Raw genomic sequence first — 57,671 nt, 5'->3', positions numbered from 1 at the left:
TCTTTCCGCCGCCGCCCTGGGCGATCATCTGGCGGGCGGCTGCCTGGTAGGAGAGGAAGACGCCGCGCAGGTTCACGGCCATGATCTGCTCGAACTCGTCGAGGCCGGTGTCGAGGAGCGGGGTGACGCGGGCGATGCCGGCGTTGGCGACGTAGACGTCGACCCGGCCGAAGCGGCTCGCCACTTCCTCGACGAGCGCGTCGGTCTGCTCCTTGCTGGACACGTCGGCGTGCACGGCGAGGGACCTGCGGCCGGTCTTCTCGATGCCTGCCGCCACTTCGTTCAGTTCCTCGCTCATGCCGGGGAGGTCGGCGACGGCGACATCGAGTCCGTCCTGGGCAAGGCGCTCGGCGATGGCGCGGCCGATGCCGCGGGCCGCGCCGGTGACGATCGCGGTGCGGGGCGTGGTGTCGACGGAGGTCATAGCGGGCTCCTGTGCTCGACGGCCGGCTGCCGCACCCGTTGTGCGGCGCCGACCATCAGCGTGGGGGCCAGGGGCTCCGTCGAGTTTTTCAATGTGGAACACACCGCGTCCCGCACCGGTACCCGCGCGCGGAAAACGCACGGGAAGCCTTGGCGAACAGCCCGTTGACTGGTACGAACACCTTCGTAATATGGCGGAAACACGCCCATCGGAGGCGCCATGCTCAGCGACAGCACGGAGCGGGACCGGACCATCGCGCGAGCGCGCCTGCAGTTCCTCACCCACGCGGAACCGCCCGCGCAGATCGTGCCCGAGGGCATCCGCAACTCCTGGCAGCGTTCCAAGTACCTCGGGGTCGGCACGGACGAGGTGGTCGTCCCCTACCAGCCGGACTTCGACCGGGAGAGCCGCCTGGTCCGCGCCGCCGCACCCGTCCTCGACCGGCTGGAGCGGACGCTGGCGGGGTCGGACGCGAGCGTGATCGTGACGGACCGCAAGGGCTGGGTGCGCGACCGCCGCGTCGGGGAGAAGCGGCTCTCCATGCACCTGGACCGGGTCCACCTGGCCCCCGGCTTCAATTACGCCGAGCAGTTCGTCGGCACGAACGGCATCGGGGTCGCCCTGGAGGAGCGCCGGCCCAACGTGGTCCTCGGCACCGAGCACTTCAACGAGCGTCTGCAAGGCGTGTCCTGCGCGGCCGCCCCGATCCGCAACTCGGTCACCGGGCGCGTCGAGGGAGCCATGAACCTGACGTGCTGGAACGGCCCGGCGCGCACCCTCATGGCGGCCCTGGTGCAGGAGGCCGCCGGTGACATCGAACGCGTCATGTACGAGTTCAGCAGCTCGCACCAGCGTGCACTGCTCGAGGCGTTCCAGCAGGTGAGCCACTACGGTGACCGGCCGGTGCTCTGTCTCGGCCAGGATCTCGTCCTCGCCAACTCGGCGGCCTCCGCGCGGCTCACGGGCGACGACCACCGGCTGCTGCACGAGGCCGCCGCCGAACTGGGGCACGCGCCGCGCACCCGCCACGAGGTGCAACTGACGGGCGGGGACAGCGTCCTGATGCGCTGCCGCCAGGTCGACAGCTCCGTGGGCGCGGCCGGGTACCTGCTGGAGCTGGCCTTCGCGGACGTCCCCACCGCGGGCCACCGGCCCCGCTCGTCCGGCTCCCGGACGCGCACGGAGCAGGACGCGGTCCGGCCGTGGCCGCTGCCGGGACTCGCCGGGACGGACCCGGCGTGGAACACCGTCTCCCGTACGGCGTCCCGCTGCGCCCGCGAGCGGACGCCGCTCCTGCTCCACGGCGAGGCGGGCACGGGCAAGGCGGCGCTGGTGGGCGCAGCGCACGCGCTGACCGGTGCGGCCTCGGCGCCCGTCGTCGTGGATGCCGCCACCGGGGGCGAGGCCCGCAGCGGCCTGCCGACAGCACTGCGCGAGGCGTCGGCGGGGGCGGGCCGCGCCCTGCTCCTTCGCAACGTGGACGCCGTGGCCCCCGAGGAAGCCGCCGCCGTCGCCCAGGCCCTGGAGGCCGCGGCGGCACAGGGCACCTGGGTCGTGGGTACGCTGCGCCGACCGCGCGGCGTACCCGAACCGCTGAGGCGCTGTTTCGTCGAAGCGGTGGCCGTTCCCGCCCTGCGGCACCGCCTCGCGGACCTGCCCGCCCTGGTCGACTGTCTGCTGCGGCGCGTCGGCGCGGGCGTCGAGTGCGCGCCCGAGGTGCTGCCGCTGCTGCGTCGGCACGACTGGCCGGGCAACATCCGGCAGCTGGACGCCGCGTTGCGCGAGGCCGCGGCGGGCCGCCGCACCTACCGCATCGAGCTCGGCGATCTGCCGCCGTCCCTGCACAGCCCGGGCGGCCGATCGCTCAGCCCGTGGGAGGCGTCCGAGCGCGACACCCTGGTCCAGGCCCTGCTGGAGGTGGACGGCAACAAGCTGCTTGCGGCGCAGCGGCTCGGCATCTCCCGTACGACGATCTACCGGAAGATGCGGGCCTACGGCATCACCCTCCCCGCACGCGGCTGAGTCGGCGGACGGCGCCCGCCCCCAATTTCGCTACGGCCGTTGCGTAAAGCCTCCTGTCTCCGTACGCTCCAATTACGAAACGGCAGTAGCGTAATGACTGGGGCGGAGCACGGGACATGGCGCAGCGAGGGCGGCCGAGGAACGCGGAGGCCGACGAGCGGATCCTGCGGACGGCGCGGGACCAGCTCCTGGAGCACGGCTACGCGGGGTTCGTCGTGGACAAGGTCGCCGAACGGGCCGACGTGGCCAAGACGACCCTGTACCGGCGCTGGCCCACCAAGGATCATCTGGCCGTCGCGGTCGTCGCCCGGATGCAGGACGACGTGGCCGTCCCGGACACCGGGGACGTGCGCGCCGACCTCACCGACTACGCGGAGCAGATCGCTCGCGGCCTCAACAGCATGCGGCGTGCGGGACGCCAGGGCGAGGCCGACGATCTCTCCGCCGGTGTGGTGGCCGAGCTGGTCGCCGCGGCCGCCCGGCACCCCGACATCGGCACGCTGGTCCGCGACGTCTTCACCCGGCGCAACCAGGTCGTCCTGGGCCTGATCGACCGCGCCCGGCTCCGCGGCGAGCTGGACTCCGCCACCGACTCCGGCCTGCTGTTCGACCAACTCGCCGGGGCGCTGTACTACCGGCTCCTCATCACCGGCCGGCCGATCGACCGTGCGTATGCCGAACGACTCGTGAGCGCCGCCCTGCGCGGCGCGCTACCGCTCAGGGAGAGTTGATGAACGCGTTACTGGAAGCGCCGATACACCCGCGCCGGACCCGGACCCGGACCCGGACCCGGCGCCGTCGCCCGGCCGCCGTGCTGGCCTCGCTCCTCGTCCTGTTGGCGATCTACACCGGCTGGACCAACGCCCGCCCGTACAGGCTGAGTTCGTCGATCGAGCTGGAGGCGACGCCCGACGAGGTCTGGCGCGTGCTGTCCGATCTGCGGGCCTACGACCAGTGGAATCCGTTCATCGTCTCCGCGAGCGGCACGGTGCGCGAGGACGCCACCCTGCGTCTGGTCCTGCGCGACAAGACCGGGGACACCACGTTCACACCCACCGTGCTGGCCGCCGACGCGGGCCGGGAGCTGCGCTGGATCGGCCGGATCGGACCCGGCCTCGTCTTCGACGGCGAACACCGGTTCGTCATCGACCAGGTGGGGAGCCACCGGGTCAGGCTGACGCAGAGCGAGGCCTTCAGCGGCGTGGCGGTTCCCTTCTACCGAAGCACGCTGAAGTCCAACACCCTGCCGCAGTTCCGCGCGCTGAACCGGGCACTGGCCGACCGCCTGGCCGAGCTCAGGGACTCCTGAACCCGGCCGCTTGAACCCCGGCTGACTGAAGCGGCGCGGCTCAGCCGCCCCTGCGCACCCGCGCCGCCTTGCGCGCCTCGGCGAGCTTGCGGGCCTCGTTGGTCTTGCGGGAGCCGCGGCCGCCCGAGCCGGCCGCGGTTCCCGTCCCGGTTCCGGAGCCGCTCTTCGGGTTCTTGGTGCTGCCCAGGCCGCGGAACGGGGTGTTCTGGTTCTTGGGGCGCTGGGCGGGGCCGCCGTCCAGCGGCTTGCCGGAGGGGGCCCTGGCGCCGGTGATACGGCTCAGTTCCGCCTCGCCGGAGCGCACCTTGGTGACCTTGGCGGTGACGTCGGCGTCCGCCATCACCTGGCTCGTCTCGCGGCGCTGGCCCGACAGGACGAGGGAGACGACGGTGCCGGAGCGTCCCGCGCGGGCCGTGCGTCCCGCGCGGTGCAGGTAGTCCTTGGGGTCGGTCGCCGGGTCGACGTTGACCACGAGGTCCAGGTCGTCGACGTGCAGGCCGCGCGCGGCGACGTTGGTCGCCACCAGCGCGGTGATCTCGCCGTCCTTGAACTGGGCCAGGGTCCGGGTGCGCTGCGGCTGGGCCTTGCCGCTGTGCAGCGCGGCGGCGGCCACACCGCTGGCCCGCAGGTGCCGGGTGAGCTGGTCGACGCCGTGCTTGGTGTCGAGGAAGAGCAGGACGCGGCCGTCGCGGGCGGCGATCTCCGTGGCGACGGACCAGCGGTCCGGCCCGTGCACGACGAGGACGTGGTGCTCGATCGTGGAGACCGCGCTCGACGAGGGGTCCACGGAGTGCTCGGCCGGGTCGCGCAGGTAGCGCTGCACCAACTGATCGACGTCGCCGTCGAGGGTGGCGGAGAACAGCATCCGCTGGCCGTCGGGCCGCACCTGGTCGAGCGCCTCGGTGACCTGCGGCAGGAAGCCCATGTCGCACATCTGGTCGGCCTCGTCGAGGACCGTGATGCGCACCCGTCCCAGGCGGCAGCCCTTGCGGTCGATCAGGTCGTGCAGCCGTCCCGGGGTGGCGATGACGACCTCGGCGCCGTCGCGCAGCGCGGCGGACTGCCGGGCGATGGACACGCCGCCCACCACCGTCGCGAGCCGCAGCCGCAGCGCCTCGGCGTACGGGGTGAGCGCCTCGGTCACCTGCTGCGCCAGCTCCCGGGTGGGGACCAGCACGAGGGCGAGGGGCTCCTTGGGCTGCGCGCGCCGCCCGGCCGTCCGGGCGAGCAGCCCGAGGCCGAAGGCGAGCGTCTTGCCGGAACCGGTGCGGCCCCGGCCGAGGACGTCCCGCCCCGCCAGCGCGTTCGGCAGCGCCGCCGCCTGGATGGGGAAGGGCTTCGTCACGCCGTGCTCGGCGAGCGTGCGCAGCACCGCGGCCGGCAGATCGAGGTCCGCGAAGGACGCCACGGGGGCGGTGCCCGGCGCGTCGTCCTGCTGCCGGGCGTCGTCGGCACGTGCTGATTCGCTCACAGAGAGCCTTCCTGCGAAGGGTGGGACCGTACCGAGGAAGGCGCGGCGGGGACGCGGCGGCCGGCCGGCGGCACCCAACGGGACACCGGCACGACTGCGCTGCAAACGCTCAACGCTAGCACGGGACGTAGACAGACGCCTCTGACCTGGCGTTTTACATGTCGACCGACTCCACTACGGGGACTCCTCGCGGCCCTCACGACGTTCGGCATCCCGATCGACCAGAGAACTCGTTCTCGATTTCGGGCCGGCACGGGGTCCGCCACACGGGTGGCACGAGGCGTGCCCCGGACGGTCCGGGGCAACGGGCCAGAACGAGCGAGAGGAAGGAACGCGCATGCCACTGGAGACCCCGTCCCACCCGTCGGCCACGCTGGAGGCTCTGACGCTCCTGCGCGGCTCGCTCCAGGACGGATACACGCCCGCGTCCAACGCTCAACTCGACTCGGCCGTCCTTCGCTTGAGACAGCGTCTCGGCGACGAGACCGCGGCCCACTGCGCGTTGTTGTGGGCGATGACGCACACGGCGGAACTGAGCGTGGGCGTCGCGGCGCAGGCGTACGACCTGGACCCCGGTTCCGTACTGGACCAACTGACCGTCGGACTGCGGGGTGTGGACCACCAGCAGTGACGTCATCGTGAGAAGTCCTCGCGCTGACGCGGATCCGAATCGACGGCACCCGCCTCCCGTTCATCCGCTGCCGCCGGGGCGCCACCGGTGAGGTGGTCGAGCGTTCCGGCGGCCCGCACGGTCAGTACACCGCCCGACACCCCGATGGTCGCCACCCTCAGGGCTGCGTAGGAGGTCATGCGGGGTGTCCGGAGCGGGGAACGGCCACGGCCCCGCGAGCCCCGGCGAGGATGCCGGTGGCGCGCGGGAAGTCGCTGAGCTGATGCAGCAGGGAGTCGAGGGCCGGCAGCAGGCACTGCGGCGGGACTCCGCGGCTGCCGAGGATGTCGGCGGTCCACGTGACGAACCTGCTGAACAGTTCGGCGTCATCGACGTACAGAGCGGTGACGAGGTGGGTGAGGATGTGGTCGATGTCCTCGGCCGTGCGCTCCAGTTGGAACGTGCTGTAGGCGCGCATGGGAGGGAAGGTGCTCTCCACATCGACGAGGGTCTGCTTGATCAGCCGCCGCTTCGACTGCCTGACCATGGTGAATTCCTGATCGCCGAGGTGCGGCATGTCGAGGTCGGGCGAGCGGGCCGCCGACACGGAGGGCCGCGGGAGCCCCCGCGCCAGTACGGCGTGCGCGCCGCGGGCGTCGGGTGCCCAGGAAGCCCGCATCCGGCGCGCGTAGCGGCCTTGCGGGCCGAACGCGGCGCCGCCGACCATCACCGGGACACCGGCGGCCCGGCAGGCGCTGATCGCCGCATGGGCGGTGGGCAGGTGCGAGGGGATCGACGAGGAGAGGAGCACGGCGTCGGGGGTGTGCTGATGGAGGTGGGCGACGAGGTGCTCCGTGGGCACCTGCGCCCCGAGGTGGTCGACGTTCCAGCCGCGCAGTCGCAGGACCTCGGCGACCAGCCGGGCGGGCAGTGCATGCCACTCGCCGTCCACGCACGCGACCGTCACGCGGCCCAGGGCCGGGGCGGCCCGCACGTCGGCGGTCAGCTCGGCGACCGCGGCGACGCAGCGCTCGTTCATGGCGGTCGCCGCGTGCTCCTGCGCCACCGAGATCGTGTTCGCCGCCCACCGCAGGCCCACGCGCTCCTGTACCGGCGCGATCAGGTCGAGGAGTGCGCGCTCGGCAGCGACCGCCACCTGCGCGGGTTCCCCCTCGCCCACGGCCCCGGTCACCACCGCCACGGCGCTCGCGTCGTCACTGCCGATCACAGCGTTCCACAACTGCTCTTGCAGCTCACTGTAGTTCGGCGCCCCTGCGGCCCCGGTGGTCGTCATGCGGTGAACCTGCCCCGGGTGTGTCCGTCCACCGCGGTGAGGTGGCTGGACCGTGGTGCGGTGATGGCCAGGAGCGCCATGTCGTCATGAGGGCCGTCGCCCACCCACTGGGAAGCCACCATGTGCACATGCTCGGTGACGGCCTCCGCCGGCAGCCCGGCACACTCGGCGAGCACGGAACGCAGGCGCTCGTCCCCGAACATGCGGTCCCCCAACGGGCCGCCGCAGGCCTCGGTGATGCCGTCGGAGTACATCAGGCAGGTCTCCCCCGGCTCCAGGAACACCGTCGCCGTGTCCACCGTCATCTCGGGCAGCACGCCGACGAGTGTGCCGCGCGTCCTGGCCTCCTCGACGCGGCCGTCGGCCCGGAGGATGAGCGGCGGGGGGTGCCCGCCGCTGGTGAGGCGCAGCCGCACCCGGCCCTGCCTGCGCACCGCCGTCGCGCACACCATGGTGGCGAAGCGCGTGTGGTGCGAGCTAAGCAACGCGCTGTTGAGCAGGGTCAGTACGCGGGCGTGGTCGGACGCGAAGGGCAGCAGCGCGTGCACGGTGTTGCGGATCTTCCCTGTCAGGACCGCCGCTTCCAGGCCTTTGCCGCACACGTCGCCCAGCACGGCGAACACCTCGCCGCCTTCACCGTCGTCACTGTCGGCCGCGTACACGTCGTAGAAGTCGCCGCCCACTCGCTCGCTCGCCGCCGAGGGACGGTAGCGACCCGAGAAGTCGATGCCCTGGGTCCGCCCGAGCGTGGGCGGCAGCAGCTCCTGCATGAGGACACTGGTGATGTGCGTCTGCTCCGTATAGATCCTGGCGGCCGACAGGCCCGCTCCCGCGCGGGCGGCGAACAGCCGGGCGAAGGCCTCCTCGCTCTCGGTGAATGCCGTTTCCTTGCTGTGGCGCATCAACACGACGGCGCCCGCCGGCAGTCCGTGGCCGGGCAGCGGAACCACTGCCACCGAGCCGATCTCGCCCGCGTGCTCGGCGAATCCCTCGGGGACGGCCCACTCCGGCATCAGGGCCGGGTCGATCCAGCGGGAGGGCACCGGGGGAAACCCCAGCAACGCCTCGGCCAGGCCGGGCAGTTCGTCGGCGTTCACGGCGATGCGGCGCTGCGTGACCCGGCCGCCGCACGCCCAGGTCACCGGATGCGTGCGGCCGCTGCCGACGCCGACGATGACCGCCGCGTCCGCGAGGTGCTCGGCCGCCAGCAAGGCGGTGACCTCCATGCACCGGTCCACGTTCAAGGAGGCCAGGAGTTCGCTGGAGGCCTCCTGGAGGACACGTGAGCGGGTCCGCTCGCCGGCCAACTGGTCGCGGGCGAGCCGGAGATCACTGTCGTCGACCAGCCACCAGGACACCGTGCCGTTGGCGCCGCGGCTGGGGAAGGCTTCCACCGTGCGCTCGCCGATGCGGCCCCATGCCACGGCAGGCGGCCCGTCGCCGGCGCCGATCAGGACGTCGGTGTGCGCGTCGGCCAGCCAGGCAGGCACCGTGTCCACCAGCAGCGCGCCGGCCCGCACGCCGTCGAGGAGGGCTCTGGCCTGGTCGTTGCAGAACAGGATGCGGCCCACCGGATTCACCGTCAGCATCGGATGCTGCGGCCGAGGTTCGGGGACCGGTATCGCGTCGCGGGGACCCAACGGCTCCGTGGAGGAGACCATCACACGGGACCCGGGAGGAACGGGCCCCCACCACCCTTCACCGAGAGTCCGGGGACAGCAACCGACACCGAGATCAGAGGACTTGCCCTGTTTCAAGCGCAGCGCAGAGCATTACAGTTTCCATGAGGCAACAGTTGCATGCTCCGGGCGTTCTCGGCAAGCGTCAACCCGCGCGGCCGAACCAGTCCAGGCACACCACGAGGGCGTCGTCGTCCGCGTCGGTGTCCAGGTGCGCCGCCAACTCCTGGAGGATCGCCCGGGGTACCGCGGACGCCGGCAGCAGACGCGCGCTCTGTATCGCACGCGCGAGCATCTTCTCGCCGTACGCCTCCCCCGACCAGGACAGTCCTCCGTAGACACCGTCGCTGACGAACAGCAGGCGGTCACCGGGCAGCACGGAGAACTCCTGCGCCACGTAGTCGGTCTCCTCGAACATCCCCAGGGGCAGCTGGGCCTCGAAGGGGATCTGCTCGACCACCCTGCCCCGCTGACGCCAGAGTTGGGGCGATCCGGCGTCCACCACCCGCACGCGCCCCGTCGCCAGCTCGAAGGAGAGGAGCAGCGTCGAGACGTACTGCTCCCCGCGGTGCTGTGCGTAGAGCGCCTGATCGGCCAGGGCCGCCTGGTCGGCGATGCCGATGCCGGCCCGCCTGGCATTGCGCAGCGCGTTGACGGCGAGGTTCGTCAGGAGCGATGCCGCGATCCCCTCACCCATGCCGTTCGTGATGGTGAGGGTGAGTGTCTCGCTGGTCGCCGCCCAGTCGAAGTTGTCCCCGTGGATGGCGTACGCGGGCTCCAGTTGGGCGCCGATCGCGTACTCCGTGCGGCTGTAGGCCCGCCCCGGCAGCAGCTGCCACTGCATCTCGGCGGCCAGGGTGAGCCTGCTCGCCCGGCGGGCCTGCAAATAGACATCGGTGTCCCGGTCCGCGACGACGATCTCGTGGCCCAGGATCTCCGCGAGGGCGGTGAGCTCCTCCAGGTTCTCCGCAGTGCACTCCTCGTCCGGGACGCGCACGCACAGAATGCCCAGCCGGTCGCCGCGCACGGTCACGGGCAGGAAGAGGTCGACCGCTCCCCCGCCGCCGACGGTGCGGCTGTGCGGGTCCTGGCTCGCGAAGGCGCGGCCCGCGGGGCTGGCGTGCACGGGCAGCGGATCGGTGGTGTACGGGAGTTCCGTCACCGGCTGGAGCACGGTGAGGCTGTAGTCGGCCAGCAACAGGTCGACACTCAGGGCGCCGTAGTACTTGGTCAACGCCGCCCGCACGGTGTCCAGGAGCCCGAACGGCGCGGCGGTTCGGACAGCACGCTCCGCGGCAAGGAAATTCGTCACAGCAGCCTTCTTCGATGGGCAGGCCTGCTGCCGAGGGGAACGTCAACGCACCAGAAATGTTGCCGTACGGCAAACTATTGGCGCAGTCTATCCCGCGCCGGTATCCGCCCGGCACGGAGAATCCCGCGACGCCTCCGTCAGGCCGTGGCCTGCGAAGGCTCCTCCGCGTCCCCGGGGCCCTCGCTCGGCCCGATGTGTGCCGAGGCGGCTCGCTCGAACTGCTCGAGTCCTGCGGCCAGGGTGTGCAGATCGGCCGGCTCCATGGTCTGAAGCACCTCCGCGATCTCCCGCGCACGAGCCGCGCGGAAGTCCTCGAGCACGGCGGCTCCGCGACGGCTCAGCCGCAGGTCGACCTCGCGGCGACTGGTGGTGCTGGCGAGACGCTCGACAAGGCCCGCCGCCTCGAGCCGGTCGCACAGCCGGCTCACCGACGAGGGGCGGGACCCGAGGGCCTCGCCCAGCGCCCGCTGGTTCACCCTCCGCTGCTCCTCGATCACCGCCAGCGCGCGGAACTGCGAGGGCGGGAGCGGGCCCGCCGAAGCGGCCTCCTGGCCACGTCCGTACAGCACGTCGAGCAGTTCCGATACGCGGCAGGCCGTCTCGGCCACCCGCTCAGGGGCGTGGAGGGGCAGTCTCCGGGGCATCCCAGCACCCTCCCAATCAGAGAACGACGTCGGCAATGAGCCTACCCCCGCGCCACGTCGCGGCCGACCCGCCCGTCGCCCCACTCCGCGCTCCTCTTCAACTCCACGAACAGCTTGTCGAGTTGGAGCGGCGCCGCGCCCACGAGCCGGTTATCGTCACTGGAAGTCGGGTCGGACATGACGGGGGGGGCTCGCGTTGGATCACCTGGCAGGAGCGGGCCCAGAAGCGGAACCGGGCCGCGGTCGGCGCGAGCAGGTTGATTCCCGGATCCTGCCTTCCGTGCTGCCCACGGCGCTGCGCGCCTGGCTCGGGCTCGTCGCGGCGCTCTCCGCGCTCGTCGTCGCCGCGATCGGGGTCATGTACGCGGGGCACAGCGAGTCCGGCCGGGTGGACCGGTGGTTCGTCCTGCCGACGGACGACAGTGTGCGGCCGCCGTGGCGTGGTGTGGCGCTGACCGTCGACTTCCTGGGGGAACCCGTGGGCGCGGTGGTGCTGGTGGCGGCCGCCGTGGCGTGGTGTCTGCTGCTGCGCCGCCCTCGCGCGGCGGTGCTCGTGGTCGCCGCGGTCGTCCTGACCGTGGGGGCGGGCACGGTCGTCAAGTCGGTGGTGGGGCGCACCATCCACGGTCCGGGCAACCTGTCCTATCCGAGCGGGCACACCGCCTTCCTCACCGCGCTCGCCCTCGCGGTGGCGCTGGTCGCGGTCGGGCGGCTCGGGCTCGGCAGAGCGGCCGGTGTCCCGCTCGTGTTCGGCGCGGGCCTGGCGGCAGGCGTTGTCATGGGCTGGGCGGAGGTCGCCCTGAGCGCGCACTACCCGACGGACGCGCTCGGCGGCTGGTGCCTCGCCCTCGCGGTGGTGCCCGCCACCGCGTGGCTGGTCGACCGGGTCGCGGACGCCGGCCGACTAGCTCGCGGCTGACGTCAGGCCAGGCGGCGGAACACCGGCTTGACCGGACGTCCCGCCACCCACGGCGTGGGGTCGCCGGCGTCGAGCGCCTTGCGGTACACCGCGCAGGCGTCGGCCACCACATCGATGGTGCGGTCGATGTCGGCGTCGCCGAGCGCGCTGCTCACCACGAACGACGGGGCGAGGACGCCGCCCATGAGGAGCCGGCGCAGGAACAGCGTGCGGTACAGCTGCGAGGGCTGCCCGTTCTCGTCGAGGGTGGCGAAGACGAGGTTGCTCGCACGGCCCTTGACGAGGACGTTCTCGCCGACGCCCATGCTCGACGCGGCCTCGCGCACCCCTGCGGCGAGGCGCTCGCCGAGGGTGTGCAGGCGCGCGGTGATCCCCTCCTCCACGTACGTGCTCTGGACGGCCATCGCCGCCGCCAGGCAGTGCGTCTCCGCGCCGTGGGTCGTGGAGAGGAGAAAGACCCGCTCGCCGCGGTGGCGCAGCCCGCCGTACTCCATCAGCTCGCGGCGACCGGCGAGCGCCGAGACGGCGAAGCCGTTGCCCAGCGCCTTGCCGAAGGTGGAGAGGTCGGGCACGACGCCGTACAGGCCCTGGGCGCCCGCCTCCGACCAGCGCAGGCCGGTGATCATCTCGTCGAAGATCAGTACGCAGCCGTGCCGGTCGGCGAGGTCCCGCAGCCCTTCGAGATAGCCGGGCGGCGGTTCGCGGTGGGCCGCGGGTTCCAGGATCAGACAGGCCACGTCGTCCGCGTACCGGGTGAGGAGCGCCTCCGTTGCGGCGAGGTCCCCGTACGGGAAGGACACCGTGAGGTCGCTGGTCTCCGTCGGGATGCCCGCCGACATGGGGGTGGTGCCGATGAACCAGTCGTCCGTGGAGAAGAACGGGTGGTCGGCGCAGATGGCGACCCGCCCGCGTCCCGTGACGGCGCGCGCCAGGCGCACCGCCGCGGTGGTGACGTCGGAGCCGTTCTTCGCGAACTTCACCATGTCCGCGGTCGGCACGGTGGCCAGGAAGCGTTCCGCGGCCTGGACCTCCACGATGGACGGCCGCACGAAGTTGTTGCCGCGGTCGATCTCCCTGCGCACCGCCTCGTTCACGCGCGGGTGGGCGTGGCCGAGGCTGACCGAGCGAAGGCCGGAGCCGTACTCGATGTAGCGGTTGCCGTCGATGTCCCACACGTGCGCACCGCGTCCGTGGCTGATCACCGGGGCGAGATGTTCGGGGTACTGGTCGTCGCCCTTGGCGTAGGTGTGCGCGCCGCCGGGGATCATGGCGTGCAGCCGGTCGTTGGCCGACCGCGACCGGGGCAGCTGGAACTCCTCGGTGTCCGTCATGTCAACCGCGTCCGGCGTGTTGTCGATGGGCATGCCGGTCTCAACTCCCCTTCTGCTTCAGGACATCGGCGAGGTTCGGCGCCTTCCGGTCGCGCTCGGACATCGAGGTGACCGGCAGCGGCCACGGAATGGCGAGCTCCGGGTCGTCGAAGGCGATCGTCACGTCCTCGGACGGGTCGTGCGGTCGGTCGATGCGGTACGAGGTGTCGGCGGTCTCGGTCAGCGCCTGGAATCCGTGCGCGCACCCCGCCGGGATGTAGAGCGTCACCTGCGTGTCGCCGGACAGCTCGAACGTGGCGCGGTTGCGGTACGTCGAGGAGTCCGGCCGCAGGTCCACGACGACGTCGAAGATCCTCCCGTACGAGCAGCGCACCAGTTTGGCCTCGCCGTCGCCTGAGCGCAGGTGCATGCCGCGCAGTACGCCGCGGACCGAGCGGGAGACGCTGTCCTGGACGAAGGCATGCGGGTCGAGGCCCACCGAGCGGAGCACATCGGCGTCGAAGGTGCGGCAGAAGAAGCCGCGTTCGTCGGCGTACGGCGTGGGTTCGAGCAGGAACGCCCCGGCGATCTCCGGGACTTCGGTCAGTTTCATCGATTCCCCCGGGGTGTGCGGGTCCGGCCGGTGGCCGGGAACAGGGTGTCGGTCAACGCGTTGAACTGGTGGGTGAGGTGCTGTGCGGCTGCCTTGTTCCGCTCCACGAGGGTCTGGCGGAGTTCCGTCGAGCGCTTCTCCAGTTCCCGGAACTGTTCGAGGAGCCGGTCGGCGTCGACCTCGCGCGCCGGATGACAGTAGGACCCGAGGCCCATCCGCTCCATGAGCGCCTCGCTCTTGGCCGCGTAGGTGAGGGCGAGGGTGGGTGTGCCGGACTTCAGGGCGCAGATCAGGTTGTGGTAGCGGGTGGCGACCACGGTGTCGGCGGCCGCCGTCTCCTTCATCAGGTCGTCGAGGGAGGCCGGTTCGGCGGCGGAGACCAGCGGCGAGCCGACCGCGTCGATGATCGCTTCGACGACCGTCGTGTCGCAGTCGTCGCCGGTGAGCAGCCGGACCCGCCGGCCGTCCTCGACGAGGGTGCGGACGAACCGGGTCGTCCCTTCGAGGTAGCGGCGGTGGATCGTCTCGGCACGCGCCCGGTCGTCGTTGCCGCCGTGGAAGTCCATGACGCCGACGCAGACCGTGCCCTCGGCCGCCGTGGCCGCGGGCACCGGCAGGGCGAACGCCAGGTCCGGGTAGACCGCGTCGCGCGCGGTGTTCACGCCCATCGCCCGCATCGCGTCGCGGGACTGGGCGTCGCGGTACGAGCGGTAGGCGGCGAGCCGGGCCGACCAGCGGACGAGGATCCGGGTCGGCCGCACCCGGATCTCGGCGGCGCCCACGCTGACCAGCGCCACCTTCGTGCCGAACAGCCGGCCGCTCGCGCACAGCAGGAACAGCGAGTACGGGAAGCCCCAGGGCCGCAGCGGCAGGGTGGCCTCCAGGACGCCCATTCCGGGCACGATCACCACGTCGTGCCGGCGCACCCAGGCGGCGGTGCGCACGACGTCGACGAGCTTGCCGAGGCCCTTCGTCGCGAGCGCGCCGGCGCGCGACGCGGTCCGGTACTCGCCGCGGTTCCAGTGCAGCCGCGTGGCGGGGATCCCGTAGCGGGCGGTGACGACGTCGGGTCCGCCGCACAGCGCGTCCACGGGCGCGTCCGGGTGCTCGGCGCGCAGGTAGCCGAGGACGGCCTCCAGGGAGCCGTCGTTGCCGAGGTTGCCGGAGCCGAGCAGGCCGAACACCCCGACGCGTGGTCCGGCCGTCATGGGCGCCGCCCCTCGCGGCCGGCGACGAGTTCGTCGAGGGAGACGTCGAGCTGTGTCGGGTCGACCGGCGCCCGGTCCTCGACCCGCTCCCCCGCGCCCGGCCGGGCCCTGCTGGCGGCCCAGGCGGCCAAGTGCCGGTAGCACGCCGCCCGTTCGGCGGAGGACAGCGGGGCCCGCCGGATCGCCGAGACGAAGCCCAGGACGTACTCGGCGAGCAGCCGGGGCGTGGGGTGCAGCACGCCCGCCCGGCGCGGGTCGAGGTTGACGCAGCGGGAGCGCTTGGACGGGTTGGCCCGCTCGGCGCGGGTGGGGTGGTCGCGGCGGAAGTAGAGCAGCTCCGGCACCTGGTGGAAGGGGCCGTGCAGGCCGATCTCGGCGACGAAGGTGCGGTCGGCGTGGTGGTAGCTGTCGTGCGGCTTCACCTTGCGCAGCACGTCGGCGCGGATCACACCGTAGAAGTCGTCGCCGCCGGGTTCGAACAGCATGCTGCGGAAGCGCTCGCTCGCGCGCGGCGAGTCGGTGTTGAGGGTGTACGCGTAGGGGACCTTGACCTTGCCGTCCTCGTCGATGACGGCCTGGTCGGCGTGGGCGAGGATCACCTCGGGGTGTTCGTCGAGCGCGAGGACGCAGCGGCGCAGCAGGTCGCGGGCGTACAGGTCGTCGTGCGACGCCCACTTGAACAGTTCGCCGCGGCACTGGGTGAACACGTAGTTGTGGTTCGGGGCGGCTCCGATGTTGCGGGGCAGCCGGATGTAGCGGATGCGTTCGTCGCGTCCCGCGTAGTCGCGGCAGATGGCCTCGGTGCCGTCGGTCGAGGCGTTGTCCGTGATGACCAGCTCGAAGTCCTCGTAGGTCTGGCCGAGCAGTGCGTCGAGGGACTCGGCGAGGTACTCCTCGCCGTTGTAGACGGGCAGGCCGATGCTCAGTCGGGGCTGGGCACTCATGTGGTCCTCGCTTCGGGGGTGGGGTTGTGGTGGTGCTCGCGCAGCGCGTACCTCAGGTGCAGCCACCACACGGCGGAGCCGGTGACGGTCGCGGCGGCGACGCCCCAGGCGGAGCCGACCGTGCCGCCCGCGGCCGCGCCGCCGAGCCCGCCGCCGACGTAGCAGGCGGAGGCGAACAGTTGGGAGCGCAGGCTGAGCCGGGCCGCGCCGAGCGCGCGCAGTCCGGCGGCGGCGCCGGTGCCGAGCCCCGCGCCCGCGACGCCGAGGGTGACCGGCACGATGAGCTGGGAGGCGGCGCTCCACACGTCGCCGAGCACCAGTTCACCGGCCCGGTCCGGGATCAGGAGCAGCGCCCCGCCCCACAGCAGCGCGGCGCCGGCCTGTCCGCCGCCGAGCAGCAGGCAGAACCTGCCCAGGCGGTGCGGGGCCCGCCGCAGCACCCGGGCCGCCTCGGCGACGGTGACCAGCGAGAGCCCCATCAGGACGGCCATGAACGGGCCGAGCAGCAGCTCGGCGCCGCGCACCACCCCGACCGCGCCGACGCCGACGATGACGCCGAGTCCGTACGCGCGCAGTTGGCTGCCGCCGCTGTTGCTGACGTTCTCGACGAGGTAGCGGGCGCCGAGGTCGCGGTGCTCGCGCAACCAGGTGCGCGCTCCGGTGAGCCGGGGCCCGATGCCGGACTGGAGGCAGCCGTACGCGGCGGCGACCGCGGCGGACCCACCCCAGGCGAGCACGAAGGCGGGCACGCCGCCCACGCGGGCCGCCGCCACCAGGGCGGGGACCAGGGCGACGCACCACACGATGTCATTGACGAACGCCTTGCGCCCGGTGCCCGCGGCGAAGAACGCGAACCGCCAGGAGTCCTGCAACAGCAGCCCCGGCAGGACGATACCGAGGCAGGCGAAGGCGGGCCCGATGCTGCTGCCGACCGCCAGGCCGATCACCAGGGACGCCGCGCCGAGGGCGACGCCGACGCCGAGCGCGGTGCCCGAGCACTGGGCCACCGCCCGACGCCAGGACGCCTCCGGCACGGCGCTGAAGCGCACCATGAGCGGGTCGGTGGCGAGCCCGCGGGAGACGTTGAGCACCACGCCGTACGTCACCCAGGCCAGGCTGAACACGCCGAACGCGGTCACGCCCAGCGAGCGCGCCACGTAGATGCCCACCGCGAAGTTGGACACGCTGGAGGCCGCCTGGTCGGCGAGGCCCCAGGACAGCCGGCCGGCGAGGGCCCGCCTGGCGGATGTCTTCGTCTTCTCCCCCTCGGTGGTCATCGACGTCATGCCTTGACCAGCCCCGCGGCGCCCAGGGCGTCGGCCGCGTCGGCGACGGTGTCGAACGGCAGCCCGGACCGCTCGGCGACATCGAGCAGGCTGTGCTCGCCGTCGGACAGGTTGAGCACCCAGAGCATCGCCATCTGGGCCTGCTTGGTGTCACTGCGCCCACCGAGCGCGTCGTACAGCCCTCGCCGCCCCAACTGCGGTTCCCCGTAAGGACTCTGGTTGAGGTAGCGGCGGTTGCGGTCCAGGACGGCGAACGCCTCGCGGCACACGGCGAGGGTGTCCGCCATCGCCTCCGGGGAGACGAAGTCCAGGTCGTCCGCCGAGGTGTGGTACTCGGGGTAGCCGGCGTACGGGGTGCGGGTCAGCGAGCCCACGCCGAGGTCGAATCCGGGCGAGCAGTACTGCCGCTCGTCGTATCCGTACGGCGTGAACTCCTTGACCTGGTGCGGCCGTTCGGACGCTCTCAGCACGTGTTGCAGCACCCGGTCGATCTCGGCGTCCCCGCGTCTGCTCCGCTTGTACGTGAGGTCGCCCCGGTCCCCCGCGCACGCCAGCACGAGGCCGTGCTTGACGCGCTCGATCCGCTCCTTGTTGCGGGCGAGCCAGGTGATCGCGCCGACGGTGCCGGGCGCGAAGATGAACCGGTAGGTGTAGTACGGCGTGCGCTCGGCCAGCGCGCGGGCCAGGTAGGTGGCCACCGCGATGCCCGCCAGGTTGTCGTTGGCGAGCGAGGGGTGGCACACGTGACAGGAGACGATCACCTCGTCCGGGACCTGACCGGGCACGACGTGCTCGGCGTAGGTGAGGTGGCCGTCCTCCAGGGTGGAGTCCACACACACCTCGTAGTCGCCGTCCGGCAGCGCGTCCAGGGTGTTCTGGGCCAGGCAGAATCCCCAGTCCGGCTTGTAGTAGCTGGTGCGGTACGGCACCAGGTCCGGCTGGTCGGGAAGGGTGTGCAGGTGGGGACGGAGCTCGGACAGCGGCATCGTCGCCGACACCGGGACGCTGTAGCCGAGCACGTGCAGGCTGGACGCCGCGAAGTCGACGACCCGCTTCCCGGACGCGTCGGCGATGTACGCGTCGCGGATGTTCCACTCCTGCGGCACCGTCCAGTCGAGGACCTGGGTGCCGGTCGGCACCTCGTGCACGTCGAGCGGGATGTACTCGCCGACGATGGCCAGGGTGGCGCGCACCCCGTCGCCGGTGATGCTCCGGCAGAGCGGGTACATCCGCTCCACCAGTTCGTGCAGCTGCTCACCTGTCGCGGTCACGGGCGCCACCGCAGGGTGTCGTCGACGGAGCCGGACTCGGATGCCGCGCGCAGCACGGCGAGGCGGGTGAAGCGGTTGTCGAAGGCGTCCTTGGTGAGGCCGAACTTCCGGTAGGCGTCGGCGAGTTCGAGCGCGCCGCGCTTGACGGTCCACTCGCAGTCGAAGCCGGGGATCGCCGAGCGGAAGCGGGCGAAGTCCACGCGGTAGGAGCGCGGGTCGGCGCCGGACTCCCCGGTGATCCGCACCTTCGCGCCCTCCACCGCCTCGGCGACCTGCTCGGCGATCTCGGCGACGGTGACGTTGTTGGTCTCGCTGCCGATGTTGAACGCCCGGTCGTGGACCGCCTCGCGGGGAGCGTCCAGCGCGGCCGTGAAGGCGCGGGCGATGTCGGCGGCGTGCACCAGCGGGCGCCACGGGGTGCCGTCGGACAGCACCAGTACCTCGCCGGAGAGCAGGGCGTGGCCCACGAGGTTGTTCAGCACGATGTCGGCGCGCAGCCGCGGCGAGTAGCCGAAGGCGGTGGCGTTGCGCATGTACACCGGGGTGAAGTCGTCGTCGGCGAGCGCGTGCAGGTCGTCCTCGACGCGCACCTTGGACTCGGCGTAGGGCGTGACGGGGCGCAACGGGGCGTCCTCGCCCACGAGTTCGTCGCCGCCCGCCGCGCCGTACACCGAGCACGTGGAGGCGTAGAGGAAGCGCTTGACGCCGGCCTCGCGGGCGAGGCGGGCCAGGTGGACGGAGGCGTGGTGGTTGATGTCGTACGTGAGCTGCGGTGCGAGGGAGCCGAGCGGGTCGTTGGAGAGCGCGGCGAGATGGATCACCGCGTCGACGCCCGCCACGTGCTCGGCGGTGACGTCGCGCAGGTCGACCCGGTGCCCCTGCGGGTCGTCGGGGGTCGGGCCGAGGACGCAGTCGGCGAACAGGCCGGAGTCGAGGCCGACGACGTCGTGTCCCGCGGCCCGCAGGACCGGGGCCATCACGGTGCCCAGGTAGCCCTGGTGTCCGGTCAGTAGTACGCGCAAGGTTCAATCCCCCAGGGTGGGGGCGCCCGGTGTGCGGGCGCCCAGGTCGAGCGTGAGTTTGGTGACGGCGAACGCCTCTGCGTAGCGCTCGTGGCATTCGATGCCGCGGATCCGGGCGAGGCCGAGGAAGGCCTCGCGGTCGTACCAGGGGCGGTGGCGCTGCGAGCCGTAGTGCTCCTGAAGCAGCCGCACCTTGTCCTCGGCGGTCTCGGGTGCCAGCGGCTGGTACGCGGACATCCGGCCGAGGTCGCCGTCCCACTTGACGATCTCGTAGCCGAGCACGAGGTGGTCGCGGAAGGCGGTCGGCATCAGCTGGGCGAGGCCGCGGTGGTCCTGGTGCGCGTCGTCGGCGCGCGGGGCGAGGACGAGGTCCGGGTCGCCCTGCATGCGCAGTTCCTCGACGGCGGACTTGGCCTCCTCCCAGTGCGCGGGCAGCCGTCCGTCGGGCAGCTTGTGCACGGTCAGGCGCAGATCGGCGCCCGGGCAGAAGGCGGCGAGCGCGGCCCGCTCCTCCTGCTCGCGCTCGGTGCCGCCGCCGGTCAGGACGAGCGCGTCGACGCGCAGGCCCGGCCGGGCCCGGCACAGCGTGAGCAGCGTGCCGCCCGCGCCGATGGCGATGTCGTCGCAGTGCGCGCCCACGGCGACGATCCGGTCCGGGCGACCGGTCGCGAGCCGGATCACGCGCCCACCCCCACGCCGTCCCGCTCCCACACGGCCCACGGGCGGTCGCCGCGCGCGTAGCCCGCGTCGAGCGCGGCGCGCTCCTTGACGGTGTCGGTGGGCTTCCAGAAGCCGCGGTGCTGGTGCGCCACGAGGCGGCCCTCCTTGGCGAGGCCCGCGCAGCCGTCGGCGACCAGGTCCCCGCTCTCGGGTATGTGGTCGAAGACCTCCTGGCGGAGCACGAAGTAGCCGCCGTTCTCCCACAGCGGCATGTCACTGACCGCGGTGATGCCGCCGACCAGGCCGTCCTCGCCGAGGTCCACGCAGTGGAACGAGGACTGCGGCGGCACGACCATCATCGACGCGCCCGCGTCGCGCCGGGCGAACCGGTCGACCATCTCGTCGAGCGGAGCGTCGGTGAGCACGTCGGCGTAGTTGGCGAGGAACATCTCGTCGCCGTCGAGGTGGTGGCGCACCCGGCGCAGCCGCTCCCCGATCGGGGACTCGATGCCGGTCTGCGCGAACGTGATCGTCCAGTCGGCGATGTCGTTCGACAGCAACTCGGCGCGGCCGCCCCGGAGCACGAAGTCGTTGGACGTCGTCTCCTCGTAGTTGAGGAAGAAGTCCTTGATGTGGTGCGCGCCGTAGCCGAGGCACAGGATGAACTCCTTGTGCCCGTAGTGCGCGTAGTAGCGCATCACATGCCAGATCAGCGGCCTGGGGCCGACCATCGCCATCGGCTTGGGCACGTCGTCCGCGGCGCCGCTGCGCATCCGCATCCCGTAGCCGCCGCAGAACAGAACGACCTTCATGACGTCACCTCGACAACGCTGGGTTCGACAACACTCAGTTCCGGGATGGGAAAGACGAGGCGGCCGCCCCACTCGTGCACGAACGCCAGCTGCTCGGTCAGCTCGGTGCGCAGGTTCCACGGCAGGACCAGGACGTAGTCCGGCTTGTCCTCGGCGATCCGCTCGGGCGGCAGGATCGGGATGCGGGTGCCCGGGGTGAACCGGCCGTGCTTGTAGGGGTTGCGGTCGACCGTGTAGGCGAGCAGGTCGGGGCGGATGCCGCAGTGGTTGAGCAGCGTGTTGCCCTTGCCCGGAGCGCCGTAGCCGACGACCGTCCTGCCCTCCTCCGCCGCTGCGATCAGGAACTTGAGGAGGTCGCGGCGGACCTTGGCCACCCGGGCGGAGAACTCGGTGTACCCGGACAGCTCCTGGAGCCCTGCCGCCTTCTCGCGCGCGAGCACGTCGGCGACGCGCTGCGAGGGCTCCCCCGCGACCTCGGCGGGCCGCGCCCACAGCCGGATCGAGCCGCCGTGCGTGGGCAGCAGCTCGACGTCCACGAGGGCGAGTCCGCCGCTGGCGAGCGCGCGGATCGCGGAGGCGACCGTGTAGTACTGGAAGTGCTCGTGGTAGATCGTGTCGTACTGGTTCTCCTCGATCAGCGTCAGCAGGTGCTGCACCTCGATGGAGACCCAGCCGTCGTCCGCGACCAGGGCGCGCAGGCCCTGGGTGAAGCCGACGACGTCGGGGATGTGCGCGTACACGTTGTTGGCCGCGACCAGGTTCGCCGGGCCGTGCTCGGCGCGGACGGCGGCGCCGGTCTCGGGCGAGAGGAACGCGGTGAGCGTGGGCACGCCCGCCTCGCGCGCCGCGGCGCCCACGTTGACCGACGGCTCGATGCCCAGGCAGCGGATCCCCCGGTCCACCACGTGCTTGAGCAGATAGCCGTCGTTGCTCGCGACCTCGACCACGAAGGCGTCGGCGCCGAGGCCCGCGCGCTCCACCGCGTCGGCGACGTAGGTGCGCGCGTGCTCCACCCAGGACGTCGAGAACGACGAGAAGTACGCGTACTCCTTGAACGTGTCCTCGGGCGTGATCAGCGGCGGGATCTGCGCCAGCCAGCAGTCGGTGCACACCCTCAGGTGCAGCGGGAACGCGGGCTCGGGCGCGTCCAGCTGGTCCGCGGCGAGGAAGCTCTCGCACGGCGGTGTCGCCCCCAGATCGACGACGCTCGCCAGCGTCGCCGAGCCGCAGAGTCGGCACTGTGTCATTTATTGCCCCCCATTGATTCCGTCCCCCATGTGTTGCCTTGTTCCGACCGGCCCGCGATCGCGGAGCGGTACTCCTCTTCCAGGCGCGCGAGCCCGACGGCCGGGCTGAAGCCCTGCTCGTAGCGGAGCCGGGCCGCGCGGCCCATGTCCCGGTTGGCGGCCGGCTCGGCCGTGATCCGGCGCAGACAGGACGCGAGCGAGGTGCGCTCGCCGGGCCGGTGCAGCAGCCCCGTCTCCCCGTCCTCGACCAGCTCGACGAAGGCGCCGTGCCCGGAGGCGACGGCCGGGACCCCTGCCGCCATCGCCTCCGCGACCACCAGCCCGAACGTCTCCGGGGCCAGCGAGGGCGCCACCACGGCGACCGACCGGGCGACGGCCTTGCGGACCTCGTCCGGGTCGAGCAGGCCGACGTAGCGCACGTCGTCCCGGCCCTGCGCCCAGGCGCGCACCTCGGGCTCCAGCGGCCCCGCCCCGGCGAACACGAGCGGCACACCCACCCCGCCCTCCGCGGCGATCATGTCCCAGGCGGCCATCAGCACCCGGACGCCCTTGGCCTCCGCGAGCCGGCCGAGGAACAGCAGCTGCTCGCCGTCGCCCTCGCGGCCGATCCCCGGGTCGGGCACGAAGTTGTGCTTCACCGTCAGCAGTTCGGCCGGCATTCCGGAACGCACCAGGACGTCGCGCTGCGCCCCGGAGATGCAGAAGAACCGCTCGACGCCCGACCACCAACGACGCCGGTTGACCGTCAGGTTGACCGCGAGCGGCACCGTCGCGAGGCGGGAACCCCGGTAGCAGCCGTGCCGGACGGCGGGCAGCGGCAGCGCCGAGCCGACGCAGTCCGTGCACAGCCGGCCGTCCCGTTGCAGGGTGCCGGGCGGGCACACCTGGTAGTAGTTGTGCAGCGTGGCGACGGCGGGCACCCCGGCGTCCGCGCAGGCCGCGAGGACCGAGGGCGACAGCAGCGGGAAGACGTTGTGGACGTGCACCACGTCGGGGCGGTCGGCCAGGAGCCGGGCGGTCAACTCCTTGCGGACCGCCGGGTTCCACGGTACGAGCAGCGGCACGGCGACCTTGCCGAGCAGCGAGCGGCCCGCGATGTCGTCGCTGCGCCGCTCGAACATCTCGACCCGGTGGCCCGCCGCGCGCAGCAGCGCGGCCTCCTCCGCGACGACCCGGTTCTCACCGCTCGGCTGTCCCGAGGAGTAGTGGTTGTGCACCACGAGAACGTGCATGGTCAGCTCACCTCCCGTTCCCGGGCCCAGCGCGGGATACGGCGTCGGGGCACCGAAGGCGCCAGGAACGGTGTGGCCTCGGCGGGCGTCGCCAAGAGCGAGGCGGCCAGGGCCAGATGCAGCAGATACGGCGAGGCGTCGCCCAGGCCCGCCTCGGTGTACGACGAGAGCACGACATAGCTGATCAGGAAGATCGCGCAGGCCCGCTGGAGCGACGGTGGCCGCAGCAGGGCGACGCCGCCGAGGACGAGGAGGACGGATGCGACGAGGGCGACCCCGATCAGGCCCTGTTCGTTGTAGACGGCCAGCCAGCTGTTGTCGATCGGCAGGCCGCCGAACGACTTGTCGCCCAGGCCGGTGCCGAGGAACTGCTCAACGGTGGTCCGGGGCGCCGCGAGCAGCGCGTCCCAGACCTTGGCCCGGCCGGTGAGGCTGGTGAAGTACTCCTTGTTCTGGCCGCGCAGGAACCACGCCTGGACCGCGGAGGCGAAGCCCACCCCGGCGACCGTCACCACCAGCACCGACCATCCGAAGAAGCGGCGGGCCGCGGCGCTGGTGAGCAGGAGCGAGCAGATCGCCAGGGCGAGCCCGGCGAGCAGTCCGACCGTCGCCGTGCGGGTGTGGGTGAGCGCGAGCAGCACGAGGCACGGGACGATGACCACCACCGCGCTCGTCCGGTCGATCCGGCGGCCGACCAGGAGCAGCACGGTCAGCCCGATGATCACGGCCGTGTACTGGCCGATCTGCGGCGGGGTGAGCGGCCACAGCGCGCCGACGAGCCGCCCGCCGTACAGCTCGGGCATGGCGGCGCCCGGGGAGATGGCCAGGCCCGCGACCACCGTCACCAAGATCCCGAAGTACATCCGGATGTGGTAGCGGACGAAGGTCAGGCTGCCGTCCCACCAGCAGCTCAGCAGCCACAGGGTGCCGATGAACAGCGCGAGGCGGGCGCAGCGGAACAGCCCGCCGGGGCCGACCCCGAGGCTGGAGATCAGGCTGGGCACGAGCAGCAGGGTCAGCAGGAAGACGAAGGCGCTCGGCCTGATCCGCAGCCGCGTGTTGAGCGCGAGCGCCAGTGCGAAGGCGACACCGAGCGAGCCCATGGTGACCAGCTGGATGACGGAGCGCGGCAGCGGGAAGATGGTCTTCGCTCCGGCGGAGCCCATCGTGTTGATGCCGAGCAGCAGCCAGACGATGCCGACGGCCTTCGGTGGGGCGAGCCTGCCCTGTTCCTCCATCTCAGCCACCGGCCTTCCGGTGGAAGGTGCTGCCCGCGTCCTGCTTGTACGGCGCCTCCTGCCAGTCCTCGCGGTCGACGACCTTGCTCATGTCCTCGACCACGAAGGTCCACGGACCGCGGTAGGTGTTGTCGTGCCAGCGGTTGTGCTGCTTGCGGGTGATGGCCTCGGCGACCCGCGTGCCCTGGTAGGGCGACCACTTCGGATAGGTGCCGTAGACGGAGAGGACCCCCATGCGGCCGCACTTGTCCGTGCACTTGACGACGTCGGTGTCGAGGACGAAACGGTTGTCGTGGATGTCGACGCGCTGGGTCTTCCACCGGCAGTCGTCGTAGAGCGGCTTCTTCGCGATCGCCGGCCGCGCGCAGCGCTTGACGTCCTTGACCAGCAGCGTGCACTCACCGGTCGAGGTGTTGGCGGGGCTGTTGCAGAACCGGTTGGAGTTCTCCCACAGGGTGATGCCGTTCCAGTTGTTCTCCATCAGGTTGCGGTAGATCTCTAGCTTGTCGGTGCGGGCCTTGACCCGTGGTTCGCCGCCGGCCTCGGAGACGTAGATGGTCCCGTACGGGAAGCTGTCGCCGCGCTCGGCCGGTTTGCCGCCGCTGACCCAGTTGTTGCGCCGCATGGTGTTGTCGCGGATGACCGCGTTGTAGCTGGTCTCGTACATCAGGGCGGCGCCGTCGTTGGCCTCGATCAGGTTCTTCTCGATGCGGAAGTCGTTGTTGTTGTTGTCGGCCCAGATCCCGACGCCGCGGTTGTCGTGCACCCAGTTGCCGCGGATGTCGGCGCCGTTGACGGCCCAGAACTTCATGCCGCCGGTGCAGCCGCAGCCGGGCTGTTTCTTCTCCCAGTCGTCGGTGTTGTTGCCGACGACCTCGTTGTCCTCGATCACCAGGCCGCGGGCCGTGTCGCCGTCCTTGTAGCCGTTGACGCCGTACTGCCCGTTCTCGCGCAGGCAGTTGGAGCGGATCTTCTGGTGCGCGCCGGTCATCATTCCGGCGCCCGCGTTGTGCTGGATCGTCGAGTGCTCGATCTCCCAGCCGTCGGCCGAACCGTGGTTGACGACGCCCTCGTTCTGCGGCGGGACGAAGCGCTCCACCGTCAGATAGCGGATGACGACGTCACGGGCGTGGCCGCCGAAGGCGTACTGGTTGACCTTGCGGCCGTCGAGCACCGCGCCGGGCGCGCCGAGGTAGCGGTTGCCCGACTTGGGGATGATCTGGGCGTAGCGCGCCGACTCGAGCCGGTGCTTGCCGGGACGCAGCCAGAACGTGGTGCCCGCCGGGTTACTCTTGGTCTTCTCCGCCAGGTCGTTGACCTTCTTCGGGTCGACCGTGACCGCGCCCTTCGGCGCCTTCTCCGGGCCGCCCGACGGCTTGTCGCAGACGCGGGCCACGGCCGTCCGGGCTCCCTGCCTCGACGGCGAGGCGGACGCCTTCGATCCGGCGTCCGACGTGCTCGTACAGCCCGTCGCCGCGAGCACGACCAGCGTCAGCGGTGCCGCCGGCCACGCCCAGTGCCGCCATGTGATACCCACGTCTTCCCTCCCCCCTAGCCCAGGAACCTGAGCACGGTGGTGAACTCCCCCGTGCCGTCGGCGTGTCCGCTGCCGATCAGCGCGGTGGCGGGTTCCTTGCGTCCGAATCCGGCGGAGTACCAGCCCATCGGCGGCGCGCTCTCGCCGCGGTGCGCCCGCCAGGACAGCCCCTCGGGCAGGTCGAGTTCGGCGGAGCGGTCCTCGCCGTCGCGCGTCCAGGTCAGCAGGGCCCGGTTTCCCGACAGCTCCGCGGTGACCTCCGGTCCGAGATGGAACGCCAGGCGCGCGTCGCGGCGCGGCCCGCTCACCACGTCGACAATCCTCAACTCGTCGGAGCCCGCGCCGAGTTCCACCCGGCGGCGGTGGACGGAGGGCCCGTAGCCGTCGTGTTCGGCGAGCCAGCGGTCCGGGCCGAACTCCAGCACGCGGGTGCGCGCGTGCCGGGTCCACAGGAACGGGCCGCCGGACTCGGACTGGTCGGCCCCGTCCAGCTCCAGGGTGTTGTGACCGGCCGTCGACCGGAAGTAGCTCCGCCACTCGGGCTGGCCGTGATAGCAGTACGTCCCCGGGTCGGCGAGCACGTCGACGCCGTCGTGGCGCACCTCCACGGACAGCGCGTCCGCGTGGGCGTGCGCGGCGATGGACAGGAAGCCGTGCGGTCCGCCGTCGCAGCGGCACCAGATCTCGCCCGACGTCCCGGTGCCGCGCAGGATGGTGAGCCCCGCGTCCGCGAAGTGCGCGGCCCGGCCGGCCGGGCGCCGCACCTTGAGCCCCGCGGGCTTGATCAGCGCGGCGAGCAGCGGGGTGCGCACATCGGTGCCGGTGACCTCCGGCCACCAGTCGAGGCGGCCGAACACGGCGTCCCCGGTGGCGAGGAGCGAGCCCCAGCGGTCGGTGCCGGGGCCGTCCAGGACCAGTCCGTGTCCGTCGTCCGCGTCGCCCTGGCGCGGCGGCCGCAGCCGGTTGTCGACGACGGCCGCGAGCGCGTCCGTCATGCGCAGCAGCACGATCCGTACGGTCGCGGGCAGCGGCACCCCGGCCGCGTCCGCCTCGGCGACCGCCGCAAGGCCCAGCTCCAGAACGAGGCCGTGGTACTCGGTGGCCAGTTCGCGGTTGAGCCCGGACAGGAAGGTGTTGCTGCGCAGGTGCCGTTCCAGCGAGGTGAGGGCGTCGGTACGCCACCGCTGCGACGACGGGAACCAGTCGAACGCGCAGGACGCCGCGAACTGCCCGGCGGCCTCGGCGATGACATGGTTGTTCGCCGACGAGCCCCGGCTCGGGAAGGCGGCGAGCCAGCGCTGGTGGTGCCAGATCTGGTGGACGGCCGCCGGGTTGTCCTCGAACAGGTCGTGCACGCCCTGCCAGCCGTCGAGCAGCCGGCGGATCCACACCCAGGACAGCAGCCGGATGCCCAGCTCGATGCCGCTGATCCAGTGGACGCCGCGCAGCGGCGGGTTGGCCGCCCACCACGAGCGCAGGTGCTCGGCGACGCGCTCGGCGTACCGCTCGTCCCCGGTGACGGCGTAGGCCGCGGCGAGCCGGGTGAGGTACTGGTGCCTGGACGGCTCCCAGATCTGCTTGATGTCGCCGACCGTCTCCTCGTCCCGGTACGGCAGGCCGAACGCATAGCCGAACGGCGCCCGGCGGCCGGTCTTCGGGTCGTACCACCAGTCAGGATCGACCAGGTCGTCGCGGACCACGCCGAAGAACTCGGCGTGCCCGTACATCAGCCGGTCGGCCTCCGCGATCAGGCGCTTCGCGGCGTCCGGCGGCACCGCGGCGAGCGCCCCTTCGGGCAGCACCGAGGTGAACCGGGCGCCGGTGACGCTCGGGGGCGTGGGCCGCGCGGTGCGCCAGCGGCGCCTGCGCACCGTGTCGCCCACCCGTCCTGCGACCTCCTGCGGCCCCATCCGGGACAGGCGCCGCAGGTACCAGCCCGCGCTCATGGTCATCGCGGCCCCGCCAAGGTGACGGGCGCGCCGCCGGCCAGGCCGGTCTGCACGGCGAGGGTGGCCGCCGTGGTGGCGACGAGGGACTCCAGCGGCACGGGCATCGGGCCGCCGGTGCGCACGGCCTTGATGAACGAGGCCAGTTCGGCGTTCTGGCCCTTGTCGCGGGCCTTGGGGAGCCGGGAGCTGACCCACCGCTTGGGGCCGTAGACCGAGGCGCGGACGAAGTCGTCGAGGCGCAGCGCCCTGCCGTCCGCGACCAGGTCGAGGGTCTCCTTCGGGAAGGCCGCGGGTCCTGTGGTGACGTAGGCGATGGTGGCGGTGGACCCGTCCGGGTAGCGCAGGACGACCTGGAGGTCCTCGTTGCCGGGCGTGGCGGTCGCGTGCACGGATACCGGGTCGGCGTCGAGCAGCCAGCTCGCCGTGTCGATGAAGTGGCCGCCCTCACCGGCGAACCGGGAGCCCTCGGTGCCCTGCTGGAGGTACCAGCTGCCGTGGTCGAGACGGCCCGCGTTGACCAGGTAGCGCAGGTGCGCCGGGCCGTTGCGGGTGCCGAAGCGCTGCTTGGCCTCGCGCAGCAGCGGGGCGAAGCGGCGGTTGAAGCCCACCTGGAGGCGGTCGTTGCCGGACTCCTCCACCGTCGCGAGGACGCTCGCCAGCTCGTCCTCGCTGAGCGCGAGGGGCTTTTCCACGAACACGGTCTTGCCCGCGAGCAGCGCCTGCCGGGTCAGGTCGGCGTGCGAGCTGTGCCGGGTGACGACGAAGACCGCGTCGATGGACTTGTCGCCGAGCACGGCGTCGAGGTCGGTGGTCGCCTGCGCGAAGCCGAACTTGCGCTGGGCGTTGGCCGCCGAGAGCGCCGTCGTGGTGACGACGGTCGCCAGCTCGACGCCCTCGCGCCCGGTGAGGTGCGGCAGCAGCATCGACGTCGCGTAGTTGCCCGCGCCGACGAACGCGAGGCGCACCGGCGTCCTGGCGGCCCGCACCTGGCCCGGGCGCACCGTCACCGCGGGCACGGCCACCTCGGGCGCCGCGGCCTCCACCTCCTGCTGCGGGTAGCGGAACAGCGCGGTGACGGCCTTGAGTTCACCGTCTTTCAGGCGCTGGTACGTCTCGACGGCGTCGTCGAAGTCGGCGACGTGGGTGATCAGCGGTTCCACGTCGACGCGGCCGCGGGCCATGAGGTCCAGGAAGCACGCCAGGTTGCGGCGCTCGGTCCAGCGGACGTAGCCGATCGGGTAGTCCCGCCCCTCCAGTTCGTACGACGGGTCGTAGCGGCCGGGACCGTAGGAGCGGGAGAACCGGACGTCCAGCTCCTTCTCGTAGTACGCGTTCCACGGCAGGTCGAGGCGGCATTTGCCGATGTCGACGACGCGGCCGCGGTCCCTGCACAGCTTGGCGGCCAGCTCGACGGGTCCGTTGCTGGAGCCGCCGGCCGCCAGATACACCTGGTCCACGCCGTGGCCGTCGGTGAGTTCGACGACGGCCGTGGTGACGGCGGCGGACTCCGGGTCGCCGCAGGCCTCGGCGCCCTGGCGTTCGGCGAGTGCGCAGCGCTCCGGGTCGGGGTCGACGCCGACGACGCGGACGCCGGAGGCGGCGAGGAGCTGCACCACGAGCTGCCCGATCAGGCCGAGGCCGATGACGAGGGCCGACTCGCCGAGCTGCGGCTCGCCCTGGCGCACGCCCTGAAGGGCGATCGAGCCGACGGTGCCGAAGGCGGCGTGCCGGGGCGCGAGACCGTCCGGCAGCGGGGCGTAGAGGTTCTTGGGCACCCAGTTGAGCTCGGCGTGCAGCGCGTGCTCGTTGCCCGCGCAGGCCACCAGGTCGCCGACCTTCACGTCGTCGATCCCGGCGCCGACCTGCTCGACGGTCCCGCACAGCGAGTAGCCGAGCGGCGTGTAGGAGTCGAGCTTGCCCATCACCTTGCGGTAGGTGGCGGGCACCCCGTTCGTGGCCACGGACTGCATGACCTTGGCCACCTGGTCGGGGCGTGAGCGGGCCTTGCCGAGCATCGACATGCCCGCCTCGGACACCTTCATCATCTCGGTGCCCGTGGAGATCAGCGAGTACGCGGTGCGCACCAGGACGCCACCGGGCTTGCACCCGGGCACCGGCACGTCGAGCACGGCCAACTCGCCGCTCTTGTAGTTCTGAACAACTTGCTTCACCCGAACTCCTCTGAATTCCTAAGCCGTCAAACGAGTGCTCTGGCCGGACCCAGAGGTCGCGTCGCGATACCAGTACTCGAGAGTCAGTACGTGCCACAGATGCTTGGAGTAGTCGCTCTGCCCGGCGGCGTCCGCCGCCGCGAGCCGTTGCAGCGCGTCGCGGCGCAGGAACCCGGAGCGGACCAGCTCGCCGTCGTTGATCACCTCGCGCACCAGGGGCGCCAGGTCCCGGCTCATCCAGGCCCGCAACGGGGCGCTGAACAGACCCTTGGGCCGGTAGACGATCTCCCGGGGCAGGATCGAGGTGGCCGCCTCCTTGAGCACGGCCTTGCCCTGCCGACCGACGATCTTGCGGTCTCCGGGGAAGGCGAACGCCGCCTTGACGACCTCGACGTCGACGTAGGGCACGCGCACCTCGGTGGAGGCGGCCATGCTGGAGCGGTCCGTGTACGTCAGGTTGAGGCCCGGCAGGAACATCCGGGCGTCGCCCAGGCACATGCGGTTGACGAAGTCGTCGAGGTCGTTGTCCTCGTAGACGTCCGCGTGCTCGGTCAGCACGTCGTCGACCGTGTCCGCGAGGTCCGGGTCGAGCAGCGCGAGCAGCTCCTGCTGGTCGTACATGGTGTAGCTGCGCCGGAACGCGGTCTCCTCCGGCAGGTCGGCGAAGGACAGGAACCGCTTCGCGAAGCGCACCGAACGGAAGCCGCGCCGCGACGTGGCGACCGGCAGCCGGTCGACGGCGGCGGCCACTCCGCGCCGCAGCGGCCGGGGCACGCGCTGGTAGCGCAGCGCGATCATGTTGGCGAGGTGCTTGCGGTAGCCGGCGAACAGTTCGTCGGCGCCCATTCCCGAGAGCATCACCTTGACGCCCGCCTCGCGGGCGGCCTGGCAGATCAGGTACGTGTTGATCGCGGCGGGGTCGCCGATCGGCTCGTCCAGCGCGTACGTCATCTGCGGCAGCAGGTCCAGAACGTTCGGCGCGATCTCGATCTCGTGCAGGTCGACGCCGAACCGCCGGGCGACCTGCCGGGCGTAGCGCAGATCGTCGGGCATCGCCTCGAACTTGGCGTCCTCGGCGCGGAATCCGATGGTGTAGGCGGAGATCCCCGGCTGGTGGCGGGCCGCGAGCGCGGTCAGGTAGCTGGAGTCGAGGCCGCCGGAGAGGAAGGTCGCCACGGGCACGTCGGACATCAGGTGCCGCTTGGTCGACTCCTCGACGATGGCGGCCAGGTCCGGCTGTTCGCCGTTGCGGGCCCGCTCGCGGCCCTCGCTGGCGACGTCCTTCAGGTTCCAGTACTGGCCGCGCTCCACCCGTCCGTCGGGCCGGAATCTCATCCAGCTGCCCGGCGGGAGCTTCTCCGCCTCCTGGTACGCGCAGCGCGAGTCGGGCACCCAGTAGTACAGCAGGGATGCCACCAGGGCCGACGGGTCCGGGCGCAGGTCCGTCACGGCCGCGAGCGCCTTGAGTTCGGAGGCGAACACCAGGCCGCCGCCGCGCCGCAGCAGGAAGAGCGGCTTGATGCCCAACTGGTCGCGTGCGAGGACCAGTTCACCGGTGCGCTCGTCGAAGATCCCGAACGCGAACATGCCGCGCAGCCGGGGCAGGCAGTCCGTGCCCCAGCGCCGCCAAGCCTCCAGCAGCACCTCGGTGTCGGAGGTGCCGCGGAAGCGGGCCCCGGCGCCCTCCAGTTCCGTACGGAGTTCGGGCGCGTTGTAGAGCTCGCCGTTGTAGGTCAGGGCGAGGCCGTCCGAGACCATCGGCTGGGCGCCGGTCTCGGACAGGTCGATGATGGACAGACGGCGGTGCCCGAGCTGGACCTCGCCGTCACCGGCGGGGTGGCCGTAGCGGCCGGCCCCGTCGGGACCGCGGTGGGCGAGGGTGTCGGTGAGCCGGTCGGTCACGACCTTCCCGTCCGGCCACCGGTAGGTGCCTGCGATGCCACACATGTACTTACCGAGCCTCCTGGTCGTTGTCCGCGCCCCTGGCGGCCCACGCGGGCTTGCGCTCCGTGCGCCGCGGGCCCGACCCGTTGTGCCGGGCCGGCCGTTCGCCCCTGCCGCGCAGGGCGGTGTGCAGCCCGTCCCAGAGCGTGCCGTCGGTCCTGTCGCGCGGATCGGGGTCGATCAACACCACGCCGAGCACCGGGATGCGCTGCTCGGCGAGCTGCCGCGCCACGGTGTGCAGCCATGCGGCGCTGCCGTGCCCGGCCCGTACGACGAGCACGGTCTGGGTGCCGAGGTACTGGAGGTCGGTCCACGCCGTGCCGGGCGCCACGGAGCCGACGCCGATGCGGCGGTCCTGGGGCGACAGGGACGCGACGTGCTCGCTGCCGACGACCCTGGGGCCGCCCTGCTGCGGGCGGTGTTCGGCGAGCTCCGGTCCCGGGAGGCCGTCGATGACGGCCACAGGGCCCTCCGCCGCCAGCGCCCCCGCGAGGTCCAGGGCGATCGCGCTCGTGGTGCGCGCACAGCCCAGTTCGAGGAGCGACAGCGGTTCCGCGGAGCCGTGCACCGTGCGGGCGAGGGTCGCGGTGAGGCGCTCGCGGGTCGCCCGGGTGACCTTGCGCCGCCAGGGCCCGGAGCGCCGGGGCAGCTCCGCGATGACGGAGGCGCCCAGGTTCGCCGAGATGTCCCTGCGCAGCACGGGGCGGTCCGCGACCACCGCGCCGACCGCGGACAGGGCGAGCCCGAGGACGAGGCCGAGGACCAGGCCGATCCCCGCGTTGGTGGCGGTCGTCTTGGGCAGCGAGTGCCGCACCGCGCGCGGGGCGTCCACGATCTGCGTACCGGCGACGACTTTGGGAGTGCCGGTGCGGGCCTCGGCGGCGCGCTGGTCGAAGTCGGCGATCCGCGAGTTGAGTTCGGCGCGGCGGGCGAAGAGCGTCTCGGTGCCGGCGGCCGACTCTCCGGCATTGTCGTCCGGTGCCCGGTCGCCGATCTCCTTGTTGACCCGGGCCAGTTCCTCGCGCATGCGGTCGCGCTGGTCGAGCAGGGCCTGGGACTCGGCCTTGGCCGCCGCCCGCATCCGGCGCACGTGGTCGGCGACGAACGCGTCGGCGAGCGCCTTGGCCCGGTCGACCGCCAGCGCCTCGCTGTCGGCCGACACGTCGATCTGGAGCACGTTGTTGGTCAGGCCGGTGCCCCGGTAGTCCTGCATGAAGTCCGCGGGGTTCTCCCCGGACTTGAGGGTTCGCAGGGCGTCCTTGGCGATGCGGGTGGTGCCCAGCACCTCGATGTCGGTGCGGATCAGTGTTCCCGTGTCGTTCGGCTGGTCCTCCTGGTGCGCGACCAGCACCTTGGTCACCGCGCTCGGCGGGGGCGGCAGCAGGATCGCCACCGCCGCGCCGATCACGAGGCCGAGCAGTGCCAGGGCACCCCACAGGCGGCGGCGCCTGCGCACCGCGACCACCAGCGCGTGCAGGTCGAGCAGCGGGGTGCCCGCCGCCGACTCCGAAGTCCTGTTCGTCGTCACGCCGAGCCTCCCGTCGCGTGGCCGCGCACGGCGAGCGCGGGAGTGGCATGGTCCGGCGGTTCCCCTGCCGGGCCCGCGGGGCGGACCCTGACCGGTCCCGCGACGACGATGCCGACGATCTCGTGCCTGGCGTCCGCGCAGGCCTCGGCGACGCCGGTGAGCTCCTCCGCGGTCCAGCTGCCCGCGCTGAGGACGACGACGGCACCGGATTCGGTGCCCCGGTCGGGCACGATCGGCCGGTCCACGGGGACCACGACCACGCGCAGCACCGGGTCGCCCTTGGCCTCGGCGACGAGCTGGCCCGCGGCCCGCAGGGCGAGCTCGTCGCCGTCCGGGACGACGACCAGCAGGCGCCGGGGCGCGGGCAGTTGGGCGCGGAGGCGGCCGCACACCCGCCGGTAGCGGGTGCGCCGCGCGGCCTCGTCGCCGGAGCGCTGCGGGGCGGGGACGTCCCACCGGGTGTCGGTGCCGAGCAGCCGGCGCAGTGCGGCGCGCGGGCCGCCTCCCTGGGACGTCTGCGCCCGCTGTTCCCCGGGCACGTCGACGGCGCCGAGGAGCGTCGAGCCGAGCGCGGAGGCGATCTCCTGCTCGGTGCGCAGCCGGCGGTTGATCCGGGCCGCCGTCAGGTGACCGATGATCGAGCACAGGAGGAACAACAGTGCCCCGGCGACGATGAGTTGCACGCGCGTCGGCGGCGACTGCCCGGTCGGGCGGGCGGCGGGGCCCATGACGACCATGCTCGCCTTGTCCGTCGCCGGGTCGGCCTCCTCCAGCTTCTTCATGGCCGCCTCCAGCGAGTTGCGCAGGTTCTCCAGCGCCGTACGGGCCTGCACACCCTCGACCGTCCGGCCCGGGTCGGCCCCACGGGCCAGTTCGGTGATCCGGCGGTTGGTCTCCTGCACCTTCTTGCGCAGCGCCTCGGGTCCCGCGGCCGCGTCGGCGTTGGTCGCGCCACCCTCGATCCGCGCGGAGAACGCGACGAACTGCTGGGCCACCCGGTCGGTGAGCTGCTGTGCGCGCTTCGGGCTCTCTGCCGTGCCCGAGATCGTGATGATGTTGCCGTCGGCGGCCTTGGCGGCCACGCGGCCGCGCAGGTCGCTGCCGTTGACGCCCGCCCAGTCGAGCTTGGCCGCGGCCCGGTCGACCACCGACGAACTCGTCGCGATGTCCACCTGGGTGAGCAGTTCGCGCTCCTCCCACTGGCCGGGCAGCAGCACCGAGGCCGACGCCGTGTAGCGCGGCGGGAAGACCACGGAGACGCCGTAGCCGACGAGCGCGCCGATCACGGTGAGGACGGCGAGGAGCCGCCACCTTCCACGGAGAATCCGGCCGATCGTGACCAGGCGGATCGTGTCCTCGCTCAACGAACCCGCCTCCTCCTTGCCTGGGCGGGCGCGCGCTTCGCCACCGCGGCGGCGTAGGCGGCGAGCAGCGACTCCTGCGAGTTGCGCCAGGACAGCGGGCCGCCGATGCGCTCCTGACCGAGCTTGCCCATCCGGGCCCGCTGCTCGGGGTCGTCAAGGAGTCGCGCGACGAGACCCGCGAATTCCGCCTCGTCGTTGGCACGCGCGTAGACAGCCGCGTCACCTGCGGAGACGCGCGCCTCTCTCAGATCGAACGAGACGATGGGCCGGCCCATGGCCATGTACTCCAGGACCTTGTTCATCGTCGACACGTCGTTGAGCGGATTGCGCGGGTCCGGCGAGAGGCAGACGTCCGCGGTGGACAGGTAGCGCACCAGGTCGGCGTCCGGGATGCGCCCGGTGAACTGCACCTGGTCCGCGAGCCCGAGTTCACGGGACAGTTCCACCATCGCGTCGAAGGCGTCGCCCGAGCCGACGAACACCGCGTGCCAGTCGGTCCGCCCGAGTTCGTCGCGCAGTTTGGCCAGCGCCCGCAGGGCGTAGTCGACGCCGTCCTGCGGCCCCATGACGCCGAGGTAGCACAGCAGATGGGGCTTGCCGCGCTTCAACTCCGGCTCGGGCGGCACCGGTTCGAAACGCTCGACCTGGGGCGCGCTGCGGACCACGAACACGTCCTCGGGGCGCTTGCCGCCGCGGTCGAGCGCGACGTCGCGGTAGCTCTCGTTCGTGGCGAGCACGACGTCCGCGGCCCGGTAGGTGCTGCGTTCGAGCGCGCACACGCCGCGGTAGAGCAGGTCCTCGCCGCGGTCGAAGCGCGAGAGGTACAGCTCGGGCACCAGGTCGTGCTGGTCGAAGACGAACTGCGCGCCGCGCCGCCGCAGCCAACGCGCCGCCAGGAACAGCAGGTCCGGCGGGTTGCAGGCGTGGACGACGTGGACCGGTCCCACCTTGCGGGCGAGCCGGGCGGTGTGCCACAGCGCGGAGCCGTACTCCCGCAGATAGCCGGCCGGCCCCCCGGTGGCGGCGCGCAACGGGTAGCGGTGGATCCGCACCCCGTCGATCACCGTCTCCGGTTCCGTGTCCCGCTTCGTGCCCTGCGGGCAGATGACGTGCACCGTCCAGCCCGCGTCGCGCAGCGTCGTGCACTCCTGCCACACCCGCCGGTCGAAGGGGACCGAGAGGTTCTCGACCAGGATCAGCGCGCGCCGGTTCGGCCCGCCGCCGCTGGTTGTTGCGTCGTTCATTGCGTCACCAAGCAAGGCCCATGTACCCCGGTTCGGCCCGACGCGCCTCGGCGTCGGGAAGGCGGACGAGATCGACGACCGTCGGGCCACCGCTGAGCGGCAGCGCCGACAGGACGGCCTGATCTCTGGTGCCGACGAGGCAGACCTCGGCGTGGCCGAGCACCTCGTCGACGGAGTCCGCGAGCAGCTGCGCGAGGTGCGGGAGCCGACCCTCGATGTACTCGCGGTTCGCGCCCATCAGCCGGGACAGGCTCACGTTGGCGTCGTAGATCTTGAGGTCGTAGCCCTTGCCGTAGAGCCGCTCCGCCAGTTCGACGAGCGGGCTCTCGCGCAGGTCGTCGGTGCCGGGCTTGAAGGACAGGCCGAACAGGCCCACCTTGCGCTTGCCGGTGCGCTCGACGAGTTCCACCGCGCGCTGGAGGTGGTCGGCGTTGGACGCGAGGACGTGGGAGAGGATCGGCACGGAGACGTCGGCCCGCCGCGCCGCGTGCACCAGGCTGCGCAGGTCCTTGGGCAGGCAGGAGCCGCCGAAGGCGAACCCGGGGCGCAGGTAGGCGGGGCTGATGTTGAGCTTGCGGTCGGCGAGGAACACGTCCATCACCTGGTGCGAGTCCACGCCCAACGCCTGGCACACGGCGCCGAGTTCGTTCGCGAAGCCGATCTTCAGGCCGTGGAAGGAGTTGTCCGCGTACTTGATCGCCTCGGCGACCGGGACCGGCACCCGGAACACCTCGCCGGGCAGGCCCTCGTACAGCTGGGCCACCACGTCGCCACTGGCCTGGTCCAGTTGGCCGATGACGGTCTTGGGCGGGTCGAAGAAGTCCCGCACGCTGGTGCCCTCGCGCAGGAACTCGGGGTTGACCGCCACGCCGAAGTCGACGCCCGCCGTGCCGCCGAGGCTCTTCTCCAGGATCGGCACCAGCAGGTTCAGGCAGGTGCCCGGGAGCATGGTGCTGCGGAACACGACCGTGTGGCGGCCGCCCTTGTCCCCGCGCTCGGCCAGCGCGGCGCCGATCTGTTCGGTGACCCGCTCCAAGTATGTCGTGCACAGGCTGCCGTTGGGCTCCGACGGCGTGCCGACGCAGATCAGCGACACGTCGCTGCCCATGATCGCCTCGCGGACGTCGCGGGTGGCGCGCAGGGCTCCGGTCCGCACGACCTCGGCGGTGAGCTCGCCGATCCGCTCCTCGACGACGGGCGCCCTGCCGCTGTTGACCAGGTCCACCTTCGCCTGGTTCACGTCCACGCCGATGACCTCGTGGCCCTGTCCCGCCAGGCATGCCGCCGACACACAGCCGACGTAGCCGAGTCCTAGGACGCTGATCCTCATTCCCGTTCCTCCCCCCAGAGCAGGCCCTTGTGGCCTGACTTTCCTGCGCCGACGGATCGGCGCGCCCCCCGCTTCAGTACGCCCCTTGTCCGTGGAGCACGGCCCGCAAGGTCTTCCACAAGATCACCGTGTCGAGGGCGAGCGACCAGTCCTCGACGTAGCGCAGGTCGAGCCGGACCGCCTCCTCCCACGGCAGGTCGCTGCGTCCGCTGATCTGCCACAGGCCGGTGAGCCCCGGCTTGACGAGCAAGCGCCGCCGGATGTCCGGCCCGTACGCCGCGGACTCCTCGGGCAGCGGAGGCCGCGGGCCGACGAGTGACATCGACCCGGTCAACACGTTGAACAGCTGCGGGAGTTCGTCCAGCGAGTAGCGGCGCAGCACGTGCCCCACCTTGGTCACCCGCGGGTCCCGCCGGAGCTTGAACAGCAGCCCCGCCCCCTCGTTCCGGTCGGCGAGACCGGCCCGCTTGCCATGGGCGTCGGCGACCATGGTGCGGAACTTGACGATGGTGAACTCGCGGCCGTCCTTGCCCACCCGGCGCTGCCGGTAGAACACCCCGCCGCGGCTGTCCACCAGGACGGACAGGCCGACGAGCACCATCAGCGGCGCGAACAGCAGGATCAGAAGCAGCGCACCCAGCCGGTCGACGATCTCCTTTATGGCCCGCCGCCCCCCGGTGAACGCCGGCATGCTGACCCGCAGCAGCGGTATCCCCAGTACCGCGTCCACGTGCAGCCGCGGTCCCGCCACCTCCATCAGCACGGGCGCCACGACCATTTCGGCGTCGCTGCCCTCCAGGTTCCAGGCAAGCCGCTGCAACCGGTCCGGTGTCCAGTGCGGGTCCGGGGTGACCGCGACGACCCGGTAGCCGTCGCGCGAGACGTGACTCGCGACGTCCGTCAGGGGGCCGACGACCGGCACTCCGTCCAGACGGTCACCGTCGACCCCGTGCCCGTCCGTCGTGCAGACCGCCTCCACCTGCCAGCCGATGTGCGGGAACTTCCGCGTTCTGCTGATCAGGTCGCGCACGGTGGCCGGGCTCCCCGCGGCCAGCACCGGACGCAGACAACGTCCTTCCTTGCGCTGTCTGTGCAGCCACAGCCGCAGCAGATAGCGCGCGGTCATCGTCACCAGCGCGATCGCCGGGATCGCGACGAAGATCCAGAGCTTGATGTTGCGCGAGGTGAGGGCGATCCCGCCGAGCGCGAGGACGACGGTCGCCGTGAACAGCGAGCGCCCGAGCCGGCGGAATTCCTCCGCGCCCTGGCCGAGCACGGCCGGAGCCCACGAGCGGCTCACGGCCAGCGCCCCCAGCACCAGCAACTCGGTGCCGAACGCCAGGATCTTCCACTTCTCATGCCAGTTGGCGGCGTCCCTGACCCCGAAGAAGCCTCCGAAGGCCGCCACCACGACGGCGGTCGCCACCGTATCGCTGATGATCACGATGCGGCGGTAGCGCTGCTCCCAGTCGCTCGCGGGCCGACGCAGTGCCCCGTTCACCGGACGTCCGCCGACCGATGGGAACGGGCTGACTAATTCCCCCTGCTGTACAGCCCCGTCCGGGTCGCCAGCGGGTTCGACGTGCTCGCCCAACACGGTTACTCCCCCCCGGGAGGCCGCCGCCCCCCGTGCTGTTTCCCCTCCTCGGGAGGCCCCCCGCCCCCCGTACCGCGCTGCTCCTCCCCCTCGGGAGGCCCCCGCCTCCCGTGCGTGAATCACCGGCTGGTTCAGCTCGGCGTGCGTCATCCGCTCAGTCGGTGGCGGACGTGACGCGCTGATCGGAACCCGAGGACCGAGTCGCCCTGAATCCCCGCGACTTCTCGGGCGCTCCCCGCGCCCAAGGTCCCCCTGTCGGGCACCACAAAACGATCACCCCCCGTTCGATTCCGGTGCGGCGGCGGTCGGTCGCACGCCACACCAGCCCCCATAGATCATTATTTGTCGCCTAGTGTCCCGTCATGTGAAGCACGGTCAATCTAGACCATTGAGGCCGCCCATAGAGAGGGATGTGTGGAATTTGTGGTCAAGGTTTGAAGTTGCCTGCACGGTCAGCCATTCTCGACGGGATTCCACCCCTCCACTCCGGAGCGGCGCCCGGACACGACGAAGCCCGCCCAGGTCACGTACCGGGGCGGGCTTCTGAGGGGTCGTCACATCTTGGGCGCCTGCGCGATGAAGGTGTCCAGCACACCGTCGGCCACCTTGATCGGGCCCTGCGGACGCGTGGTGCCGGGGATCGTGGTGATCGCGGAGGCCTGCTCGGCCAGGTCGGCCGCCTTCGCGAAGTCCGACTCCCCACTGCCGGAGCCGAGTTGGGCGCGCAGCCCGTCCAGCGTCGCGTTCAGGGCACCGCCCCACAGGTCGAGGGCGTCGAGCCACGGCTTCGTCTGCGCGAGGAAGGCCGGATCCCGCACACCGGCGCGAATCTGCTCGGGGGCCTCGGCAAGGACCTCGGCATAGGCCGAAAGCTTGCGCAGCGCGGCCTGCCGCTCGGCATCCGAGCCGCCGCCCCACGCCGAACGGAACTCACCGATGCGCGCCGCGAGTTCGGGCGCCTGCGGCTGCCAGTTCGTGTCGCCGAAGGTCGGCGCGAGGTGCTCGGTGTCGAAGAAGGCGAGCAGGGCCCGCGCGGTGTCCCGGTCCCCGCCGGCCAGGTAGGCGGCGGACGCGCGCCAGGTGCGGTCGGGATCGTAGTCCTCGTCGTTCCAGGCGAACGAGACGCCGCCGAAGAGGGCGACCTTGCTCGGCGCCGCCTGGTTCATCGGGTTGAGCACGATGCCGCTCAACTCCTTGTGCAGACCGGCTTCCCGCTTGTCGTACGGCGCCATCAGGAGCCGTCCGGCGGTCTGCCCGTAGTCGTTGACCGGATAGTTGTCCCAAAGGAACACCTTGCGGCCCCACACGGTGGACGCGGCCTTGGCGTCCGCGACGCTGATCGCGGGCGGCACGACGTCGGTGCCGGTCCACTGCACGACGACCTTCGGGTCCAACTTCTCGCGCAGCACGGACTTGTACGCGGAGTCGGCCGTGTCGGAGTACTCGGTGGGCACGAACTGGAGCGGCTTGGCGCCTTCATGGGTGTCGATGAAGTCCTGCTGCACGGCGTTGAGCAGATCGGTCTGCGCCTGCCCGGCCGCGGCCCGCCCCGGCGCCCCGTACTTCGCCTGGTCGGCATCGCAGTTCCACTTGGTGTAACTGATGTCGTCGAGCGCCACGTAGAAGCTGCGCGCGCCCTGGTCGTAGAGCGAACCCAGCTTCTCCTTCAGCGCCTTCACGTCCTCGGGGTCGCTGTAACAGACCGAAAGTCCGGGCGAGACGGCGTAGGTGAAGTCGACATGGTGGGCGGCGGCCTTCTCGATCAACTCGCGCAGATCGGCCAGCTTGTCCGCGGGATACGGCGTGCGCCACTTCTCCCGCAGGTACGTGTCGTCCTTCGGCGTGTAGATGTACGTGTTGGCCTTGACGTCGCCGTAGAAGGCGAGTTGGTCGACGCGGTCGCTGTGCGACCAAGGCGCACCGTAGAAGCCCTCGATGCTGCCGCGCAGCGGCATGCTCGGGTAGTCGGTGATCGAGACGGAGGCGAGGGAGTGCGCGCCGGTCACCAGCTGGCGCAGCGTCTGGGCGGCGTAGTAGACGCCGTCCCCGTCGTTTCCGGCCAGGACAACGATGTCACCCTTGGCGGAGCCACGGGAGGCGAGGGAGTAGCCCTCCGGGTTCAGGGTGCCGGGCACGGTGCCGCCCGCGCCCTTGAGTGCGGCCGCGACCGCGCCGTCCTTGATGGAACCGGCCACCACGGTCAACACACCGGGCGCCGCTGCCGTCCTGGCGGCGTCGGCGGCCTTCACGGTGTCGAAGGACCGGGCCCCGGCGGCGGTCAGCGCCCGCTTGACGACCTCGACACTCGACGCGTCGACGCCGTCACCGAGCACGAGCCGCACCCGGCTGGGCACCCTCAGATCGGCACCCGCGGATCTCATGTCCTGCGGAGTGGGCGTGACGACGGGCAACTTGGCCGCCGATTCCGCACCGGAGGCGGCCGGCGCGCCGCCTTCCGCCCGAGCGGGCACGGCGACCGCCCCCAGGGTGAGCAGGAGCGCGGCACCGGCGAGCGCGGGGCGGGAGACACGGGGGAGACAGGACGAATGACGTTCAGACATACGGGACACTGCACCTCCACGGAAGCGGACCCTCACCTTCGGGCGAGGGCACGTGGTCTAAACCACCACCCATCCATGACGGTGTCAAGATCTCGTAGCCGTTGGCGAGTTGCCCGTCCCGGTTGATCGGCGCGCCGTGTGGAGCGCCGAGGCGATGCACTTGCACGTCACCGTGTGGCATGTGCTCCGCGTCCGGCCGGCGGGTGGGCCGGTGACGCGTGGTTGACATCGAGCTGACGCCCCGCTGACGGCCGCCGTCTACCGTGCCCGGAGCTGTCGAGACGAACCGGGGGCGGTCATGGAGCCGAGAAGGCAGGGCACTTGGCGGTTCTGGCCGACGGGGCCGGTCTGGGCACTGGTGACGAGCACGATTCTGCTGGTCGTACTCGTCACGGGCTTCTTCCTGCTCAAAGGCTTCGCCGACTGGCCTGGTGCGGACCTCGAACCCGGCGTTCTGATAGCCATCCTGGTCATCTCTTCGGTGCCCGTGCTGCTGATGCTTCTCGAGGCGGTCGCGGCCAGAGGTGGAGCCCTGGGCGGGTTCGGCTTCACTCTCAACTTCGGCGCGGTCGCCGAGGCCGCCGCGGTGCAACCTCCGACGGGCGATGTCCCCCGCAACATGGGTGCGTCGGAAGGCCTGGACATCACGGACAGCGCGGGTCCCCAAGTCCTGCACGCGATCAATGAGTTCGCCAAGAACGAAGTCGCCATCATCGATCTGCAGGACGGTACCGCGTGGTGGGAGACGCGGCTGACCGTCGTCTGCGCGGGCGCGAGCCGATTGGGAAGTCCACGCGCGATCGCGTTCGTTGCCACGGACGCGGGTCGCCCGCGCGTGTTCCAGGGCTGGGCGGAGCCGACACACATGCTGAACGCGATGGCCTCCTCCAACCAGGAACTGCGGCAGGCACTCGACCGCGCGGCGGTGTTCACCGCTCAGTGGAACCAGGTTCTGCAGCCCACACCGGATGCGACCAGCAATCCGCACTACCAGAAGCTCGCGTTCACGGGGACCGTACGCAGGACCGACACGCACGAACAGATTCTCCTTCACGAGATGCACGCGCTGGAGAAGACGGGTCCGAAGGGGATCAGCATCATCAGGTTGAACGACCTCTTCCGCGCCTTCCTGCACACGGAGACCCTCGATGAGTCCCTGCCGGAAGAGCAGTGGCTGCGGACCGTCTTCTGCACCCACACCGACTATCTAGCCGTGACACGAGGCGGCCGCTACATGGGGCTCGCCTCGCGCACCACACTGCTCACAGACCTGTTCCGGAACAGGCTCTTCCCCGGGCTGGACTGTGACGACGCACGCGGATCGGTGCCGCGAGACTGATGGCCCGTTCATGGCGGCATCCCTATCCTGCGGGAGACGCACGGCACCGCATCTCTCGGGGGAGGAACGATGCGCGGACAACTGGCCGGTGCGGTGAGCGTTCAGCTCCTGCAAGGGTTCACCCTCAGCGTCGGTGGCACCTGGGTGCCCATGACCGGCAGCGCCCAACGCCTGGTCGCATTCCTTGCGGTTGCGCGCCGTCCCCTGAGCCGCACTCACGTGGCGGAATCGTTGTGGCCGGACATATCTCCGGACAAGGCCGCGGCCAATCTTCGCTCGACTCTGTGGCGGGTCCACAAGTCGTGCCGGTGCACGCTGAACGGCTCGGCACCGCACCTCCTGCTCGCCCCGGAGGTGACGGTCGACCTGAGCACCGTGCAGGACCTGGCGCACCGGCTGCTCGACCGCACTACGCCGTGCGACGACCTACTGACACCGCAATCGTGCGCCGAGCTGTCGGTCGACCTGCTTCCCGACTGGTCCGACGAGTGGCTGATCGCGGTGCGCGAACGCCACCACCATCTGCGCCTGCACGCGCTGGAGACACTCTGCGAGCGCCTCTCCCGCGCCGGCCGCCACGGCGAGTCGATCGACGCCGGCCTCGCTGCCGTACACGCCGAACCCTTGCGGGAGAGCGCCCACGCGACCCTCATCAGGGCACACGTCGCCGCAGGCAACCGCTGGGAGGCAGCACGCCAGTACGAGCAGTGCCGCCGCATCCTCCTGCGGGAGATCGCCCTGGAACCGACACCCGAACTACGGAGTTTGCTTCCCGCTCCGCTCGTCCGCTGACTCCGAACGACCCCTGCCCCACGAGAGGGGGTGTGCCGTGACGGACACCGCATCGGAAACACCGGGCCCTACGACCGGGAAACCGTTCGTGCCACCGGCGATCTCCGTGCCCAAGGGGGGCGGTGCGATCCGTGGCATCGACGAGAAGTTCACGGCCGCGCCCGCTACCGGCACAGGCACCTTGAGCGTACCGGTGGCCACCAGCCCCGGCCGCTCCGGCTTCGGCCCCCAGCTGTCGCTGTCGTACGACTCCGGCACGGGCAACGGCCTCTTCGGATTCGGCTGGCGCCTTTCGGCATCCGCGATCACCCGGCGCACGGACCGTGGCGTGCCCCGGTACCACGACGTGCACCCCGAGAGCGACGACTTCTTGTACAACGGCGAAGAGCTCGTACCCGAACTCTCTCGGCAGCCGGACGGTACCTGGACCCACCCCGTCACCCACCGCCCGCCGACGAGCGGGCCGCGGTGGCAGATCGAACGCTACCGGCCGCGCGTCGAGGGCAGCTTCGCCCGGACGGAGCGCTGGACCGACCTCGAGTCGGGCATCGCCCACTGGCGCACGATCTCCCGGGACAACGTCACCACGCTCTACGGCCGCACCGCGGAGTCCCGCGTCCACGATCCCGCGGATCCGCGACGCGTGTTCAGCTGGTTGATCTGCGAGACCTTCGACGACCGCGGAAACGCGATGCTCTACCGCTACAAACCGGAGGATGCCGCCGACACCGTCTCCGCCCGACCGAACGAGCACAATCGCAGTCGGGGAGCGGCCCGGCACATCAAGCGCATCCTGTACGCAAACCGCACTCCTCGAGCCACGGACGAGGACCTCACGCAGCGCACCGACTGGATGTTCGAGGTCGTCTTCGACTACGGCGAGCACGACGACGCCCCTGGCGAGCGGGCGAACTGGCCCTGCCGGGAGGACCCGTTCTCCACGTACCGCGCGGGCTTCGAGATCCGTACGTACCGGCTGTGCCACCGGATCCTCATGTTCCACCACTTCAAGGACGAGCCAGGAGTGGGCGAGAACTGTCTGGTGCGCTCGACGGAACTCACCTACGCGCAGAGCGCCACGGCATCGTTCCTGACATCGGTGACGAGCAGGGGATACGCGCCCGGCCTCGAGCCGCACGCCCTGCCACCGCTCGAGTTCGAGTACAGCGCGGCGCGGATCAGCGATGTGCTGCGGGATCTCGACGAGGTCAGTGCGCGCAATCTGCCGGACGGCATCGACGGTGGCTCGGTCCAGTGGACGGATCTCGAAGGTTCGGGAGTCTCCGGCGCCCTCCTCAAGCAGCCGGACGGCTGGCTGTACAAGGCCAACCTCAGCCCGCTCGACCCCGATCCGAACCGTGCCGCCCTCGGCCCCGCCGTCCCGGTTTCGACCCGGCCGACGACAACGGGTGGCGCTCAATTCGGTGTGGACGGATCCCAGTTGATGGACCTGGACGGTGACGGTCGCCTCGATCTGGTCCGCCTGGGCCGCGCCCCGACCGGGTTCAACGAGCGCACCGGGAGCGGCGGTTGGGACCCGTTCACCGTCTTCGGCTCGCTGCCCGTCCTCGACTGGGACTCCCCCGACCTGCGCTTCGTCGACCTCACCGGAGACGGCACCGCCGATGTCCTGCTGACCGAGGACCGGGCGCTGACCTGGTACCCGTCCCTGCACGGAGACGGCTTCGCGGCGGCCGAGGACATGCCGTGGCCGCGGGACGAGGAGGAGGGCCCCACGGTCCGCTTCGCCGACGGCACGGAGAGCGTGTTCACCGCGGACATGTGCGGGGACGGGCTGTCGGCGCTGGTCCGGATCCGCGCGAGCGAGATCTGCTACTGGCCGAACCTGGGACACGGCCGCTTCGGCCCGAAGGTCGCGATGGACGCGGCGCCCGTCCTCGACCGGCCCGACCGCTTCGACCCGCGCAGGGCCCTGCTGCTCGATGTCGACGGGACCGGCTGCGCGGACCTCTGCTACTTCTCCGACGACGGTGTGCGCCTCTACCTCAACCAGTCGGGCAACGGCTGGGGAGAGGCACGGGAGTTGACGGCGTTGCCGCCCGGCACGCGGGCCTCCGACGTGACAGTGACCGACCTCCTCGGCAACGGTACGGCCTGCCTCGTGCTCTCCTCTCCCTCGAGCACGGCCGTCACCCGGCGACCGGTGCGCTACCTGGACCTCATGGGAGACGGCAAACCCCATCTGCTCACGAGGATGCGCAACAACCTGGGCGCCGAGACCACCATCACGTACGCCTCGTCGGCGAAGTTCGCGCTGCTGGACGAGGCCGCGGGCCGCCCGTGGATCACCCAGCTCCCGTTCCCGGTGCACGTCGTGGAGCAGACGGAGACCTACGACCGGATCGGCCGGTGCCGCTTCGTCACCCGCTACGCGTACCACCACGGCCACTACAAGGACCGGGAATTCCGCGGCTTCGCGCGGGTGGAGAGTTACGACACAGAGGAGTTCGACGTCGCGGACGCGGCCCCGGAGAACATCAACGCCGCCTCGCATGTGCCGTCGACGCTCACCACCACCTGGTTCCACACCGGCGCGGGCGAGGAGGGCGACACCGTCTCGCTGCACCTGGCCGACGAGTACTACCGCGAGCCCGGCCTCCCACCCGCGGAGCTGCCCGACACCACGCTCCCGGACACCCTGTTGACGCCGACGGGGCGCTCCCCGCTCCCGTTGGGCCCGGCGGAGGAGCGGGAGGTGCGGCGCGCCCTCAAGGGCTCGGTGCTGCGCACGGAGGTGCGGGCACTCGACGGTACGTCGATGCCCTACACCGTCACGGAGCAGAACTTCGCCGTCGAACTGCTCCAGCCGGTCGCCAGCGGCAACCGCTACGCCGTCGTCTTCGTTCGGCCACGGGAGGCCATCGACCTGCACTACGAGCGCCGGCTGCGGGAGGTGGCCGGGAAGCAGGTCGCCGATCCACGGGTCGGCCACACTCTGACCCTGGACGTCGACGCCTACGGCGGTGTCCTCAGCTCGGTCACGTTCGCGTACGGCAGGCGGCACGAAGACACGTCCCTGCCCCAGGACGATCGGGACCGGCAGCGGCGGCCCCAAGCGACCTGCACGGAAACCCGCTACACCGACGCCGTGGACACGGACGACGCGCACCGCACTCCCCTGCCGAGCGAGACCCGCACCTTCGAACTCCTCAACATCGCCGACGGTCCCGCGCCGCTCACCTTCTCCACGGTCGTGGAGAAGGTGGCGAAGGCGGCGCAAGCCGCCGAGGTCCCGTACGAGAACCACGAGGGGAAGAACATCGGGACCGGCCCACGGCGGCGCCCGATCGAGCACATCCGCACGCTCTACCGGGCCGACGACCTGTCGGGGCTGCTGCCGCTGCACCACATGGGAACGCTGGCGCTGCCCGGCGAGACGTACACCCTGGCCTTCACTGCGGGAGTCCTCGCCGAGCAGTTCATCAGGGGGACCCTGACGTTGATCCAGCCGGGCATGCTCGCCGCGGCCGGCTACCGCTCCGGGGCGGGCCTGAAGCCGCTGTTCCCGGCCGGGGACGCCGACGACCACTGGTGGCTGCCCTCGGGCACGGTCCACTACTCCGCCGACCCCGGCCACAGCGCGCAGCAGGAACTGACGCTGGCCCGGCGGCATTTCTTCCTGCCGGCCCGCTTCCGGGACCCGTTCGCGGCCGACACGGTGGTCACGTACGACGCACCGCACCATCTGCTGCCGCGCGAGACCCTCGACCCCGTCGGCAACCGTGTCTCGGCCGAGCTCGACCACCGGGTCCTGCAGCCGCGCGCGGTCACCGACCCCAACCGCAACCGCACGGTCGTCACGTTCGACAGCCTGGGCCTGATCGTCGCAACGGCCGTGCAGGGCAAGAACGGTGAGGGCGACTCCCTTGAGGGGACGGTGGTGGACCTGCCTGCGGCCACGGTGTCCGCGTACCTGGCCGATCCGCTCAGCGATCCGGCGCCGCTGCTGAAGCGGGCGAGCAGTCGCCTCGTGTACGACCTGTACGCCTACCACCGCACACGCCACCTCGCCGCGCCCACGCCGCCCCTCGTGGCACTCCTCACGCGCGAGACACACGACTCGGACGGCCCGGCGACCCGGATCCAGCACAAATTCAGCTACTCGGACGGGTTCGGCAGGGAGATCCAGAGCAAGGTGCGCGCCGAGTCCTCGGGGCCTAACGTCCAATGGCTGGGCACCGGTTGGACGATCTTCAACAACAAGGGCAACCCGGTGCGCACCTACGAACCCTTCTTCACCCCGTTCCACACCTTCGAGTTCGCGAAGCTCGCAGGCGTGAGCTCGATCCTGCTCTACGACCCTCTGCAGCGGGTGGTCGCCACGGTGCACCCCCATCACGCGTACGAGAAGGTCGTCTTCGACCCCTGGCACCGGATGACCTGGGACGTCAACGACACGGTGGCGCAGGAGGACCCGCGCTCCGACCCTGATGTGGGCACGCTGCTAGCGCGGCTGCCCCAGGGAGATGTGCTGCCCACGTGGTACACGGTACGCAAGGGCGGCGCCCTCGGCGCCCGGGAGAAGGCGGCCGCCGCCAAGGCGCTCGGCCACGCGGGTACGCCGTCGCGCGCCGACTTGGACGCATTGGGGCGGGTCTTCCGCACCGAGACGCACAACCGGTTCGTACGGTCCGGCGCGGTCGTCGAAGAGCGTTGTGCGACCCGGGAGTTGACCGACGTCGAGGGCAACGTCCGCTCCGTGTACGACGCACAGGGCCGCCTGGTCATGACCTACGGCTACGGCCTGATCGGCAACCGGATCCGCGCGACGAGCATGGAAGCGGGCACACGCTGGACGCTGAGCGACGCACTCGGCAAACCGCTCTTCACCTGGGACAGCCAGGACCGGCGCCTGGAAATGCGGTACGACGCGGCGCGCCGCCCCGTCGAAGTGCGGCTGCGCACAGGAGCCTCGGGCGCTGATTCCCTCATCGAACAGACCGAGTACGGCGAGGCACAGGGCGACGCGGAGAACCTGTGCGGCAAGCCCTACCGCGCCTTCGACTCCGCCGGGGTCGTGACCAGTGAGCGCTACGACTTCAAGGGCAACCTGTTGCGCGGCCACCGCCGGCTCTGCGCGAACTACCGGGAGCCGCCGGACTGGTCGGGCAGCCCGCCTCTGGAACCGGCGTTCCCGGCGGCCGTCACGGCCTTCGACGCGCTCAACCGTCCGACTTCGCGGACGACGCCCGACGGCAGCACGACCCTGCTCACGTACAACGAGGGTGGCCTCCTGGAGACCGTGTCGGTACGGGTGGCCGGGGCCCCGCCCGAAGTGATGGTGCGGGGTATCGACTACGACGCCAAGGGGCAGCGCCTGCGCATCGAGTACGGCAACGGCGCGGCGACGACCTACCGCTACGACAGCGCGACCTACCGTCTCACCGAACTGCGCACCGTGCGCGACGCGACACCCGCCACGGTCCAGCACCTCACGTACACCTACGACCCCGTGGGGAACGTCATCGACATCCGCGACGACGCGCAGCAGACGGTCTACTTCAAGAATGCGCGGGTCGAGCCGCACGCCACGTACACGTACGACGCGGTGTACCGCCTGGTGCTGGCCGAGGGCCGGGAGCACACAGGCCAGGCGGGCGCGGCGCCACGCCCACCGACCGCCACGGACCTGCCGGTCGTCGCACACCCCGACGACGGCACGGCACTGGCCCGGTACGAGGAGACCTACGTTTACGACGCCGCAGGCAACCTCGACCGCCTCACCCACCGCGGCACCGATCCCGCGCACGCGGGCTGGACCCGCGACTTCACCTACGCCGAGCCCAACAACCGGCTGTCGAGCTCCACATTGACCGGCGTGACGGGTTCGGAGACGTACCACTACGACGACCACGGCAACATGCTGGAGATGCCCCACCTGGCAGTCATGCGCTGGAACCACAGGGACCAACTCCGTTCCACGGCCCATGACGCGGGGCCCACGGACGGCAGCCCGGAGGCTACGTACTACGTCTACGACTCGACGGGGCAGCGGGTCCGCAAGGTCACCGAGAAGCAACGCGCCGACGCCTCGGACCCTCCCGTTCCGATGAAGGAGCGGGTGTATCTGGGCGGGGTGGAGCTCTACCGCGAGTACAACGGCGACGGCACCGCCACGACCTTGGAGCGGGGCGCGCTGCACGTCATGGACGACACGGGACGCATCGCCCTGGTGGAGCACCGCGTCAAGGGCACGGACGACTCCCCGGCGGAACTGACGCGCTACCAGCTGACCAACCACCTCGGCTCGGCGACGGTGGAGCTGGCCGAAGACGGAGAGGTCATCACGTACGAGGAGTACTTCCCTTACGGCGCTTCGGCGTTCCGGTCGGCGGGGTCGCGGACGAAAATTCCGAAGCGGTACCGCTATTCGGCGATGGAACACGACGAGGAGAACGGGCTCGCGTATCACGGTGCGCGATATTACGCGCCGTGGTTGGGGCGTTGGATCAACTGCGACCCGAGCGGCCCAAAGGCCGGCGTCAATCTCTACCGGTACGGCTCGTCGAACCCTGTGCGCTTCGTCGATACTGACGGCCGGGACACCTTGGACAAGGTCGGCGGCTACTACACCGGGTTCTGGGACTCCATCATCGGCACACAAGTCGATCTGCTCTTCAAGCGCCAGGAATTCCGGGATGCCTACGCGCGGTCCCGGGAGATCTTCGACTGGCGGAAGTTCCCTTCGGTCATGGCGCTCCGAAAGGACGTGATCAGCAACGAGTACTCGGCGAACATCGCGGGCGGCACGCTCGGCCTCATGGCCGGATTCGTCCCCGGGGCGCCGGACGGCTCGGACCTGCCGCAGTCGGTGCAGCACTCGTACTCGATGATGCGGTTCGCCTCGACCCACGCGACCGCCATCGTCGGCCACATCGAGACGATGGGAGCCCTCCGTATGCCCCCGGGCCCGCCACCGGCCCCCATGCCGGCACCTGCCATGGTCGCCGCCGTCGCGGCGCCGGCGGTCGCGGAGCTGCGGGCGTCGTCGATCGTCCTCATGGCCGCGGCCTCGGGCGGGAAGAGCGCACCCTCAAATCCGACCTACGGCAAGGAGTGGTCGGAGAAGTGGAAGAAGGAGGAAGAGCGAGGAAAGAAGTTCCGTGAGAAGGAGAACGGCCCGGACACCATCGACCGCGAAATCGAGGTGTGGGTCGAGAAAGAGCCCGGAGTGTTGGAGAAGGCCGAAGGGATTCGCATCGACGCGGCGAACCAGGCCAAACGCCTCATGGAGGAATGGACGACCCCCAACCAGATCGAGCTGACCGCCCCGGGGTCCGGAAAGTGGGACCAGATCATCCGTCGGATGAGTCTCTGGCAAGAGGCTCGGGACAACGGCTGGCGGCTGCACGGCTGGTCACAAGTGAGCGGACGCTACGTCGGCGACATCACCGACTGGCAACTACTCACGACGAAGTACCCGCACTGGAACTGGCCCTCGGCCGAGCCTGTCTCGCCGACCGCTCCCACCACCACCGGTGTGAAGCCGAAATGACGCGCGCCGGTGCCCACCGTGTGAGGTTCACCCCCGAGCCCTAGGAGGCATGCCATGGCAACGGGTGACACAGACCGCATGGCAGCCGCGAACGACGAACCACGCTTCGTACGCGGTCAGTTGACACTGCACGGGGGGCCGGCCGTACCCCGCGCCCGCATCCGCGCCCTGGACGTGAATCTCGACACCGCCGTCTCCCTCGGCGACGCCCCCACCGACGCCACCGGAACCTACACACTGCAATACACCCCCGACCGCCTCGGCCGCCCCGGCAAGAAGGACGCCGACCTCAAGGTCCTCGTGCTCCCGCCGGACGGCGACGAGGTACTCACCGAGTCCGAAGTCCGCTACGGCGCAGGCCCGGACGAGACCGTCGACCTCGAGATCGACGTCGCCGCATGGCTGCCCTCCGCCTACGAACGCCTAGTCGACACTCTCTCCCCCGCCCTCGGCCGCCGCCTCCCCCACACCCTGCGCGACGACGAGATCGGATACCTCGCGGCCACCCTCAAGATGGACGCCGAGCCCCTCCGCAATCTGCGGGAATGCAGCGACTGGGCACGCAGGACCGGGCTGCCCACCGAGGTCTTCCACGCGTTGCAGCACGCCGAGCTTCCCGCCGACCCGCTGGCCGTCGCCGCCGAGCCTCGGGACCGGGTGGCGGAGGCGATCCGGTCGGCGGCGCGGGCGCATGTCATCCCGCCGCAGTACGAGGACGACGCCGATGCCCTCGCCGACACCGACCTGCCGGACCGCGCGGCGGACCTGCTGCTCGCCGAGGCACCGACCGGCACACCCGCCTCGCTCGGCGACCTGCTCCGCAAGGCCTCGCTCCCGGACGCCGGCCGGCGCACGTTCGCCAAGCTGGTGGCCAAGCGCCCACTGGAGGGCGCATCCTTCTGGACGTCCGCCGGACAGCAACTCGGCCTCTCCGAAACCCGGTTGAGCGAGCTGCGCACGCTCCTCGACCTCGGCGCACTCAGCGGCGGCTACCTGCCCATGGTCGACCGGCTGCTGCGCGAGCCATTACACGCCGGCGTCCGCGACCTCGCCCGCCTCGAACCGCGCGACTGGGAGGAGCTCGTCACCGGGACGGGGGTGCCGCGGAACGTGCTGCCCGGCGCCGGCCAACGCCGCCGCATCGCGTTCTACGCCGCGCAATTGCACCGGGGCCTGGAAGAGCGCCACCCCACCGCGGTACTCGCGGCCCGGATCGGGCAGCGCCGGATCCCGGTGGCCGAGCGGATCAGGCCGCACCTCGAGCGGTTCTTCGCGCAGAACACCGTCTTCGAGTTCGACGAGCACCACATCACGGGCTACCTCGCCCCGGACGGCGGCGCCGATCTGCGCGGCATCCCCGAGGCGGTCCTGCCACTGCTCCGACAGGATCTGCTGCGGCTCGACCGGGTGACCCGGATCGTGCCCCGACGGCTGGGGCCCGAGCAGCCGCCGCGTTACAGCATCGTGGCCGCGCTCCTGTCCGCCGGATTCGACTCGGCGTACAAGATCACGCGGGTGGGTCGCACCGATTTCGGCGCGGCGATGGCCGAGGCACTGGCGGGTGACCGGGAGCTTGCGGAGCAACTGCACGCGCAGGCCGAGGACGTCACCGCCCTCGCGGCGTCGCTGGTCCTCGGGTACGGCACGACGGCCGCCACCCTCGGCACCGCGGTGCTGCCCGCGCCATCGCCCGACGGCCTCGCCCCCGCCTCCACCTCCGCCGACACCGTCCCAGGCCCCGCGCCCCGGACAGCCGCCGCCCTCCCCAAGCCCGGCCTCCAGATCCCGGACCTTCGCACCCTCCTCGGCAACCTCGACTTCTGCGCCTGCGAGGACTGCCGCTCCGCCTCCAGCCCCGCCGCCTACCTCGTGGACGCCCTGAAGTTCCTGGCGGACCGTCCGCTCCCGGCGAGCACCGGCCCGAAGACCGCCCTCGACGCGCTGACGGCGCCCGGTCGCCGCCCCGATCTCGCCGAGACCCAGCTGAGTTGCGCGAACACCAACACCCGGCTCGAGCAGGCCGACCTGGCGATGGAAATCCTGGAGAACGCCGTCTCCCCACGGCCCGCGGGACCGTACCCGCAGACCACCTGGACCGAGGAGGAGTTGCTCGCCAACCCCGAGCATCTGCACGGGCCCGCCTACGAACAGCTCCGCCGGGACATCTATCCGTGGACGCTGCCCTTCGATCTGCGGCTCGCCGAAGTCCGCACCTATCTCGGTGAGCTCGGCGTGGACCGACATGAGTTGATGCGGGCCCTCGACGAGCCCGCGCAGTACGAGCTGCTGGGCCTCGACCCGAAGTCCGCCGGGCTGATAACCGATTCCGCCCCGGCCGAACCATGGGCCCTGTGGGGCGTCGACGAGACGGTGAGCAATCTGCGAGACGTACGCGACGGCAGCACCGTCTCGGGCCCCTGGGTCGGCGTGCTCGGCGGCCGGATCTCCCTCCTGCTCCAGCAATCGGACCTGGGCCTCGCGGAGTTGCGGGATCTGCTCGATACTCGCTTCGTCAATCCCGAGGGGCATCGGCCGACCGTCGAGGGCGCCGCCTGCGACCTCACGCAGCGCAGCGCCAAGTGGCTCACCGCGGCGCATCTGACCCGCATGGTGCGCTTCGTACGCCTCGCCCACACCCTCGAATGGCACGTCCACGAGCTCGACCGCGCCGCGAACGCGTACGGCGCGAACGCGCTCACCCCGGACTTCCTGGGCTGGCTCGCGCACGCGCATCACTTGGCATCGGCCCTGAAACTCCGCCCCACCGACGTGGCCGCCTGGTGGGCCCCGATCGACACCCATCGCTACATCGTCCACGGCGACGGGACCGACACCCCGGCGCCCTCCCCCTACGACCTGCTGTTCCTGAACCGGACCGTCGTCAGTCCGGCCCCCGAAGCCCTCGCCCTCAATGCCGACCGCACCGAACTCGCCCGCCCCTACCGGGCCCCGGACGGCACGGTCGCGCACGCGGACGCGACCATCACCGCGCACCGCGCCGCCGTCGTCCTCGCCCTCGGCATCGGCACCGGCGACCTGTCCCGGCTGCTCGACGCGGGCGTGCCCGACGAGCTGGGTCTCGCGAACCTGTCGGCGCTGCACCGGATCACGTCGCTGGCCCGGGCACTCGGTCTGAGCATCCGCGACTGGCTGCGCGTCACGACGCTGACCGGACTCGACCCGTTCCCGGGGCCGCCGCTCGCCCTGCTGGAGCGGGCGGCGGCGACGGTGCGCTTCGTCACGGACGTCGAGCACATCCGGGCCTCGGGATTCACGCTGAACGAGCTGGACCACGTACTGCGACATCGGCCGGCCCCCGAAGTGGCACCGGGCGACGCCCAGTTGGCGCGCTCGCTCGGCGAGATCCGCGACGGGCTGCGGGCCGTCGCCGCCCGCACCGCCGCCGTCCCGGACCCGCAGGGCGAGTCGCTGGCCGGCTTCCTCTCCCAGCTGGGCTGGGACGCCGAGCTGATCAGCGGCGCTCTCGGAACGGGCGCGCTCGGCGCCGAAGCACGTACCGACGTGCCCCTCGCCGAACTGCCGCCCGGCCTCGTCCTGCCCGACCAACTGCCCGCCGGGCTCAAGGAGAAAGCCCTCTTCGACCGCGGATCCCTCGTCACGCTCGGCGCGCTGCGCAAGTCCGAACAGGACCAGCTGCTCGACCTGCCCGCCGACAAAACGACCCCGCAATATGCGAAGTACGCCACCGCCGTGCAACTGCTGCACACCACCTCCCAGGCGCGCGCCGCCGCTCCGGTCGACTTCGTGACCCGGCGGATGCAGTCCCTGACGCTGCCCACCTTCCGCGCCGAGCTGCGCTTCGAGGCGGACCTGGAGCAGCTGCCCGCCGGCGTCGTACTCCCGGACGACCTCCCCGAGCGCCTCGCGGGCCGGGTCTCCTTCCAGAACAAGAAGCTGCGCTGCGCCGGTCTGATGTCGGCGGGCGACCACGAGGCGCTGCGCGCCCTGTCCGACACGGCCGCCTGGCACAAGGCCGTCGACGAGTTGTACGTCGATCTGCACATCCCGGCCACCCTCGCCCCCGGCTTCGGCTATGACGCGGCGTCCCGCAGCCTGTACTTCACCGGGTGGATGACCGACGCCGTGCGGGTCAGGCTGCTCGCCCTGTCCACCGCCCCCGCCTGCACCACCGCCGTGCAGGCCCTGTTCACCGAGTCCAACGCCTACGTGGAGCTGGACCCGGACAACGCGTACCTGGGCGCCGCGGCGACCGGGGCGGCCGACGCCCCGCTGCGCCTGTTCGAGGACGCCCGCAGCGCGGCCGACCGGTTCCGCATGGCCCTCGACCTGCTGCTGCCCAGCCTGCGCCGGAGGCAGAGCGGAGACTGGGTGGTTGCGGCGCTGGCCCGTTCGCTCGCCGTGCCGCCGCCTGTCGCGCGGGCCCTGGCGAACCGGCTGAGCTGGCCGGGGCGCAGCACACAGAGTGTCCTCGCCGCCTTCCTCGACCCGGTGTTCGTGGCCACGACCGGCGTCCTGTCGGAGTCCGCCTGCCCGGACCAGTACGGCGCGTTCATCCGCCTGCAGAAGGCGGCGCTGGTGCTGACCCGGCTCCGGTGCGACACCGACGACGTCACGGGTCTGCTTCGCGAGGACGACTGGGCCTTCCTTGCCGGGCTGCCCATCCATCAGAGCAAGGCACCGGTGGGGTACGCCGGGTGGCGGGGGCTCACCGCTCTCGTCGCGCTGCGCGACCGGCTGCCCGGCCAGGGCTCCACTCTGCGCGCGGTGTTCGCCGCGTCCCGTGTGCCAGGGACCACCCTGGCGGCCGTACTCGCGCGGCTCGCCGAAATCACCGCGTGGAACGCCGCGGATCTCGGCCAGGCCGCCGCGGGGCTCGGCATGACCGTGCCCGCCGATGTGCGCGACGAGTCGCTGCTCGCCCGGCTCGCCGACTGCGCCGAGCTGTTCCAGCGGCTCGGCTCGTCCGCCGCCCAGTGCCGCCGCTGGACGCAGCACCCGATCCAGGCGCCCGACGCGGAGGCCGCGCGACAGGCCGCGCGGACCAGGGTCGGCGCCACCGCGTGGCGGGAGCGCGCCCGTCCGCTCCGGGACGAGCTGCGCGAACGGCAGCGCCGCGCGCTCGTCGACCATCTCGTCCACGTCGAGCGGCTGCGCGACGCGGACGAGCTGTACGGCCGGTTCCTGATCGACGTCGAGATGTCGCCGTGCGCCCGGACCACCCGGATCCGGCAGGCCATGAACGCGGTGCAGCTGTTCGTGCAGCGCTGCCACATGAACCTGGAGCCGGACGTGCCGCCGTCGGCCGTGCCTGCGGACCAGTGGGCCTGGATGAAGAACTACCGGGTCTGGGAGGCCAACCGGAAGGTCCTCTTCCATCCCGCCAGGTACGCCGAGCCCGAGCTGCGCCGCGACAAGTCACCCGCCTTCGTACGCCTGGAGAGCGAGCTGCAGCAGGGCGAGATCGACGCCGACAAGGCCGAGCGCGCCTTCCGCGGCTATCTGGAGGACCTCGACCGGGTGGCCCGGCTCGACGTGGTGGCGACGTGTGTGCAGCGCTCCGGCGACCGGGAGATCCGGCATGTGTTCGGGCGTACGTTCAATACCCCCACCAGCTACTTCTACCGGCGCCGCGTGGACGCGCTCTGGTATCCGTGGCAGCCCGTCGACCTGAAGATCGAGGGCGACCATCTGCTGCCGGTGGTCTGGGACGAGCGGCTGCTGCTGTTCTGGCTCAAGTTCCAGGAGAAGGCCGAGGAGCCGGCGTCGTTGGCGCAGTCCGCCACGGGCACCCGCCCGAAGAAGTACTGGTCGCTCCAGGTGGTGTGGAGCGAGTACCGGGACGGAAAGTGGTCGGCGGCCCAGCTCCTCGATCCACCGCTGACATCGGCGAGCGCCCGGTTCGCCCGGCCCGAGGCGTTCTTCCTCGCGCCCCTGCCGGACGAGGACTCTCTGACGATCGCGGTCGGCTCCCGCGGCGTCCCCGATTGGGCCTCGGCCTCCTACGACGGCTACGACCCGGTCTACGAATGGAAGGTGCTGCGCGCGCCGCGCGGCAAGGGCCGCCTCGTCCTCGGGGACGACCGCGTCCGGAACAAGTCCGACGGCCCGTTCGGCTTCGGCACCCCGTTCACCGACCAGAGCTTCAACGCCGTCGCCGAGCGCAGCCCCACCGTGCAGCGGCCCGTGAGCGTACTCACCGCGGGCGGCACCGGCCGCCGGCCGACCGCGGCCAACGAGCTGCTCACCCGCCGGCGCACGGGCCCTGCCAACCCCTACCGGCTCACCTTCCC

General features: G+C 71.5%; 39 protein-coding genes (2 of these 39 running past the window's edge). 9 read left to right on the top strand and 30 right to left on the bottom strand.

The window, feature by feature from the left end:
• On the bottom strand, window positions 1-424 hold the 5' portion of the coding sequence (locus ACNYS0_RS41370) for an acetoin reductase (protein WP_422481844.1). It extends 371 nt beyond the left edge of the window; only the first 424 of its 795 coding nucleotides appear in the window; it begins with the start codon at window positions 422-424; its stop codon lies beyond the left edge, outside the window.
• Window positions 425-643: 219 nt separating this feature from the next.
• Here ACNYS0_RS41370 and ACNYS0_RS41365 point away from each other — a divergent pair, with 219 nt between their 5' ends.
• The 3 genes from ACNYS0_RS41365 (at window position 644) to ACNYS0_RS41355 (ending at window position 3,755) form a co-directional block, all read left to right on the top strand.
• Window positions 644-2,446, top strand: coding sequence for a sigma-54-dependent Fis family transcriptional regulator (locus ACNYS0_RS41365; RefSeq protein WP_422481842.1), 1,803 nt, complete (start codon window positions 644-646; stop codon window positions 2,444-2,446).
• 116 nt (window positions 2,447-2,562) lie between these two features.
• Window positions 2,563-3,177: a TetR/AcrR family transcriptional regulator gene (locus tag ACNYS0_RS41360; RefSeq protein ID WP_422481840.1), complete on the top strand. Its 615-nt coding sequence runs from the start codon at window positions 2,563-2,565 to the stop codon at window positions 3,175-3,177.
• Window positions 3,177-3,755, top strand: a complete 579-nt coding sequence (locus ACNYS0_RS41355; protein WP_422481838.1) for an SRPBCC family protein — start codon at window positions 3,177-3,179, stop codon at window positions 3,753-3,755. The genes ACNYS0_RS41360 and ACNYS0_RS41355 overlap by 1 nt, the downstream gene beginning before the upstream one ends.
• A gap of 40 nt (window positions 3,756-3,795) precedes the next feature.
• Here the strand turns inward: ACNYS0_RS41355 and ACNYS0_RS41350 are convergent, their stop codons facing one another.
• The gene (locus tag ACNYS0_RS41350) at window positions 3,796-5,226 is read right to left on the bottom strand and encodes a DEAD/DEAH box helicase (protein ID WP_422481836.1); all 1,431 of its coding nucleotides are present in this window, start codon (window positions 5,224-5,226) and stop codon (window positions 3,796-3,798) included.
• A gap of 337 nt (window positions 5,227-5,563) precedes the next feature.
• Here ACNYS0_RS41350 and ACNYS0_RS41345 point away from each other — a divergent pair, with 337 nt between their 5' ends.
• A complete protein-coding gene (locus ACNYS0_RS41345) occupies window positions 5,564-5,857 on the top strand; it encodes a hypothetical protein (RefSeq protein ID WP_422481834.1) in 294 nt (97 codons plus the stop codon).
• Window positions 5,858-5,859: 2 nt separating this feature from the next.
• On the opposite strand, the gene ACNYS0_RS41340 is transcribed toward ACNYS0_RS41345, so the two are convergent.
• The 6 genes from ACNYS0_RS41340 to ACNYS0_RS41315 form a co-directional block, all read right to left on the bottom strand.
• Window positions 5,860-6,036: a hypothetical protein gene (locus ACNYS0_RS41340; RefSeq protein ID WP_422481832.1), complete on the bottom strand. Its 177-nt coding sequence runs from the start codon at window positions 6,034-6,036 to the stop codon at window positions 5,860-5,862.
• Window positions 6,033-7,130 carry a cobalamin B12-binding domain-containing protein gene (locus tag ACNYS0_RS41335; RefSeq protein WP_422481830.1) on the bottom strand — a complete coding sequence of 366 codons (1,098 nt, stop codon included), beginning with the start codon at window positions 7,128-7,130 and terminating at the stop codon, window positions 6,033-6,035. Before ACNYS0_RS41335 ends, ACNYS0_RS41340 begins: the two co-directional genes overlap by 4 nt.
• Window positions 7,127-8,719, bottom strand: coding sequence for a PP2C family protein-serine/threonine phosphatase (locus ACNYS0_RS41330; protein WP_422481828.1), 1,593 nt, complete (start codon window positions 8,717-8,719; stop codon window positions 7,127-7,129). The genes ACNYS0_RS41335 and ACNYS0_RS41330 overlap by 4 nt, the downstream gene beginning before the upstream one ends.
• 235 nt (window positions 8,720-8,954) lie before the next feature.
• Complete coding sequence (locus ACNYS0_RS41325; protein WP_422481826.1) at window positions 8,955-10,121, bottom strand: PP2C family protein-serine/threonine phosphatase; 1,167 nt, start codon at window positions 10,119-10,121, stop codon at window positions 8,955-8,957.
• 137 nt (window positions 10,122-10,258) lie between these two features.
• Window positions 10,259-10,765: a MarR family winged helix-turn-helix transcriptional regulator gene (locus ACNYS0_RS41320; RefSeq protein ID WP_422481824.1), complete on the bottom strand. Its 507-nt coding sequence runs from the start codon at window positions 10,763-10,765 to the stop codon at window positions 10,259-10,261.
• A 41-nt stretch (window positions 10,766-10,806) separates the two neighbouring features.
• Window positions 10,807-10,944 carry a hypothetical protein gene (locus tag ACNYS0_RS41315; RefSeq protein ID WP_422481822.1) on the bottom strand — a complete coding sequence of 46 codons (138 nt, stop codon included), beginning with the start codon at window positions 10,942-10,944 and terminating at the stop codon, window positions 10,807-10,809.
• Window positions 10,945-11,045: 101 nt separating this feature from the next.
• Between ACNYS0_RS41315 and ACNYS0_RS41310 the strand changes: the two genes are divergently transcribed.
• The gene (locus ACNYS0_RS41310) at window positions 11,046-11,684 is read left to right on the top strand and encodes a phosphatase PAP2 family protein (protein ID WP_422481820.1); all 639 of its coding nucleotides are present in this window, start codon (window positions 11,046-11,048) and stop codon (window positions 11,682-11,684) included.
• Window positions 11,685-11,686: 2 nt separating this feature from the next.
• Here ACNYS0_RS41310 and ACNYS0_RS41305 read toward each other — a convergent pair whose 3' ends face one another.
• The 22 genes from ACNYS0_RS41305 to ACNYS0_RS41200 all read right to left on the bottom strand — a co-directional run bounded on the left by ACNYS0_RS41305 (window position 11,687) and on the right by ACNYS0_RS41200 (window position 41,752).
• Entirely contained in the window at window positions 11,687-13,048 is a 1,362-nt protein-coding gene (locus ACNYS0_RS41305) for a glutamate-1-semialdehyde 2,1-aminomutase (protein WP_422481818.1), read from the bottom strand.
• A 7-nt stretch (window positions 13,049-13,055) separates the two neighbouring features.
• Window positions 13,056-13,607 carry a dTDP-4-dehydrorhamnose 3,5-epimerase gene (gene rfbC, locus ACNYS0_RS41300; protein WP_422481816.1) on the bottom strand — a complete coding sequence of 184 codons (552 nt, stop codon included), beginning with the start codon at window positions 13,605-13,607 and terminating at the stop codon, window positions 13,056-13,058.
• Window positions 13,604-14,815: a polysaccharide pyruvyl transferase family protein gene (locus tag ACNYS0_RS41295; protein ID WP_422481814.1), complete on the bottom strand. Its 1,212-nt coding sequence runs from the start codon at window positions 14,813-14,815 to the stop codon at window positions 13,604-13,606. The genes rfbC and ACNYS0_RS41295 overlap by 4 nt, the downstream gene beginning before the upstream one ends.
• Window positions 14,812-15,759, bottom strand: a complete 948-nt coding sequence (locus ACNYS0_RS41290; protein ID WP_422481812.1) for a glycosyltransferase family 2 protein — start codon at window positions 15,757-15,759, stop codon at window positions 14,812-14,814. The genes ACNYS0_RS41295 and ACNYS0_RS41290 overlap by 4 nt, the downstream gene beginning before the upstream one ends.
• Window positions 15,756-17,036: an MATE family efflux transporter gene (locus tag ACNYS0_RS41285; protein ID WP_422482909.1), complete on the bottom strand. Its 1,281-nt coding sequence runs from the start codon at window positions 17,034-17,036 to the stop codon at window positions 15,756-15,758. Before ACNYS0_RS41285 ends, ACNYS0_RS41290 begins: the two co-directional genes overlap by 4 nt.
• 5 nt (window positions 17,037-17,041) lie before the next feature.
• Window positions 17,042-18,325 (bottom strand): DUF4910 domain-containing protein, encoded by a 1,284-nt coding sequence (locus ACNYS0_RS41280; protein WP_422481810.1) that lies wholly within the window; start codon window positions 18,323-18,325, stop codon window positions 17,042-17,044.
• On the bottom strand, window positions 18,313-19,338 hold the full coding sequence (locus ACNYS0_RS41275) for an NAD-dependent epimerase/dehydratase family protein (RefSeq protein WP_422481808.1): 1,026 nt from the start codon (window positions 19,336-19,338) through the stop codon (window positions 18,313-18,315). Before ACNYS0_RS41275 ends, ACNYS0_RS41280 begins: the two co-directional genes overlap by 13 nt.
• A gap of 3 nt (window positions 19,339-19,341) precedes the next feature.
• Window positions 19,342-20,019 carry a PIG-L deacetylase family protein gene (locus ACNYS0_RS41270; protein ID WP_422481806.1) on the bottom strand — a complete coding sequence of 226 codons (678 nt, stop codon included), beginning with the start codon at window positions 20,017-20,019 and terminating at the stop codon, window positions 19,342-19,344.
• A complete protein-coding gene (locus ACNYS0_RS41265) occupies window positions 20,016-20,810 on the bottom strand; it encodes a glycosyltransferase family protein (protein ID WP_422481804.1) in 795 nt (264 codons plus the stop codon). The genes ACNYS0_RS41270 and ACNYS0_RS41265 overlap by 4 nt, the downstream gene beginning before the upstream one ends.
• Window positions 20,807-22,057, bottom strand: a complete 1,251-nt coding sequence (locus ACNYS0_RS41260; RefSeq protein ID WP_422481802.1) for a class I SAM-dependent methyltransferase — start codon at window positions 22,055-22,057, stop codon at window positions 20,807-20,809. Before ACNYS0_RS41260 ends, ACNYS0_RS41265 begins: the two co-directional genes overlap by 4 nt.
• Window positions 22,054-23,289, bottom strand: coding sequence for a glycosyltransferase family 4 protein (locus tag ACNYS0_RS41255; protein ID WP_422481800.1), 1,236 nt, complete (start codon window positions 23,287-23,289; stop codon window positions 22,054-22,056). Before ACNYS0_RS41255 ends, ACNYS0_RS41260 begins: the two co-directional genes overlap by 4 nt.
• A gap of 2 nt (window positions 23,290-23,291) precedes the next feature.
• On the bottom strand, window positions 23,292-24,527 hold the full coding sequence (locus tag ACNYS0_RS41250) for an O-antigen ligase domain-containing protein (protein ID WP_422482908.1): 1,236 nt from the start codon (window positions 24,525-24,527) through the stop codon (window positions 23,292-23,294).
• 1 nt (window position 24,528) lies between these two features.
• On the bottom strand, window positions 24,529-26,064 hold the full coding sequence (locus tag ACNYS0_RS41245) for a right-handed parallel beta-helix repeat-containing protein (RefSeq protein ID WP_422481798.1): 1,536 nt from the start codon (window positions 26,062-26,064) through the stop codon (window positions 24,529-24,531).
• Between the two features lie 14 nt (window positions 26,065-26,078).
• The gene (locus tag ACNYS0_RS41240) at window positions 26,079-28,016 is read right to left on the bottom strand and encodes a heparinase II/III family protein (protein WP_422481796.1); all 1,938 of its coding nucleotides are present in this window, start codon (window positions 28,014-28,016) and stop codon (window positions 26,079-26,081) included.
• Window positions 28,013-30,184 carry a bi-domain-containing oxidoreductase gene (locus ACNYS0_RS41235; RefSeq protein ID WP_422481794.1) on the bottom strand — a complete coding sequence of 724 codons (2,172 nt, stop codon included), beginning with the start codon at window positions 30,182-30,184 and terminating at the stop codon, window positions 28,013-28,015. The genes ACNYS0_RS41240 and ACNYS0_RS41235 overlap by 4 nt, the downstream gene beginning before the upstream one ends.
• An 18-nt stretch (window positions 30,185-30,202) precedes the next feature.
• Window positions 30,203-32,131 (bottom strand): asparagine synthase (glutamine-hydrolyzing), encoded by a 1,929-nt coding sequence (gene asnB, locus ACNYS0_RS41230; RefSeq protein WP_422481792.1) that lies wholly within the window; start codon window positions 32,129-32,131, stop codon window positions 30,203-30,205.
• Window positions 32,132-32,135: 4 nt separating this feature from the next.
• The gene (locus ACNYS0_RS41225) at window positions 32,136-33,656 is read right to left on the bottom strand and encodes a Wzz/FepE/Etk N-terminal domain-containing protein (RefSeq protein WP_422481790.1); all 1,521 of its coding nucleotides are present in this window, start codon (window positions 33,654-33,656) and stop codon (window positions 32,136-32,138) included.
• Window positions 33,653-35,020 carry a Wzz/FepE/Etk N-terminal domain-containing protein gene (locus tag ACNYS0_RS41220; RefSeq protein WP_422481788.1) on the bottom strand — a complete coding sequence of 456 codons (1,368 nt, stop codon included), beginning with the start codon at window positions 35,018-35,020 and terminating at the stop codon, window positions 33,653-33,655. The genes ACNYS0_RS41225 and ACNYS0_RS41220 overlap by 4 nt, the downstream gene beginning before the upstream one ends.
• Entirely contained in the window at window positions 35,017-36,264 is a 1,248-nt protein-coding gene (locus tag ACNYS0_RS41215) for a glycosyltransferase family 4 protein (protein ID WP_422481786.1), read from the bottom strand. Before ACNYS0_RS41215 ends, ACNYS0_RS41220 begins: the two co-directional genes overlap by 4 nt.
• Before the next feature lie 4 nt (window positions 36,265-36,268).
• Entirely contained in the window at window positions 36,269-37,594 is a 1,326-nt protein-coding gene (locus tag ACNYS0_RS41210; RefSeq protein ID WP_422481784.1) for a nucleotide sugar dehydrogenase, read from the bottom strand.
• Window positions 37,595-37,667: 73 nt separating this feature from the next.
• Window positions 37,668-39,095, bottom strand: a complete 1,428-nt coding sequence (locus ACNYS0_RS41205) for a sugar transferase (RefSeq protein ID WP_422481782.1) — start codon at window positions 39,093-39,095, stop codon at window positions 37,668-37,670.
• A gap of 650 nt (window positions 39,096-39,745) precedes the next feature.
• Window positions 39,746-41,752 (bottom strand): glycoside hydrolase family 84 protein, encoded by a 2,007-nt coding sequence (locus tag ACNYS0_RS41200; RefSeq protein WP_422481780.1) that lies wholly within the window; start codon window positions 41,750-41,752, stop codon window positions 39,746-39,748.
• Window positions 41,753-42,110: 358 nt separating this feature from the next.
• On the opposite strand from ACNYS0_RS41200, the gene ACNYS0_RS41195 reads away from it, so the two are divergent.
• The 4 genes from ACNYS0_RS41195 to ACNYS0_RS41180 all read left to right on the top strand — a co-directional run.
• The gene (locus tag ACNYS0_RS41195) at window positions 42,111-43,091 is read left to right on the top strand and encodes a hypothetical protein (protein WP_422481778.1); all 981 of its coding nucleotides are present in this window, start codon (window positions 42,111-42,113) and stop codon (window positions 43,089-43,091) included.
• A gap of 69 nt (window positions 43,092-43,160) precedes the next feature.
• Complete coding sequence (locus ACNYS0_RS41190) at window positions 43,161-43,883, top strand: AfsR/SARP family transcriptional regulator (protein ID WP_422481776.1); 723 nt, start codon at window positions 43,161-43,163, stop codon at window positions 43,881-43,883.
• A 37-nt stretch (window positions 43,884-43,920) separates the two neighbouring features.
• Complete coding sequence (locus tag ACNYS0_RS41185; RefSeq protein WP_422481774.1) at window positions 43,921-51,399, top strand: SpvB/TcaC N-terminal domain-containing protein; 7,479 nt, start codon at window positions 43,921-43,923, stop codon at window positions 51,397-51,399.
• 78 nt (window positions 51,400-51,477) lie between these two features.
• Window positions 51,478-57,671, top strand: partial view of a Tc toxin subunit A-related protein gene (locus ACNYS0_RS41180; protein WP_422481772.1) — the 5' portion only. It continues 3,511 nt past the right edge of the window; only the first 6,194 of its 9,705 coding nucleotides appear in the window; its start codon is at window positions 51,478-51,480; its stop codon lies beyond the right edge, outside the window.

Origin of the sequence: Streptomyces anthophorae (genome assembly GCF_049310305.1) — a bacterium.
GTDB lineage: Bacteria > Actinomycetota > Actinomycetes > Streptomycetales > Streptomycetaceae > Streptomyces.
This window is presented reverse-complemented; position numbering and strand designations above follow the sequence as displayed.

Bases quoted from the DNA above. Each gene is read 5' to 3' on its own strand.
- ACNYS0_RS41295 (WP_422481814.1), bottom strand. From the start codon at position 14,815: ATGACGGCCGGACCACGCGTCGGGGTGTTCGGCCTGCTCGGCTCCGGC.
- ACNYS0_RS41355 (WP_422481838.1), top strand. From the start codon at position 3,177: ATGAACGCGTTACTGGAAGCGCCGATACACCCGCGCCGGACCCGGACC.
- ACNYS0_RS41365 (WP_422481842.1), top strand. From the start codon at position 644: ATGCTCAGCGACAGCACGGAGCGGGACCGGACCATCGCGCGAGCGCGC.
- ACNYS0_RS41290 (WP_422481812.1), bottom strand. From the start codon at position 15,759: ATGAGTGCCCAGCCCCGACTGAGCATCGGCCTGCCCGTCTACAACGGC.
- ACNYS0_RS41315 (WP_422481822.1), bottom strand. From the start codon at position 10,944: ATGTCCGACCCGACTTCCAGTGACGATAACCGGCTCGTGGGCGCGGCG.
- rfbC (WP_422481816.1), bottom strand. From the start codon at position 13,607: ATGAAACTGACCGAAGTCCCGGAGATCGCCGGGGCGTTCCTGCTCGAA.
- ACNYS0_RS41265 (WP_422481804.1), bottom strand. From the start codon at position 20,810: ATGAAGGTCGTTCTGTTCTGCGGCGGCTACGGGATGCGGATGCGCAGC.
- ACNYS0_RS41330 (WP_422481828.1), bottom strand. From the start codon at position 8,719: ATGCTGACGGTGAATCCGGTGGGCCGCATCCTGTTCTGCAACGACCAG.
- ACNYS0_RS41360 (WP_422481840.1), top strand. From the start codon at position 2,563: ATGGCGCAGCGAGGGCGGCCGAGGAACGCGGAGGCCGACGAGCGGATC.
- ACNYS0_RS41240 (WP_422481796.1), bottom strand. From the start codon at position 28,016: ATGACCATGAGCGCGGGCTGGTACCTGCGGCGCCTGTCCCGGATGGGG.
- ACNYS0_RS41250 (WP_422482908.1), bottom strand. From the start codon at position 24,527: ATGGAGGAACAGGGCAGGCTCGCCCCACCGAAGGCCGTCGGCATCGTC.
- ACNYS0_RS41190 (WP_422481776.1), top strand. From the start codon at position 43,161: ATGCGCGGACAACTGGCCGGTGCGGTGAGCGTTCAGCTCCTGCAAGGG.
- ACNYS0_RS41215 (WP_422481786.1), bottom strand. From the start codon at position 36,264: ATGAACGACGCAACAACCAGCGGCGGCGGGCCGAACCGGCGCGCGCTG.
- ACNYS0_RS41340 (WP_422481832.1), bottom strand. From the start codon at position 6,036: ATGACCTCCTACGCAGCCCTGAGGGTGGCGACCATCGGGGTGTCGGGC.
- ACNYS0_RS41320 (WP_422481824.1), bottom strand. From the start codon at position 10,765: ATGCCCCGGAGACTGCCCCTCCACGCCCCTGAGCGGGTGGCCGAGACG.
- ACNYS0_RS41255 (WP_422481800.1), bottom strand. From the start codon at position 23,289: ATGCACGTTCTCGTGGTGCACAACCACTACTCCTCGGGACAGCCGAGC.
- asnB (WP_422481792.1), bottom strand. From the start codon at position 32,131: ATGTGTGGCATCGCAGGCACCTACCGGTGGCCGGACGGGAAGGTCGTG.
- ACNYS0_RS41210 (WP_422481784.1), bottom strand. From the start codon at position 37,594: ATGAGGATCAGCGTCCTAGGACTCGGCTACGTCGGCTGTGTGTCGGCG.
- ACNYS0_RS41345 (WP_422481834.1), top strand. From the start codon at position 5,564: ATGCCACTGGAGACCCCGTCCCACCCGTCGGCCACGCTGGAGGCTCTG.
- ACNYS0_RS41305 (WP_422481818.1), bottom strand. From the start codon at position 13,048: ATGCCCATCGACAACACGCCGGACGCGGTTGACATGACGGACACCGAG.
- ACNYS0_RS41285 (WP_422482909.1), bottom strand. From the start codon at position 17,036: ATGACCACCGAGGGGGAGAAGACGAAGACATCCGCCAGGCGGGCCCTC.
- ACNYS0_RS41200 (WP_422481780.1), bottom strand. From the start codon at position 41,752: ATGTCTGAACGTCATTCGTCCTGTCTCCCCCGTGTCTCCCGCCCCGCG.
- ACNYS0_RS41260 (WP_422481802.1), bottom strand. From the start codon at position 22,057: ATGACACAGTGCCGACTCTGCGGCTCGGCGACGCTGGCGAGCGTCGTC.
- ACNYS0_RS41335 (WP_422481830.1), bottom strand. From the start codon at position 7,130: ATGACGACCACCGGGGCCGCAGGGGCGCCGAACTACAGTGAGCTGCAA.